Origin of the sequence: Sutcliffiella cohnii (genome assembly GCF_002250055.1) — a bacterium.
Classification (GTDB): Bacteria; Bacillota; Bacilli; order Bacillales; family Bacillaceae_I; genus Sutcliffiella; species Sutcliffiella cohnii.
The window spans coordinates 3,837,452-3,895,122 of record NZ_CP018866.1; the positions used below are offsets into that span (position 1 = coordinate 3,837,452).

Sequence of the window (57,671 nt, forward strand, 5' to 3'; positions counted from 1 at the left end):
CGGTCAGACTGCGCCTATTGACGCTGGCTTTCTTCTTAGCCAGCTTATGCGCCACATTGCGAAATAATGCACGTCCAACCGTGACGTCAGCGAAAAAAGGCGGTGAAAAACCGGATATTGTGCGCATTAAGTTGCGATTGCTGGATATTACCGGAATGCTTGACGAGGACGAAGTTTATACTCGCGAAAATGCCGTGAAGGATTTAACGGAGGTAATTCGGTGGCTTGACGAGGCCGAGCCGAAGATATAAAACGCTGCACTAAGTGACAAAAAGAGACTCCGTTAGTTGTGCGCGGCGTCTCTCTGGAAATGGATTGGATATATCAGTTTTTAACTCCAAGTAATTCTAACTCCAAATCAATTTGCGAAATTAGTGCGTTTACCCTATTTATCTCTCTTTGATTTTCTAAACGTATTTGATTAAAGTATGCATCAGCTTTTTGTAAATCATCAAATAAAGGGTCAACATGTTTTTCTTTATAATCCGGATATGAATTTAGCTTATATACTGATCTTTCAGCTATTAGCGACTTTATTTCTAATGTTCGGAGATTATTTTTAGCGTTATTTATTGCCGTTTGGTATTCTTCACTAGAAGTCATTAATTCTTTCTTCCATTCTTGAAGTACTTGTATTTTAAATTCAGTCACCATCTCACCGCCCAATAAATTATATTTGATTTTTTTTTTTTTTTGAAATAACTGGCTGTATTTTCTTTCTAATCAAGTTCAAGTCTAATACTGTTTAATTCTTCAAACTCTTTGATTGCAGCATTTAATACCTCGGTTTTGTTGTCGCCGGATTTACGCACACTTTTAAACCCACGAACGTTAACGAATACCTCGACATCAGTTTCGTTTTCAAATACGTCAACAAACGACTCGACTGGCGGTAAGTGTATTTTCGCTTTTTTACGTTCAAAGTCCACGGCGATTCGACCTCCTTTCTACCCGTTAAATTCGACGTAACTATCCAAAATCCTCCATTTTCCTACTCCCGAGTTTAAAATTTTATTGCGCAATTTTTCGACCCTCGGGTAATAATTTTGATTCGCGGATGTTATAGGCGCTTGGTGACGCTGCTGGCGCAAAGGGTACCCCCCGGCAGTATTATCGTTATTATACTGCGCAAGTATTCCGTTGTATATCGTTGTCGCGCATATGCAAAAGAAGTAGACATAATAGCTTATTATAGGTAATTCATACGTTGCATAAACGCCTTCATGGCGCGGTTTCTTTAACTACGCAAGTTTATCGTTTATGCACGATTATATACATCGCAGTAGTGGCGCGTGTTCTAGCGATCGTTGCTGCGTTATTTCCCGTCCGAAACTGCATAAAGCTACGTTATATTGCGATAGTCAACCCGTGAGATTTCGGAGGTGGTCGTGCGTCGCGACCCTCCGGCTAGTAAAATGAGTGATAATGTACAGTTTAACGTATGATATTCGCGAATATGTAAAAATGCGTCAAGTATAACGCCTTGACAACGACAAAAAACGCCACCCGTTAAGGCAGCGCAAATGTTATACGTCAAGTGTATCGTTAGCAATTACTTTGTTATATTGTTCCGTTACTACATCGTCAGTAAAATCGAGGTATATTTGCGTTGTAGACAAATCACTGTGGCCAAGCACCTTCATTAGCGTTCTTATATCGCCGCCATTCTTCAAGAAGTTAACCGCAAACGAATGACGTAGAGAATGTGGTGACGCGCGACACTCGTCCTTCAATCCCGCAGTCCTTGCGTACTTATCCATCCTCTTGCGTAAGTGATCCTCGCGCAATGGTTCGCCAAACTGATTCGTAAATACATGCGTAATATGATCGCCGAAATATTCTCGCGTTTCTCCGATTAGCTGCTCTAATTCTTCCGCAACCTTTGGCGATATTGGCACCGTGCGAGTTTTGCGGTTTTTGTTTTTCGCACCAGGTAAGAGAATTACGCGGTTTTCCAAGTCAACGTCACTAATTTCAAGCGCGTTTATTTCATTCGAGCGAAGGCCGCACTTTAACATCGTCAGCATTGCGCAATAATCTCTAAAGCCGGCGAAGGAATCGCGGTCAATTACTTTAAATAACCGCCTTACTTGCGTATCAGTTAACGTAAGTATTCGTTGCTCGTCCGTTTTTAACTTTCGCACTTTAGCGGCTGGGCTCTCGTTAATGATTCCCTCTTTTTCTAGGCGTGTAAATATCGCACGAATACCACCTAAGCGAATATTAACCGTTACTGGCGACAATCCTCGTTCCTTCAACATATACGCAATATACTTGCGCAAGTGATCCGCAGTTATGTCGCTTATATTTTCATCCGGCAGAAATCCGGCTATTTCCGTAAACTCTTGCCAGTATTTGCGATAGTCATTCATCGTTCTATCGCGATAACCTTCCGCAATATAAATGTTCATTACAGTCTCTAACGCCTCTGTAATCGTCTTATACGGCTTTACAGTACCGCGTCCTACATTTACCTCTCGGCGCTTACTTACGCCCGTCTTGCGTTTCATTCTCGCCATAATAAAAAACCTCCCGATTATAATATCGAAAGGCTTTCGTAAGGCGACGGTCACCTATCGCAAACAGGGCGGTAAACCTAGCGTAAAACCTACCGTCCCTTTTTGCTGAACCGCGTCCTTCCACCGAGTAATTTCGGAGTTAGACCGGCTATAAATGCCGTCATATCAACGTTAGCGCGCTCGAAGGGATTCGAACCCCCGACAGACGTGGTACCGGAAACCACCGCTCTATCCGACTGAGCTACGAGCGCAAAATAAGAAGTGAATGAGATTTACCCACACTGATGTGCAAACAAAATCATTCGCTCACTAATTATAGGCTATTCGCGCTAATTTTTCAATATCTATGAAACAAACTGTATATAATCAACGTAAAAACCTGTATGTAAATGTTCAAACACACGGAAAATAACGTACCCAGATTCTTTCCCTTTGTTTGTTTCAAAAACATGATACGTAAAGTCCCCTTGTTTTTCTACCGTAAAGTCCGTTTCCACCTTACCGCTAATGTTCGATTCCGACCACTTTTCTATATACTCATCTATTTTATGATCTTCAATTTTCACTTTTTCTTCTAGTAGTTCACGATCCCCATTAGCAAATGCAACCGTAACTTCTTGAACTAGTATTGCTCTTGTATCAACTTTCTCTTTTGCAGTTGAACTACAACCAGCAAAAAATAATGTTATGATGATTAAAATAAATATTTTTTTCAAATGGGTTCCCACCTTTATACGTCTAACTTCCATGTATAACTTAATCATACATTTCTAATTTTTACAATACGATATTAGGAAGGAAAAGTTTAATTTTATGTAGAATGGTTATGATGTAAGGGTAGAGAAAAAACATAGAGATTCACGAGGTTTTTTATTTGACCATTCTTGACCTTAGTTGTAGAATAAAGATACATAAGAAGAGGAAATGATTACCGCGTTTCTCTTTATTAATTTAGTTATCACTAATAAGAACATTTAAGGAGGAAAAGTGAGATGAACTTAATTCCTACAGTTATTGAACAAACAAGTCGTGGTGAGCGTGCATACGACATTTACTCTCGTCTATTAAAAGACCGCATTATTATTTTAGGAAGTCCAATTGATGATAACGTAGCAAACTCTATCGTTTCTCAATTACTTTTCTTAACTGCGGAAGATCCTGATAAAGATATTTCTTTATACATTAACTCTCCAGGTGGGTCCATTACAGCTGGTATGGCAATTTATGATACGATGAATTTCATTAAGCCAGATGTAAGCACAATGTGTATCGGTATGGCTGCATCCATGGGTGCGTTCTTACTATCTGCTGGTGCAAAAGGTAAACGTTTCTGCTTACCGAACAGTGAAGTTATGATACATCAACCACTAGGTGGAGCTCAAGGTCAGGCAACAGAAATCGAGATTGCTGCTAAGCGCATCCTTTTCTTACGTGAAAAGTTAAACCGCATTTTAGCTGACAACACTGGTCAACCGATGGAAGTAATCGGCCGTGACACAGAGCGTGATAACTTCATGACTGCTGACCGTGCGTTAGAGTATGGATTAATCGATAAAGTTATTAGAAATAATAACTAATGTTAGTGATAAGCGTGTCCCAATGTTGGTTGGGATGCGCTTTTTTACTTTTAAGAAGGGGGTTGCGAGGGAATAGATGTTCGTTGTGGCTTTATTTATGATGGTGGAGAGTTTATAGACGTAGTTGGGATGATAATTGATGCACTTGCCGACTTTTTTGACGTAGATAAAATGATAATTGACGCACTTCCCGACTTTTTTGACGCAGATAAAAAAATAATTGACGCACTTTCCGACTTTTTTGACGCAGATAAAAAGATAATTGACGCACTTCCCGACTTTTTTGACGCAGATAAAAAAATAATTGACGCACTTTCCGACTTTTTTGACGCAGATAAAAAGATAATTGACGCACTCGAGACTGAAACAACAAAAAACCGCCCACATTGTTAGGTGGAACGGTTTTCGTATTAACCTTCTTGTTGAACGTATTTTACTAGTGCTTCTAATGCTTCTGCTTCGTCGTTGCCATCAGCGATTAGTGTGATAGTCGCACCTGAGCCTACCGCTAAGCTCATAAGTCCCATAATGCTTTTTGCGTTTACTTTTTTACCTTCTTTTTCAAGAAACACGTCAGCTGAAAATTTGTTTGCTTCTTGTACGAATAACGCTGCCGGGCGTGCCTGTAATCCTGTTTTTAATTTTACTTCTACTTGTTTTTGTACCATCTTAATTCCTCCTTAAGTTCTCTCTATATATTTATACTTTTTCTCCTGAGCGTAGCTTTTCCGCTATTTCATCTATTTTTCTTAACCGATGGTTGATTCCAGATTTACTAATCGTACCGCTAGAGACCATTTCCCCAAGTTCTTTTAGTGTGACGTCTTGATACGTGACGCGTAGTTCGGCAATTTCTCTTAATTTATCTGGCAGTATTTGCAGTCCTACTGTTTGCTCGATAAATTTTATGTTTTCAACTTGTCTAATCGCTGCACCGATCGTTTTATTTAAGTTAGCTGTTTCACAATTTACGAGACGGTTTACCGAGTTACGCATATCGCGAACGATACGAATATCTTCAAACCTTAAAAGAGACTGGTGTGCACCAATAATGTTTAAAAACTCAGCTATTTTCTCTGCTTCTTTTAAATAGTTGATATATCCTTTTTTACGCTCTAACGTTTTACTGTTTAAGTGAAACATATTCATTAGGTCACATAATGATTCGTTATGCTCCTTGTACAGTGAAAATATTTCCAAGTGATACGAAGATGTTTCTGGATTGTTTACCGATCCACCTGCTAGAAATGCTCCGCGTAAATAAGAACGTTTACAACATTTCTTTTTTGTAATGTCTTCGGAAATTTCTCGAATGAACGTAAAACCGTCTTTCAAAATTTGAAGTTCCTCTAGTAAATAATGAGCTTGCTCCGAGTAACGAACGATATAAACGTTATTCTTTTTCAGTCTCATTTTTTTTCGAACTAGCAATTCAATGGACACATCATACAGTCTTTTTGTTAACGTATAAATGCGTCTTGCGATTGCTGCATTTTCAGTTTGAATATCTAATATTAACTTTTTATTGGAAAAAGATAAAGAGCCATTCATTCTTATGAGTGCGGATAGTTCTGCTTTTACACAACAATCTTTTATTTCTAACGTTGTTAGTTCTTTTTTCGTTTCTGATGCGTAAGACATCCCATAATCCCCCCATTATTATTTGTGGGGAAGCGATAAGGTATCCCTTACCTCTAACCACCTTCATTTACTCAAGTTACATCAATCATTGAATATAAAAGAGACGCCACTTTATCTGTATCATGGCGAATTACTCCATCTTCATAACGGATAAGGTTATCTTGAATGATTTCAAGGCCAATCGCTTGTAGCTTATCCTCATCCACTTCTACAGGTAGTGCTAACTCTTTCGTATAGCGTTCTTGCACGTTGGCTGGTATGTTTTCATTGTTAACAAGAATGGTATCAATAAAAGGCCGAGCCATATGGTCGTATAACGCTTGAACGTGATCACTTGCTTTATAAGATAATGTTTCTCCGGCTTGGGTCATCACATTACAAATGTACACCTTTTTTGCTTTCGCTTCACAAACGGCTTCTCCGATTTTCGGTACTAGCAAATTCGGTAAAATACTCGTATATAGGCTTCCAGGACCGATAATAATTAAGTCCGCACTGCTAATTTCTTCTAACGTTTCAGGAAGAGGCTCCACTTTTTCTGGTGATAAAAATACTCGTTTTACTTTCTTGCCGGAATACGGTATTTTCGATTCCCCCGAAACAATCGTACCATCCTCCATTTCAGCGTGAAGGACAACACTTTGGTTAGCTGCTGGAAGCACTTTACCACGTACATTTAATACTTTACTCATTTCACGAATGGCGGTTACAAAATCACCACGTATCGTTGTCATTGCAGCTAATAATAAATTGCCTAATGAATGCCCAGATAGTCCGTTTCCAGTATTAAATCGATGCTGAAAAAGGTCTTCGATTAACGGTTCCACTTCGGATAACGCTGCGAGTACATTTCGTACATCTCCCGGTGGTGGAATATCCAATTCATCCCTTAATCTTCCCGAACTTCCTCCATCGTCTGCAACGGTCACGACTGCTGTAATATCAATGTTGTATTTTTTCAATCCGCGTAATAAAACAGGTAACCCTGTACCGCCACCAATAATGACGACTTTTGGAAGTTTCGTCTCACTCATTAATGTCGTTCCTTTCTACGCTCGATATCGCGATGTGTCACGATTGTTTCGTAGTCTTCACCAAAATGCTTTGCGAAGTATTCTGCTAACGTGACAGATCGATGCTGGCCACCTGTACAACCAATTGCAACGACAAGTTGACTTTTTCCTTCACGTTTATAATAAGGAAGCATAAATGTTAATAAATCGGTTAACTTCTCGATGAACTTTTGTGTTTCTGTCCATTTTAGCACATAAGAGGATACTTCTTCATCTAATCCAGTCATTGGCCTCATATGATCGATGTAATGAGGGTTCGGTAAAAAACGCACATCAAACACTAAGTCCGCATCAATTGGGATCCCGTATTTAAACCCAAAAGATAGTACGTTTACTTTAAACGTATGTTTTGAATGCGTTGCGAATTGATGGAGGATTTTTTCGCGTAGCTCTCGTGGTTTTAAATCGGTAGTATCGAGTATAAGTTGAGCGCGACCTTTCAGTTCTTCTAACAGCTCACGTTCATGCTGAATACCTTCAAGCGGTAACCCCGTTTTTGCAAGTGGATGTGATCGTCTCGTTTCTTTATATCTACTAACGAGGGCAGAATCTTTCGCATCTAAAAATAAAATATGCGGTGTTACCCAAGAAATTTCAGACATATCGTCTAACGCTTCGAATAAACTATCGAAAAATTCACGACCTCGTAAATCCATTCCGAGCGCAACTTTATTCATTTTACTTCCCGTATCTTCCATTAGCTCTAAAAATTTAGGAAGAAGGGATGGTGGTAAATTGTCGACACAGAAAAAACCTAAATCTTCTAAGCTTTGGATCGCTACTGTTTTCCCTGCTCCACTCATGCCGGTAATGATGACTAGTTGGATATCACTACTAGAACCTGTGCTCATCATAATTCCTCCCTATAAGAAATACTTGTAGCATTTTTGACTCATGCCATTAGTTTGGATCTAAACGGTAAGACAATAGCTCAAAATCGGAAGTATACGTAAACGTTCCGTAAATCATTCCTGTACCATTAATTAAATAGTCTAATATATGATAATCGCCAGGCGCCATTGGAAGCTCACTTACTGCTTCTACATCGTGCCATTCGATTTTACCTTCTTCAGATTGTTGTACGTTTTTTCCGTCATATTCTGTTGCTAAAAAGGAAAACATCATCCATTCCGAAACTATTTTATCTTCCTCTTTATCTTTCATAATAAAGGTAAAAACACCTTTTAAATTCGGATTTTTTAAATATATTCCGGTCTCTTCACGGTACTCACGGACAACAGAATCTTTGACCGATTCCTCTAGCTCCATTTTACCGCCTGGTGCCACCCACCAACCACGTCTCGGCTTTTGTAAAAGTAACACCTTATCATTTGATAATAAAATACAGTTCGTTACTCTTTGCATCTTTTCACCTCGAATTATACACTTATGTTCATTTTATCCTACCGTGAACAGTGTATTACTTTTATTTTACTGTATATATAAAAAAGAAAACACCGTAAAAATCTACAAAATATCGAATTATATCTATTTAGTATATCCTTTCTTTATGTATTGGACAATTAATATTGTTAGCTTCTCTATTAAGAGGATTTCTAGTATATTATTTTCAGAAAATTTAATTATATATACTCAAAAAAAGACACAGGTAAAAGGGAACCTGTGCCAAAAAAATTTATTAAAAGGGGGTCAATTACTACCTTTATAATAAACGATTATTGTTTCAATGCTGTTACAGCATCATTAAAGGGAAGTTACTTTTTCGTTAACAGACAGCCTGACAAATTTTACATATTAATCTTATATAACAATATTATTTCGCTTCCGCTTTTAACTCTTCTAACAGCTCTTCCACATAATGTTGGGCAGCTTGGGCAGCAATACTACCGTCACCTGTAGCTGTTACAATTTGACGTAGTGATTTTTCACGAATGTCCCCTGCCGCAAAAATGCCAGGCACTCTCGTTTCCATGTTATCATTTGTTTCGATATATCCCATTTCATTCGTAATGCCAAGACCGTTAAACGGCTTCGATAGTGGAAGCATTCCGATATATACGAATACACCGTCCGCTTTAAAGTCTTTTTCTTCTCCGTTTTCTGTACTTACTAACGTTACAGAGCCAACTTTTCCATCTTTTTCGTTAATTTCTTTCACTGTATGGTTCCAAATGAAATCAATCTTTTCATTATCAAACGCACGTTGTTGAAGAATTTTTTGGGCACGTAATTGGTCACGACGGTGAACGATTGTTACTTTTGAAGCAAAGCGTGTTAAGTATACACCTTCCTCAACTGCTGAGTCTCCCCCACCAATAACGACAAGCTCTCTTTCTTTAAAGAATGCTCCATCACATACTGCACAGTAAGATACACCGCGGCCACCAAGTTCTTTTTCTCCAGGTATGCCAAGCTTTTTATATTCCGCTCCGCTTGAAATAATAATCGATCGGCCTTTATATTCTTTACTTCCAGCTTTTACTGTTTTATATTCTTTTCCGTCTACTACTTCTTTTACATCTCCGTACGCATATTCTGCGCCGAATTTTTTCGCATGATCAAACATTTTTGTAGAAAGTTCAGGTCCTAAAATATGGTCAAATCCAGGATAGTTTTCCACTTCCTCTGTGTTTGCCATTTGTCCTCCTGGAACTCCACGCTCTATCATTAAAGTGCTTAAATTTGCACGGGACGTATATACCGCTGCTGTCATTCCTGCAGGACCAGCCCCGATAATAATCACATCATAAATTTTTTCTTCAGACATGTTTGTCACTCCTTAGCCGACAATAATTATAATAAGTTCTTTTAAAAGTATTCCCTAATACTATCGTATAAAACACGTTCGATTTCGTCCATCTTTTTGCTTGTATACTTGTAAATTTCACGTGAATTGTAACATATGCCAAAAACCTTCTTTCTATTTTTTTAAGAAAGAAGGCTTTGAATAACTTTTATATGTTTTCTTAATGTACTTACCGAAACACCGTATCGGTTTGCAAGCGAAGTTTGGGTTATTTTCATCCCTTGGGTGATCGTATAAACGTACGTAAAAGCACTTGCCCAAGCATCAACATTTTTAATTTCCATGTTCGCTTCCACTGTTTTTACGAATAAGGCAAACCATTCCTTTACAGCACTCATATCCATCTGTTCGTTTAACTGCAGCGCAACTTTATAGCTGTTTTGGATGGACAGTGGCAAATGCTGTTGGTGAAGAAAAGCATACGTCGCAAAATCGCGAACTAGTGGGGTCATTCCACCTTGTTGCAATTGTTCCTTTATATCAACATTTTTCTGTAAGCTAACTTCAAAAGTGTTGAATAGCTGCAATGCTTCATCCTCTATTTTCTTTCCATCTTGTTCCCAAGGAGCAGAACCGTATTTACTCGGATTACTTTCAAGCACTTTCTCCCACGCTTGATAAGCAATATTTTCATTTCCGGTATGGTATGCAGCAAAGCTTAACCAGTAATAATACGTTCCATCACCTTGAAATCCAGTGCGTTGTAAGGAACGAAGCCAGTTGTAAGCTAAATCGTAACGACCAACCATCCCGAACGTTGCCCCTAGCTTGTAACGATGCTCAATTAAAATTGGGTTTACCTTTTCTAACTGGTCAATTAAGTTTTTTACTTTTTTAAACTTTCCTTCGTAGTAATAAAACACAACGAGGTTACAAAGAGCATGAAGATTTCCTTCGTTCTTTTCTAAAACATCATACGAAACTTCCATCGCCTTTTGAACATTTCCTTGATAAAAGTAAGCTAGCGATAAATTGTTGTATCCCGACCAAAATTGCGGATACTCGTCGATCATTTCTAAAAGAAGATCAATTGCTTCCTCCAATTTTCCTTCCTCTAGCAACGCACGAGCATCTTCTTGCATGACAATTAACTGATCCTGTGTTGTACCAGTTGTCTCATCTTCATCCGCATCAATTTCTAAAAGTTCTAGTAAATCTTCTGCCTCTTCTACGAACTCTCCATCTGGTTCATACGTTAAATATTCTTCAACGTGCTTTTTCGCTTCTTGGAAAAGCCCGATAAAGGCATAGTTGTTTGCTAGGAAGTAATGACAATCATACATTGTTGGCTCAAGTTCTTCTAAAATTTGCTCAAAATATTCGTTAGAACGTTGATAGTCTCCTAACTCCATTAGTACAATGGCGTACTGAGAAATAATATTCGCATCACTTGGCTTCATATGAGTTGCACGTTGTAACCATTTTTTCGCTTTATATAAATCACGCTTACGGTAGGCGTGTAAACCTTTTTCAAAATAAAAATCACCATTTTGGGCAAATGGGATAATCTTCGCTTCTTTTTTCACATTTGAGTATTTTCCCATTAAGCAGCCTCCGTCTTTCAATCTTCCTCAACCTTCGTAGTATAACATACGAATGCTTATTCGGAACAGATGAAGTTTAAGGAATAAATGTTTGTGGAGGGTACGAGGTGGAAGATGTTTGCGAATAAAGGCTAATTCAAAAAAAATGCTAGGCCTCACCGAAAGGAAAGCCTAGCATTTATTATTTTTTATGTCGCTCCTGTAATACGGCTAATACTTCGTTTAAGGAGACATTTTGCTCGCGTAATAATACGAGCGTGTGGTAAAGAAGATCAGCTGTTTCCCACGTTAGCTCTTCTCGATCGCGGTTTTTCGCTGCGATAATGACTTCCGCTGCTTCTTCGCCAACTTTTTTTAAGATCTTATCGACACCTTTTTCAAAAAGATACGTTGTGTATGCCCCTTCTGGCATTTCTTGTTGGCGTTCTTTAATCGTATTTTCAAGTTCTCGTAAAATAGCTAGACTACCAGATTTGCTTTCGTTTGCCACGACTACTTCGTTAAAACATGTCGTTTCTCCTGTATGACAGGCTGGGCCGGTTGGTTCTACTAAAACAACGATCGCATCACCGTCACAATCTAGTTTAAGCTCGACTACTTTTTGTGTATTGCCGCTCGTTGCCCCTTTATGCCAAAGCTCCCCGCGGGAACGACTCCAAAACCACGTTTCCTTCGTTTCTAACGTTTTTTGTAACGACACTTCATTCATATAAGCGAGTGTTAAAACTTCCTTCGATTCCGCGTCTTGTACAATGGCAGGAACAAGTCCAGCACTGTCCCATTTTATTTTTTCGTTCATCGAACTGCCACTCCTCGCGCTTTTAAGTATGATTTAACTTCTGCAACTGATGTTTCTTTATAGTGGAAAATGGAAGCCGCTAATGCTGCATCTGCCTTTCCTTCTTCGAAAGCATCATAAAAATGGTCCGCACTGCCAGCACCACCGGAAGCAATGACAGGTACAGAAACGGCGGAGCTCACTGCTTTTGTTAGCGCAAGATTAAAGCCACTCTTCTCCCCATCACTATCCATACTTGTTAATAAAATTTCTCCTGCACCACGGAGAACTGCTTCTTTCGCCCAAGCGGTCACTTCCCAGTCGGTTGCATTTCTCCCACCGTGTGTAAAAACTCGCCATGAGCCTAATCCTTCATCGTATTTTGCATCGATAGCAACGACGATACATTGGGAGCCAAAGTAGTTCGCTCCTTCTGTAATAACCTCTGGATTAAGTAGCGCCGCTGTGTTTAAGGACACTTTATCTGCACCAGCACGTAAAATACGTTTCATATCTTCTAAACTATTAATACCGCCACCGACCGTGAACGGAATGGCAAGTGTCGCCGCCACGTTCCGGACAACATCGACCATCGTTTGTCTCCCTTCATGGGAAGCTGAAATATCTAAAAAGACGAGTTCATCCGCACCTTCACGGTCATAAAAGGTCGCCAATTCAACCGGGTCTCCAGCATCTCGTAACCCAACAAATTGAATACCTTTTACGACACGACCGTCTTTTACATCTAAACATGGGATAATTCGTTTCGTTAACATTATTGACCACTAACCTTTTCTAATGCAGCTTTTAATTCGACTCTACCGGTGTAAATCGCTTTTCCGACAATTGCGCCAGAAACCCCTTCACTTTCGAACTGTTGGAGCTTTTGCAAGTCTGCTAGTGAACTAACCCCACCTGAAGCAATAACGCTTTTTCCGGTAACTTTTGCTAACTCAACAATCGCATCAACATTCGGGCCAGATAACATCCCATCTGTTGCAATATCAGTAAATATAAACGTTTCCGCTCCAGCTTCGGCTAACTTTACACCAAGTTCTGTTGCTTTTAGTGTAGAAGTTGTAGTCCAGCCTTCTGTTGCGACAAAGCCATCTTTCGCATCGATGCCAATGACGATTTTTTCCTTATACTTTTGCAACATCTCTTTTACAAAAGCGGGATTATTTATCGCCGCACTTCCTAAAATGACACGGTCCACTCCTTGAGATAAATAGTGTTCGACCACTTGCTCTGTACGGATGCCACCACCAATTTGGACTTTGACCGGCAGCTCACGAGCAACTTGAAGAACAAAAGTATCATTTACAGGCTCTTGTGCTTTAGCACCATCGAGGTCTACCATATGAATCCACGTCGCACCACTATCCGCAAATGTTTTTGCCATTTCAAAAGGCGAATCACCGTACACTGTTTCCTTGTCATAATCCCCTTGTAGAAGTCGAACACATTTGCCACCTCTCATATCGATTGCTGGAAATATCGTAAAACTCATACTCGAACCCCCTCGACTAGTTGCACAAAATTTTGCAAAATCGTGATGCCTACTTCACTACTTTTTTCTGGGTGAAATTGCGTTCCGAACACATTTCCTTCTCCGACTACTGCTGGCACTGTTACACCGTAGTTGCTACTTGCAATTAGTGTATCTTCACTTGCTAGCTTTACGTAGTAAGAATGAACGAAATAGACGAACTCTTCCGGTACATTCGTTAGCAGAGGTGAAGCTTGTTGAAAACGTAGCTTATTCCAGCCCATATGCGGGACTTTCAAATTGCTATCTGGAAACTTTACAACATTTCCTTTTAATAAGCCTAGTCCAGCTGTTTTGCCATTTTCTTCACTACTATCAAATAAAAGCTGCATCCCTAAGCAAATACCGAGTAACGGCTTTCCACTTACAGCTTGTGCTTTTAAAAATTGTGCCAACCGTGTTTCCTGTAAAATATTCATCGCATCGTGAAACGAGCCAACACCTGGTAGTAAAAGCCCGTCTGCCCCTGCGAGCGTTTCTTGTTCTGATGAAATAAAATAAGGGACGTTCATTCGTTCAAGCGCTTTACTGACGCTAAACAAATTACCCATTCCGTAATCTACAATTCCGATCATTTATAACATCCCTTTCGTTGATGGCACACCTTTCACCCTTGGATCGACGGTCGTTGCTTCGTCTAAAGCTCGACCTAGTGCTTTAAAAATTGCTTCAATAATATGGTGAGTATTCGTCCCGTAATGAACGATAACGTGTAAATTCATGCGTGCTTCGAGGGCTAGCTTCCATAAAAATTCGTGAACAAGTTCGGTATCAAATGTTCCTACCTTTTGACTAGGAAACTCGGCTCTTATTTCTAAATGAGGACGATTACTTAAGTCGACTACCACTTGAGCAAGTGCTTCATCCATTGGAACGAACGCATTTCCGTAACGCTTTATTCCTTTTTTATCACCTAAAGCTGTAAGAAGTGCTTGCCCTAACACGATGCCGATATCTTCCGTCGTATGGTGGTCATCAATTTCGACATCTCCGTTCGCTTGAAGGGTAACGTCAAATTGGCCGTGTTTCGTAAAAAGATCGAGCATATGGGTCATGAACGGTACTGGCGTTGTTAAGTCTGCTTTTCCTTCCCCATCGATGTTAAAAGAAAGCTGTATTTGTGTTTCATTTGTATTTCGTTCAATTGATGCTGTTCTCGTCATTTTGTTTCCCCACCCTTATTTTTTCAATCGTATATCTACCGCGCGTGCATGTGCTTCTAAACCTTCCAGTCTAGCAAAAGCGGCAATTTTTTCGCCATTTTGTTGCAATGCTTTTTCACTATAAAAAATCACATTTGATTTTTTTACAAATTCATCGACAGATAGTCCACTCGAAAACGTTGCAGTCCCGTTTGTTGGTAATACGTGATTCGGACCGGCAAAATAGTCGCCAACTGGCTCCGTACTATATCTTCCGAGGAAAATGGCTCCTGCATGCTTGATCATCGGTAAAACACTCATCGGTTCGTTCGTTAACACTTCTAAATGCTCAGGTGCTAGAGTATTAACGGTTTCCACCGCTTCTTCTAAAGATTTTGCAACGTAAATCGCCCCGAATTGTTCGATGGAAGCACGTGCAATCTCTTGACGCGGTAAAGTGGCTAGTTGTTTTTTTACTTCTATTAAAACCTCTTCTGCTAGCTTCATAGAGGTTGTTACTAATACGCTGGAGGCTAGTTCATCATGCTCTGCTTGCGATAATAAGTCAGCAGCCACTTCGTCCGCCTGTGCCGTTTCATCTGCTAGTACAACAATTTCGCTCGGCCCTGCAATACTATCAATATCGACTTGTCCGTACACTTCTCTTTTTGCTAAAGCAACGAACACATTTCCTGGCCCGACTATTTTATGTACGGGCTGAATCGACTCGGTCCCATACGCTAATGCTGCAACAGCTTGTGCTCCACCAACTTTATATATTTCTTTCACACCTAAAAGGTCAGCTGCGACTAATACACCAGCTGGTAGTTTCCCTGTTTCATCAGGAGGGCTCACCATCGCAATTCTAGTTACTCCCGCAACTTGAGCTGGAATAACATTCATTAATACAGACGACGGGTACGCCGCTTTTCCACCTGGAACGTATACCCCGACCGCATCTAACGGTGTAATTTTTTGCCCAAGTAACGTTCCCGTTTCATCCGTAGTGAACCACGAATTACGAACTTGTTTTTCATGGTAGGAACGAATATTGATTGCAGCTTCTTTGAAGATCGTAATCATTTCTGCTGGTAATTCTTCGTATGCTGCGCTAATTTCTTCCTCTGTAACTTTTAGTTGAGAAAGTGCGGCTCCATCCCATTTTTCCGTATATTCATATAACGCTTTATCGCCGTTACGTTTTACATTTTCAATGATTGATAATACGGCACTGCGTTGTTCTTCTGTTCCTTGATCAATCGAACGTTTAATCGAAAGCGTATCCGTTATTCTACTAATTTTCATACGGCATTCTCCTTACGCTCGATTACTTTTGTAAGTCTTGCTACTAATTCATCAATAGTGCTGTCTTTTAATCGATAGCTTACTGGATTCACAACAAGTCTTGATGTGATAGGGGAAATTTGTTCAAACTCCACTAAGCCGTTTTCCTTTAATGTTCTTCCAGTGGAAACGATGTCGACGATGCGGTCCGCAAGACCAATTAATGGCGCAAGTTCAATTGATCCATTTAGTTTAATAATTTCCACTTGCTCGCCTTTTTCTCGATAAAAGCTCGAAGCAATTTTCGGATATTTCGTTGCGACTTTTTTTACCACTCCTGACCATTCCGATCCTGGTAGCCCCGCCTCCGCTAAATAGCAACCGCTAATATGAAGATCTAACACTTCATAAACGTCGCGCTCTTCTTCTAACATAACGTCCTTCCCAGCGATTCCGATGTCTGCTACCCCATGCTCTACATACGTTGTAACGTCCATCGGTTTTGCAAGAATAAACCGCATATTTTCATTTGGTACATCAACAATTAATTTACGTGAATTTTGAAGATCTGATGGGATGTCATATCCAGCTGCTAATAGCAACTCAACCGCTTCATCAAAAATTCTCCCTTTAGGCATCGCTACCGTTAACATCGCTTACACCTCACGATCTATAAAATAATATACTGTTTCGTATTGTTGGATACAGGCCTCTATATGTTGAAGTCCGTCGATGTCTTGAACGACTACTCGCTCCCCATCGTTTCTTTTCATTTGCGCATATTGTATCGCTTCTAGTTTTCGGTCTTTACTGAAAAGGACTAGTGACCGTGGAGCAATCTCACCTTTGTATCCCTTTGCGTCTAATAAACGGTCCAAATATAATCCAAACCCTGTTGCCGGTTTTTGTTTGTTGAATTTTTCAAAAAGTTGATTGTATCTTCCACCATTTCCAATTGGCGCACCAACATTGCCTGCATATACTTCAAATAGAATGCCAGTGTAATAGCTCATATGGCTTACGATGTTTAGATCTAATTTAACAAATTCTGTGACACCGTATGCTTCTAACATCGTCCATAATTGTTGGAGTTCTTCAATTGCTTGCACTCCTTCCTCGCTTTCTACTAACGTTTGAGCGAGTTCAATTTTGGAGTAGTCTCCTCTAACTTGAAGTAATGTTAGTAATCGTTGTTCTTCCTTTGAGTCTAACTGTAAGCTTTTCACGTATTCACGATAGCCAACGTAATTTTTTTCGTATAAAAATCTCCCTAACTTTTCCGCATTTTCTTCCGTCTTGACCACTTCTAGGAAAAGCTGTTGAACGAAGCCGATATGTCCGACGGCAATCGTAAACGGTTGAATGTTTACTTTTTTTAACAGGGAGACTAATAAAGCAATCATCTCTGCATCTGCACTAATGGTGCCGTCACCGATGCATTCTACACCGACCTGTTCAAACTCTGCCGGCTTCCCCGCTTCATTCTGTTGAGCGCGAAACACATTGCCTGAGTATGCGAGGCGAAGTGGTTGCTGTGCAGTGTCCTCCATTTGTGATGCCGCAACTCGAGCAATTGGTGCCGTCATGTCTGGTCTAAGTACTAACGTTTTCCCTTGCTGGTCGAGCAGTTTAAAAAGCTGATGATCAAGGATCGCAGAAGCTGATCCTACAGTGTCGTAATATTCAAGCGTAGGTGTATCCATAAACTGATAACCCCAACTATTAATCTCGGAGGCTAGCAATTTTTTAATCGTCTGTTTTGCTTCATATAAAGCTGGGAGCGTATCCCGCATCCCGAGCGGTTTTTCAAACGTAAAGAGCTTTGACATGATGTACACGTCCTTTTATTTTTAGTTTTCTGATTTATCTTAAATCCTTTAGTCTGCTAATATGGTAATATGTTAACAAATTAAAAGTTTGTGGTCAAGGAAATTTATTACTTTCTGTTTTGGTGGATTGATAGTGAGCATAAACGAGCATGTATTGCACATAAATGAGGAGATGTTGAACATAAACGGCTGTTTATTAAACATATTGGCGGTGGGACTACTAGCAATGCACATAAACTGAAAGATGTTACACACAAACGGAGGGATATTGCTCATAAATGAGGAGATGTTGAACATAAAACGGCTGTTTATTAAACATATTGGCGATGGGACTACTAGCAATGCACATAAACTGAAAGATGATACTCACAAACGGAGGGGTATTGCACATAAAGGGTGAGATGTTGAACATAAACAGTGGCTTATTTAACATATTGGCGGTGGGAACATTGGCATTGCACATAAACTGAGGAATGTTACACACAAACGGAGGGATATTGCTCATAAATGAGGAGATGTTGAACATGAAACGGTTGCTTTAAACACATATTCCGTAAAACAAAAAAACAACCTAACTGCCACTAAGCGATTAGGTTGTTTCCTTTTTATTTCGTTCTTCCATTTCTTCTTTTGTGTAAATAATGCGCATCGGGTTGCCACCGACGAAGGCACCAGCTGGGACGTCTTTATGGACGAGTGTGCCAGCTGAGACGATGGCGCCATCGCCGATTTTGATACCTGGTAAAATCGTTGAGTTCGCACCGATCATGACTTCATCGCCAATTATAACGTCACCGAGGCGGTATTCTTTTATTAAATATTCGTGCGCTAAAATTGTTGTGTTATAGCCAATAACCGTATTCTGGCCGACGCTAATTTTTTCTGGAAACATCACATCAAGCATGACCATAAGGGCAAATGATGTTTGGTCTCCTACTTTCATTCGTAAAAACGTTCGATATAACCAATTTTTCATTCCGAGGAGAGGAGTGTATCTAGCTAGTTGAATCACAATGAAGTTTTTGACTACTTTCCAGAATGGTACGGTTTTGTACACGTGCCAAAGCGAGTTGGCCCCTTCTACTGGATAGCGAGTCGTTTTTCTCATTCGTTTGTCACTCCGACGATTGGAAGGATGTCTTCCATATGCTCCAAGATATAGTCTGGTTCATATTTTTTCAAGAAGTCGATACCTTTTAACGTCCAGCTAACAGCAACTGTTTTAGTACCTGCATTTTTACCTGATAAAATATCGTGATAGTTGTCACCGACCATTAACGCTTCTTCCGGCTTAGCGTCCAGTTGTTTCAAAGCAAGTAACACTGGTTCTGGATCTGGTTTCGCCTTTTCCACATGGTCTAAAGCAACAATTACGTCAAAAAACTGATCTAACTTAGAAAGTTTCAGTCCCATATGAACAGCTGGGCTCATTTTCGTTGTTACGATCCCAAGCTTGATGCCCTTTTCATGCAATGTTTTCACTGTTTCAAAAACACCTTCGAAATCAGTTACCAGCTCATCGTGCATGCGTAAATTATACTCACGGTAATGATCAATCATTTCTTGTACTCGTTCTTTATCCATTTTCACGAACGTATCGTAAAGTGGTGGCCCCATAAACGTTAAAACGTCTTCTCGTTTATATTCACCAGGATAGTAATGGTCTAACGTGTGTAAAAATGAACTAATAATTAATTCGTTTGTATCGATTAATGTTCCGTCTAAATCAAAAAGTACTGTATTAATGCTCATAAGTGGCTTCCTTTCTTTTGGCAAGTTCCATTCGTTTCCAAACTTGTGCGATTACCATTGTTAGAACAATAGCTGTTACAACCCGAATGATTAGTAACGGCCAGACCGGTATACCTAGAGGGATAAAGACTAACGTATCCTCCACAACCGCGTGGCACGCTACGAGGAATATAAATGCGAGTGTAATATCTTTTTTACTAACATTATCCTCTTTTACTGCTTGAATCATAACACCGGCTCCGTAAGCTAAACCAATTGTTAAGCCGGCAGCTAATGTCATCGACGTATTTTCCTTCATACCGAGCATCCTTGTAAAAGGCGCCATTTTTTTCGAAAATGCATTTAGCCAACCTAAGTCTTTCATAAATTGTACAGCAACCATTAACGGAATAACGATAATTGCAAGCTGGACAATCCCTAAAATTCCTCGTTGAAATGCATCGAAAACAATTGGGAAAAAGCCGGTAATCACTTCTTCCTTCGGAGCAATCAGTCCGTATTGGGCCTGTTCACTCCCACCTTGCCACACTAAATTTATAATGATTCCTGAGAAAAAAGCTAAACCTAAACGTACTACTAATATAATCCAAATTTTGATTCCTACTCTTGCTGCGACAGTGGATTCTACTAATAGATTGTGGGAAAAGGAGAGCATCATTGCTAAAATAAATACTTCCTTTACCGTTAAATCTAACGTTAAAATAGCCCCTATCCCTGCATAAAGATTCAAAAAGTTTCCGACTACTAGCGGAATTGCTGCTTCTCCTGATAGGCCGAATATCCCCATAACCGGCGCAATAAAGTTTGTAATATATTGCAAGACAGGCGTATGCTGAAGAATACCAACGAGAATCGTTATTGGGAAAATGACTTTTCCTAGCGTCCACGTTGTTTGTAATCCAGCTTTTACCCCGTTTTTAAACGTGTTTTTCAAAGCCTTCCTCCCCCTTTGATGCTTTTTAATTAATTTTCTAAATAGCGTTTGTTCGCTTGCCCAGTAAGTCTGCGCACGATAATAAGTGCAACTGCTACAATAATTAAAACAATCGAAATTACTTGAGCAGTTCGAAGTAAATCAAAAATCATAAGGCTGTCTGTTCGTAAGCCTTCAATAAAGAAACGACCAATCGAATACCAAATAACGTACGTTAAAAATAGTTCCCCACGTTTTAAGTTTACTTTTCTCAATAAGAGTAAAATCGCAAAGCCAGTTAGATTCCATAATGATTCATAAAGGAAAGTTGGCTCGTAGTACGTACCTTGAATGTACATTTGGTTAATAATAAATTCTGGTAAGTGTAAGCCTTCTAAAAATTCTCTTGTTACCGCGTCTCCGTGAGCCTCTTGGTTCATGAAATTTCCCCAACGACCAATCGCTTGCCCTAAAATAATACTTGGCGCTGCAATATCTGCCACTTTCCAGAACGAAATGCCTTTTACTTTCGTAAACACAATAGCAGTAACCACAGCAGCAATTAAACCACCGTGGATGGCGAGACCACCTTCCCATATTTTTAAGATATCGCCTGGGTTTTTAGAGTAATAGTCCCATTGAAACGTGACGTAGTAAAGCCTTGCACCTAATATTGCGATTGGAATAGCAATTAGTACTAAATCTACCATTATATTTTTATCAAAACCGAGACGATCCGCTTCACGGGTGGCTACCCATAAAGCTAGAAGCGCACCAGCTCCAATAATGAACCCGTACCAATAAACAGTTAGTGGTCCTAACTGTAAAAGAACAGGGTTCAGTGGCTCAATTGCCCCTAAATACATTTTTATTCCCCTCCTTGTTTCTCCCTCTTTCTATCTATGTAACACTATAACACGATAACGTTTAGTACGTTAAATTTCTTCTCTTTCTCCTTCTTCAATTACATCTGCTAGGCGGTTCGTAAATTGCTCGGCCGCGTTCACACCCATTCTTTTTAGACGGAAGTTCATCGCTGCTACTTCAATAATAACGGCTAAGTTACGACCTGGACGAACTGGTACTGTTAGCTTCGTAATTTCCGTATCAATGATTTTCATTTTTTCTTCCTCTAAGCCGAGACGGTCATATTGCTTCGTTTTATCCCATAGCTCTAAATTAATACAAAGTGTAATTCGCTTATAGCTTCGCACAGCCCCTGCACCGAACAACGTCATAACGTTAATAATGCCTAGCCCTCTAATTTCAAGAAGGTGCTCGATAAGTTCTGGTGAATTACCAATTAGCGTATCCTCATCTTCTTGACGTATTTCTACACAGTCATCTGCAACTAAGCGGTGACCGCGTTTTACTAGCTCTAATGCTGTTTCACTTTTACCTACGCCACTTTTCCCTGTGATAAGTACCCCAACACCGTAAATGTCAACAAGAACTCCATGAATCGCCGTTGTCGGAGCTAATTTACTTTCCAAATAATTCGTTAGTCGGCTGGAAAGCTTTGTTGTTTTCAACGACGAGCGCATTAACGGTACACCTTCTTGTTCACACGCCTCTAAAAGCTCGGTTGGAACTTCCATTTCACGGGAAACGATTATCCCAGGTGTGATGTCTGTACAAAGGTTATCCATTCTGTGCTTTCGTTGTTCTGCTGTTAGACGATTAAAAAAGGTAAGCTCTGTTTTCCCTAATAGCTGAATTCGTTCCGCAGGGTAGAACGTAAAATCTCCTGCCATTTCTATACCTGGTCGGGATATATCACTCGTTGCGATTAGTCGGTTTACCCCTTCTTCTCCTGCGATTAAATCAAAATGAAATTTATCAATAATATCCTTTGTACGCACATTAGACATTGTATTTCCTCCTTAGCAGCACTATGTAAAATAATTGATTACATTTCTCCATTATACAATTGTACTTCCTTTAAATAAAGTAGGGGGCCTGAGCAAGCTCTGACCCCCTTTACAAATTATTTACTTTTTTTGCAACGGTTCTATAATTACTTTTTGGATAAGTACATTTAAAATGGAGATGAAGATGGCTGCAAGAATCGCCATACCAAAGCCATCAATATGAAAAGCATCTCCCATTAAGCCTGCTGTAATCCAAAGTGTAATAGCATTAATAACGAATAGGAAAAACCCTAGCGTTAAGACGGTAACAGGTAACGTTAACAAAATTAATATAGGTTTTACAATAACATTTAAAATAGACAGAATAAAACTTGCAATAATAGCAGCCCCGACTCCACTTAAATAAAAGGAATCAAAGTAACCTGCTACTACAATTAAAACAATTGCATTTACTAGTATACTGGCGAGCCATTTCATTAGCTATACGTATCTCCTTCATTTGGCATAATAAACACTAATATAAGATACGTCACTAACAATGGAAAACCTGAAGTTAGAATAGCAATGATAACAAAGATTACACGTAGTAACGTGGAATCCATCCCCATATAGTTTGCTAATCCACCTAAAACACCTGCGAGCTTTCGATCCGTTTTAGATCGTAATAGTTTCTTCATTTTAAATCACCTCAGAAGGTTTAATTAATATCGATCCTGTTTTTGTTTCCGCTAGTATATAAAGAGGAGTTGTTGCCTCTCCTTTATTCGCTTTAAAATGTAATGACTTTTGAACAACATCATTTTTCTCTTCTACGATGTCCATCCCAGGAACTTCACACGTAAAGCTACCTAAATTCGTCTTAAGCTCGCCTTCAATCGCCTGTTTCGTTGGAATGAATAGGTCAATGCTTCCTGTTTTTGTTTTAGCCATTATAGAGCGAGGCGTACTATTCGAAATATCTCCTACAATATTACCATTAAAACTTTGAACGTCTAGCTTTTCTACTTGACCAGTTACTTCTATTAGGCCGTTAATTGTTTCTGCTTCTACTTCTTTCGCATAACAACCACTTAGTTTAATATGACCGTTCGCTGTTTCTACTTCTACTTCATCACTTCGTATACGATCCACTGTAATAGAGCCATTCGCTGATTTTAGCTTGACTGTTTTTACTTGTAGTGCTTCCCCATTAATAGGGCCGTTAAACATGCGCACAGATAACTTGTCGTACTCTGCTTCTGGCACGTAAATGGTCGCATTTACTTTTAGCTGTTTCTTCTGTACCGAAAATCGAAGTTTCCCTGAATCAATCGAAAATAACACTTCTTGTAAAAATGACTTGCGCGCCTCTTCTTGATTGTCAACATGGTACACTTTTGCTTCACATTCGATTTTCACATCGCGTTCATTCCACGGTAACACTTTCACTTGACCGTTTGCGACATCAATATCAATGTCTTGAATGTATGGGCTTGATTGCTGGAATATATGTTGAATCGTTACAGAAGAACCGAAATTAAAGTCTAAGTCAAAGTCTTTAATTTTTTGAAGCGCACTTTCCACAAAATCTAATATATTATTTTTAAACGAAGTGGCTTGTTTCGCAGATGAAGACTGAGAACTTTGGCCAGACTGCTGTTCTTGAATGACTTCTTTCGAAATTGCGGTAACCATCTCTTCTTCGCGTGCCTTTTCTTCTTTTTTATCATTCTCTAAGCTTTCTAGTAATATTAATGCTTCTTCTGCTGTTAATTTTCCCTCTTCGACAAGCTTTAAAATTCTCGAACGTTCTTGCATGTTCTTTTCCCCCTTATTTATGATTCTTTTAATAGTTGAACACCTTTAATAATGTTCCAAATTAGTACGAATACAGATGCTAATCCACCTAAAACGAGGACGAAAAATAGAAATACTACACTATTTAACAGTATGGCAACGATAAACAAAGGTATGACTATGACTGGTAAAATGTGTGAAAAAAGACTAGCTGTTGCATGTTGTTTTACTTCTTTGTCGTCTACGATAAAATATACGATTAATGGTAATAAAAACGGTGCGAAAAAAATGCTAAAATAACATAAGGATGAAATAGCTTTATAATTACGATTCATAAGCGAACCCTCCTCTTGCTGACTTACTATAACTATATATACGAATTTAGATGTGTAAAGTTTCACTTTATCGTTAATACTGCTGCTAACTTATAATTCTATTTTCCCATAAAATGTTCATTTTGTTGTCGGACTCGAGTATTAATTTAAAGGAACATCCTATACGTCTTGAGGCTTAGAAAGGAGAAAAAGGATGATACAATTTATCATGGATCATTTGCTAACGATTATTATTATCTTTGTAGCGTTATTTATTATTATCCCATTCATTAAGAGCTTACTTTCAAAGTTACTTTTAGGAGCGGTTGTTATTGTGGTGCTCGTCTTTTTCGGAGTGATTTCGAGTGAAACGACGGAGAGTGGCGCGAAGTTTGTGGAAGATACGATTCAGCCGATTGTGATGAATGAGCTGCAAAGTGCAAATTTTCATTATGATGATGAAAGTAAAGAGTATACGTTAGAAAGTAGTTCGTTTCATTTGAAAGGGACGTTTGGTCAAAATACGGGTGAAATACGTTTTCGGGAAAAAACGTATCCGATTGATGTTCGTTTTATGGAGCAGTTTATTGAAAATAAAGTAAAAGAAGCACAAAAGTAGATGTGCTTCTTTTTTTAGTTTTTGGATAGACGTTGAAGGTGTTTTCACTCTAACTTTGGAACTGATTTTAAAGTTTGCCCGTTTTCACTTCGCTGCAGGTGTTCGCTTTCCGCGGGGAGATGTCTAGCTCCAGCGCATTGGCCCTATCAAACTTCCCAGTCCGTCCGTACGATAAGTCAACATCGACTCAACTAACGTTTCGTCGTGTTTCCTTTATCTCCTACCGGACTGCTCCAGTTTGTACGGGCCAGACCGATGCGCTTACGCCTTTCGTGGAGTCGAGCCTCCTCGGCTTCGCCTGTGGGGTCTCGACCTTCCCTCTACCTCCCGCTGGAGTCTCACACCTTCCGCTCCGTTCCACTCACAACTCTAAACCTTGAGTACAAACCTTCAAACCGATCAAAACTGAAGCACTCTTTTCATTCCCATTGGCGCTTTCTTCACTTTCCACTCCGCGTTTAATTTTTATTTCCAATGGTCTTTCTTCACATTTTACAAAAAAATGTTTATATGACCATTACGCGTTGCTTACTAGTTTTTCTGCTGATGCGGCGACGTTGGCGGATACTTCTTCGATGTTTTGTAATGTTGTTGTTGTATTGGCTAACTGATTTTTTACTTGGATGTTACTTTCTTTCACTTGATTCATATTTTCTAAAATACTTTCAAAAAATAGTTTCGTCGTAGAAGCGCCTAATGTACCGTTTTTCGTTAAGTATTCTACTTCTTTTAGCATTTTCATAACGGTATTTGTTTTTTCAGACGTTTTTAATAGAAATTCATTTACTTGTTGAACAGATTCTTTCGTTGTTTCGGAAAGTTTGCGGACTTCTGTAGCAACGACAGCGAAGCCTTTTCCATGCTCGCCAGCACGTGCCGCTTCAATGGAAGCATTTAGCGCAAGTAAATTCGTTTGTTCCGCAATACCTTTCACAATATCAGCTATTTCTTGTATTTGTTCGGTATTTTCTTTTAACTCAATCGCTTCTTGCCCCATTTTTTGAACGTCTAAAACGATTTGTTCCATCCCTTTTTCTAACTCTAACAGCTTACCCTGTCCTTCATTCGATTTGTGTACTGTTTCATCTACAATGTTCACAGTAGCGATAGACGTGTTTTCAATATCTTGTAGGGCATGAGTAACTTCTTGAACTGCTGCTGCCGACTCTTCACTTATTGCAGACAAATGCTCTGCTTCTTTCGCTAAGTAACTATAAATCTCTTCTTTTTCATTTTGTTTTGCCTCTACTTGCTTGTTATAAAAATTTTCATAGGAAGCAATAACAATTTGCTGCTCTAAATTTAAACATTTTGATAATGCTTTACTATATGTTTTCCAATCTTGTAAGGAAGGTGTTGCTTCTTCAAATACTTCCATTACATTTTCGTAAATATGATGGAATGTAGCTAAATACCATTGTGGATCAAGGTCAATTCTTACATGAGCCATCGCAATACGATCTAACGTTTTTATGTAACTATCGTCTAAATCCACACCTTTTAATGTTAAAAGTAAGTGCTTATTTAAGCTTTTTCTTAAACGCTCAATAGAACTATGAGTATTGATAATTTTTAATAAATGTTCGTGCGTCGATAAGTTATCGTAAAACTTTGCAACAATACTAGAAATATGTGGTTCGATAATTGGGAAGACAGAGCGTAGCGTCGCAAGGTCCTCAGCAGTTAGCCCTAACAACTCCACTTGTTTTCGAATGTTTGCATCTGTAACAGAAATGCGAATAGAGTCCACAAACTCTTCACTTTTAATAACTGATTCTATTTTATTTTCTCTTTTTGTAAATAACCCCACTAAAAACCCCTCCGGCAAATTAACTGTGTATTTAGTTATTTTAGCACTATTGTCATAGTGATGATATGAAATATTATGTCGGTTTCGAGACATGTTTGGAGGAATTAGGGAAAACGTCCAAATAAAAGACATTAAGAAGGCTCATCTGTCCAAAACAGATGAGCCTTCTATACTAGATTATTTAGCTAATTCCTCGACTCTCTTCTCCATACGAGCACGGTCGCGTTCAAGTACTGGTTTTAAATATCTTCCTGTGTATGATTCCTGTACTTCGGCTACTTGTTCAGGAGTACCTGTGGCGACGATTGTTCCACCTTTGTCTCCGCCTTCTGGGCCTAAGTCGATAATGTAGTCTACCGCTTTGATGACGTCTAAATTATGTTCAATTACTAATACGGTATCTCCATTTTCTACAAGGCGCTGTAGCACGACAAGTAAACGAGAGATGTCATCTACGTGAAGTCCTGTAGTTGGCTCATCTAAAATGTAGAGAGTGCGGCCATTTGAACGACGGTGTAATTCGGAAGCTAGCTTAACACGCTGTGCTTCGCCCCCTGATAATGTTGTAGCAGGTTGGCCTAGTGTAATGTAACCAAGTCCTACATCGTATAGCGTCTGAACTTTTCGTTTAATTTTCGGATGATTTTCGAAAAACTCGACAGCGGCTTCTACTGTCATTTCTAATATATTTGAGATGTTTTTTCCTTTATATTGCACTTCAAGTGTTTCTCGGTTGTATCGTTTTCCATGACAAACTTCACATGGAACGTAAACGTCTGGTAGAAAGTGCATTTCTATTTTAATAATTCCATCCCCGCGACAAGCTTCACATCGTCCGCCCTTTACATTAAAGCTAAAGCGCCCTTTTTTATAGCCACGAACTTTTGCTTCATTTGTAGAGGCAAATAAGTCACGAATGTCGTCGAATACACCTGTATACGTTGCAGGGTTAGAGCGCGGCGTTCTACCAATTGGAGATTGGTCAATGTCTATTACTTTTTCTAATTGCTCCATCCCTTTTATTTGCTTATGTGTACCTGGTTTCGCTTTAGCCTTATGTAGCTGCTGAGCTAACGCTTTTTGGAGTATTTCATTTATTAATGTACTTTTACCAGATCCAGAAACACCCGTTACAGCTACGAAGCAACCTAAAGGAATATCTGCCGATACATTTTTCAAGTTATTTTCGTTCGCCCCAATTATTTGTAACTTTCGATCTTTTACGATTTTCCGCTCAAGTGGTAGTGGAATGAATTTTTTCCCTGATAGGTATTGACCGGTTAAGGAACTCGGATCATTCATCACTTCCTCAGGAGTGCCAGCAGAAATAACTTCCCCACCGTGAACACCTGCTCCTGGTCCGATATCGATTAAGTAATCTGCTGCTACCATCGTATCTTCATCGTGCTCAACGACAATTAACGTGTTTCCGATATCACGCATACTTTGTAGCGTAGAAATAAGCCGGTCGTTATCCCGTTGATGAAGTCCAATCGACGGTTCGTCCAAAATATATAGTACACCTGTTAGTCGCGAACCGATTTGGGTAGCAAGTCGAATACGTTGCGCTTCCCCACCTGATAGTGTACCGGCTGATCGACTTAACGTTAAATAATCGAGACCAACATTATTTAAAAAGCCTAGTCGCTCCACAATTTCTTGTAAAATCATATGGGCAATTTTTGCTTCTTTTTCTGTAAGTTGGATGTTTTCCGTTTGGTGTAATAAATCCTTAACAGAAAGCTTCGTTACTTCACCAATATGTAAGCCATTAATTAGGACAGCTAACGTTTCAGGTTTTAACCGATACCCTTTACAAGAAGGACAAGGATGTTCTGCCATATATTTTTCCATTTGCTCGCGGATGTAATCAGATGATGTTTCTTTGTAACGGCGAGCAACATTGTTTATAACACCTTCAAATACGATGTAATTTTCACGCACTTGCCCGAATTCATTCTTATAACGAAAATAAATCTGTTCCCCGTCACTACCGTAAAGAATTTTATCCATTAAATGCCCTGGAATTTCACTAACTGGAATATCCATATCAATTCCGTAATGATTACAAACACTTTCTAATAGTGTTGGGTAATATTGTGAACTAGTAGGTTCCCAAGGTGCGATGGCGTGTTGCTTTAAGGTTAAATCCTTATTTGGGATGACTAAATCAACATCTACCTCTAATTTGATCCCTAGTCCATCACATTTCGTACAGGCACCGAACGGAGAGTTAAATGAGAACATTCTTGGCTCTAATTCTCCAATCGAAAAGCCGCATTGAGGACAGGAATGTAACTCACTAAAAAGTAGTTCCTCTTCGCCAATAACGTCTACAAGTACTCTTCCTTCTCCAAGCTTCAAGGCAGATTCTAACGAGTCAGATAAACGCGTTTCCACGCCTTCCTTCACAACAACACGGTCTACAACTACTTCGATCGTATGCTTTTTGTTTTTTTCTAATTCAATATCATCTGTAATTTCTTGCATTTCACCGTCAACACGAATACGGACGTAGCCTTGCTTTTTAATATTTTCAAGTACTTTTACATGTTGACCTTTTTTCCCTTGAACAACAGGTGCTAATATTTGAAGTTTCGTACGCTCTGGATATTCGAGAATGCGGTCCACCATTTGTTCAATCGTTTGGGATGAAATTTCAATTCCATGCTTTGGACATGTTGGTCTACCAACTCTAGCGTATAAAAGACGTAAATAATCGTATATTTCTGTAACCGTTCCGACAGTCGAGCGCGGGTTGCGGCTTGTCGTCTTTTGGTCAATAGAAATCGCAGGTGATAGCCCTTCAATCGAATCAACATCCGGTTTATCCATTTGTCCTAAAAACTGACGAGCATAGGCAGATAAAGACTCAACATAACGACGCTGACCTTCTGCGTAAATCGTGTCAAAGGCTAAGGAAGATTTCCCAGAACCCGATAAACCTGTTATAACGACAAGTTTATCGCGCGGAATTGTTACATCTATGTTTTTTAAATTGTGGGCACGAGCCCCTTTTACTACTATATTGTCAATTGCCATCCTTCTATCATCCTTCTGCTTTTAGTTCTAATAGTAAGTCACGAAGCTCGGCTGCCCTTTCGAAGTCGAGATCTTTTGCCGCTTCTTTCATTTCTCGCTCTAGGCTTTCGATTAGTTCTTCGCGCTCTTTCTTCGTCTTTGGTAATGTTAACACCGAATCGTAATTCTCGGTTTCCTCTGCAGCAATCGTTGCACGAATAACATCGCGAATATCTTTTTGGATGGTCTTTGGTGTAATACCGTGTTTTTCGTTGTATTGTTGCTGAACTTCACGACGGCGTTTCGTTTCATCTATCGCAATTTTCATCGAGTTCGTTATTTTATCTGCATACATAATAACGTGACCACTTGCATTCCTTGCAGCACGTCCCATCGTCTGAATGAGAGATCGTTCTGAACGTAAGAAACCTTCCTTGTCGGCATCTAAAATAGCTACTAACGATACTTCTGGAATATCTAGTCCTTCTCTCAAAAGGTTAATTCCGACAAGAACGTCGTATTTACCCATGCGGAGTTCACGTATTATTTCAATTCGTTCTAACGTTTTTATTTCTGAATGTAAGTAAGCAACCTTTATACCTATGTCTTTTAAATACGCTGTTAAGTCTTCGGACATTTTTTTCGTTAATGTTGTAATAAGAACACGTTCGTTTTTCTCAATACGTTTATGTAATTCACCTAGTAGATCATCGATTTGACCATGAATTGGTCGCACCTCGACAGTCGGATCTAACAAGCCAGTCGGACGAATAATTTGCTCAACCATTTCCGGTGTATGCTCTAATTCATACGGTCCTGGTGTTGCTGATACGAAAACAGCTTGACTCACCTTTTCTTCAAATTCTTCAAAACGAAGAGGACGGTTATCTTTCGCCGATGGTAAACGGAAGCCGTGGTCGACTAACACTTGTTTACGTGCTTGGTCGCCATTAAACATGCCACGAATTTGCGGTAATGTTACGTGCGACTCATCAATTACTAATAAGAAGTCTTCTGGAAAGAAGTCGATTAATGTATATGGTGTAGAGCCAGAAGGACGTAACGTTAAATGACGTGAATAGTTTTCAATCCCTGAACAAAATCCCATTTCTCGCATCATTTCTAAGTCATAACGAGTACGCTGTTCTAATCGTTGTGCTTCTAGTAGCTTGTTATTTTCACGTAATTCCGCAAGACGCTCTTCTAACTCCGCTTCAATATTCACAATCGCTTTTCGCATCTTTTCTTCACGAGTAACGAAGTGGGAAGCCGGAAAGATTGAAATATGATTGCGGTCTCCTAGTATTTCGCCTGTTAAAGAATCGACTTCTCGGATGCGATCAATTTCGTCACCGAAAAACTCAATACGTACACAATGCTCATCACGAGATGCTGGGAAAATTTCCACTACATCTCCTCTCACCCGGAATGTACCACGGCGAAAGTCTATGTCATTACGATCGTATTGAATGTCGACTAAGTTTCGAAGTAATTCGTTTCTCTCTTTTTCCATTCCTACTCGTAGAGAAACGACTAAGTCGCGATATTCTTCTGGAGAACCTAAACCGTAAATACAAGAAACACTCGCAATGATGATAACATCGTTTCGCTCAAAGAGGGATGCCGTCGCTGAGTGGCGTAGTTTATCAATTTCGTCATTAATGCTTGCGTCTTTTTCAATAAATGTATCTGTGGAAGGCACGTACGCTTCTGGCTGATAGTAATCATAGTAGCTGACGAAATATTCGACTGCATTGTTTGGGAAAAACTCTTTAAATTCGCTATATAACTGACCAGCTAACGTTTTATTATGTGCGATAATTAACGTTGGCTTGTTTACTTCTTTAATAACGTTAGAAATGGTAAAAGTTTTACCTGTCCCAGTAGCTCCTAGTAATGTTTGATGCTTTTTACCATTATTAATTCCATCGACTAGTTCTTGAATTGCTCCTGGCTGGTCCCCCTGCGGTTGATACTTTGATACTAATTCAAACTCGTTTTGCACACATAAGCCTCCAATCCGTTCTTAAAATCTATATTATATCTTACCACAAAAGGTATAAAAAAACACAAAAAAGCGAACAAATATTCTATTTTTCTATTCGACATTTACTTTTCAATATGTAGGTCATTGATAGTAAGAGTTGCTGTTCTTATTTTGGATAAGTAAAATGGTGTGGAAAGGTGGGATGAAGGTGAAAATTTGGAAAGTATCGATCCTTTTCTTTTTAATGGTCGCTTGCTCTAACAATAGTATTCCAATAAAAGTGCTAGATTTGGACTATTTAGACGAAAGGGCGCTACATAATAGAGACGAAGAATTTTTATATAGTGAAATAGATGGTCTATATGTGCATGATTATATTAAACAAAATAAAGAAAAATCAGTACGCTGGACAGCTACTGTTCATCGAATACAAGATGAAAGAACGATAGAGCTGAAGGAGCCTTACTTACCTTCTATTCTCGTTACGTTTGAGAGAGCTATTGAAGAAGATATTCAAATTGGTGATGTAGTGACAATCCATGGAGTACTCATCGGTTACGGAGAAACGTTCGGTGCTGATCCGATATGGGTTGTCCGACCTGCAGAGCTTGTAGAGACAACCGAAGAGGAAGTACAGCAATTAGTAGAATATCAGGAAAAAGCTGCTGAAGTAGAGTGAAATATTGTAAATGTAGGCAGGAACAATCACTCCGCCTACATGCCAGTTGTACGAAAACCAAATATAATAACCAATAACAGTCCGAAGAAGATTAAAACTAATAGAAGCCTTGGACGCTTCCATAATCGTTTCCTTCGCTTTGCCTTATCAATACGCTCTAACACTCTCGATTGGTCAATAGCAGAAAACAACGAATGGCTGGAAATGTATTCGTCCATATTCCGCTTAAATTTATCCTTGTCTAAAGGTTCTTTCATCTACGGTTCCTCCCTCTTCAAACATTTTGCGTAGCCTTTCTCTTCCTCGAACTAGTCTTGTTTTTACTGTATTTGCACTAATATGAAGCACGGTCGCTACTTCATCTACACTTAAATCTCGATAGTAATATAAAATAATAATTTCTCGGTATTTAATAGGCAATTGAAAAACAAATGCAGCTACTTCATCATTTCTCTCTTTTAAAAGCACTTTTGATTCCACATCTTCCGACTGTACCGGCTGCAGTAATTGCAACACTCTATATTTAAAACTTCGCAAATAATCTTTACTTCGATTAATCGCAATTCGATAGATCCATGTTTTTAACTCACTCTCTCCTCTAAAAGAATCGAGGTGAAAATATACTTTTACAAACACTTCTTGAAACAGGTCGTCTACTACATCGAAGTCCTTCACATACGTATAAATTAACCGTTTAACCTCTTCCCCGTACATCTCTAAGGCCTCTTCAATGACTCGCCTTTTCTCTTCCTCCAACAAGGGATTTCCCCCTTCCCCATCCAACTATGCCCATTAGACGGTAGTACAAGTTTTCTAGTTTCAATTATGAAGGTTTTTTTCGAAATAATACATGTTTCGATGAAATCAACTAACCGATTCACCGTGAAGAATAAATATCGGTGGTTAAGTTTAGAGTTGCAATGTTTGACCATTCAAAGTTTAAAACCGTGAGTGTAACGGAGAGGAAGGTGCGAGACTCCAGCGGGAGGTAGAGGGAAGGTCGAGACCCCACAGGCGAAGCCGAGGAGGCTCGAATCCACGAAAGGCGTAAGCGCATCGGTCTGGCCCGTACAAACTGGAGCAGTCCGGTAGGAGATAAAGGAAACGCTTTGGGAAACGTTAGTTGAGTCGATGTTGACTTATCGTACGGACGGACTGGGAAGTTTGATAGGGCCAATGCGCTGGAGCTAGACATCTCCCCGCGGAAAGCGAGCACCTGTAGCGCAGTGGAACGAACAAACTTTAACCAACTTTCCTATTTTTAAGGTGCCCTCTAAAATATTCACGAAAAAAAGAGCATGCAACCAAACGTTACATCCTCTCACTTTAAATTTCTGATTACCCTTCTCCCATACAAAAACCCGACAAGTAAGGACATCATATCAATCGCAATAATGTACCACTCATCTGTATAACCTTTATAATATGAAGCAATAAGGAGCGCTAAGGCTAAACCAGTGCCTACATATAGGTTGTACGTTACCCTCGTAAACAAAACAACTAATAATGCTGGCAAAAAGAGCGCAACAATTATTTTAATAGCTAACAATTCGAAAACCTCTTTCTATTCACTCGTACGTATATTATAACAGGTTTCCGATTATTTTCCTTACGCAAATGATAGTTCTAGCGAAGTTTCTACCACTCTACTTAAATTTTTATTTTTATTAGCTAGTTGTAAAGTATTAACGAATTGGAAAAGATCATCTTCTTCTTTCATGTTTTGAGTTTCATACATTACCATATACGTAAACTGTCCTTCTTTACTGTTCGGAATCCATTTATCAATTTTCGCCTTTAACGTGTACGGTTTATTTTTCACTGTAAATTGAAACTGTAAAAGAGTATCTGTTCCTTCTGGGAAATTAATGTTACTAATAATAATCATCCCTTGCATCGACAGCTTGTATAAAAAAATGGAGCACTTACCTGTTTCTATTTCCCGCCCATTCAATTGTAAAACTGTCATATGACCAGTTACATATTTACTGAGTTCCTTCATGATATTCACTTCTTTCAGCGTTCTTTTCCTTTATATCGACAGAATGCGCACTTTTTCAATATAAAAATAGAAAAAGGCTCTAAAACTACAGAGCCTTTTTTCACCTTATTCTTCATCTTGAGCCATAATATCAATAAGTTTGATTTTAGGGTTTTTATCTTGGAACCAGCGTAATGAGAAGTCGTTGTCGAATAGTGCAACATAATCGCCATTACGGTCTTTTACTAACATGTTACGGGAATCAAACAAGTTCGTATCGACTTTTTGATCTTCTAACCAACGAGGGATTTTCGATCCAATCATTTGGTATACAACTTCGACGTTGTATTCCCCTTTCATACGGTATTCAAATACATCTAACTGTAGCTGACCAACCGCACCTAAGATGTAATCGTCTGTTCCGTATTGACGGTATAATTGGATGGCACCTTCTTGAACGAGCTGCGTAATACCTTTCCCAAATTGCTTCCCTTTCATGACGTTTTTCGCTGTTACTTTTACGAAAAGCTCTGGAGCAAACGTTGGGATTTCATCAAACTCGACTTGTTGGTTTCCACTATATAAAGAGTCACCAATTTGATACACTCCTGGATCGTAAATACCGATAATATCACCTGGATAAGCGTGCTCTACTGTTTCACGGTCAGATGCTAAAAACTGTTGAGACTGCGTTAACTTAATCGCTTTATCAGTGCGACTAACTTTTACCGTCATTCCTCTTTCAAACACTCCGGAACAAACGCGTAGGAATGCTAGACGATCACGGTGAGCCGGATTCATGTTCGCTTGTATTTTGAAAATAAAGCCAGAAAACTGTTCAGATTGCGGCTTCACACTTTCCGCCACTGTTTGACGCGGTTGTGGCTCATTTGCAAGGTCGATAAACGTTCGGAAAAACATTTCTACACCGAAGTTCGCAATCGCACTTCCGAAAAAGACTGGTGTTTGAAGTCCATTCTTCACTTTTTCAATGGAAAAATCGTTTCCTGCCTCTTCTAACAGTTCAAAGTCATCTTTCGCTTGAACAAACGTTGGATGTTCTGAAATTTCTTTCACATCATCTAGCTCAGAAAAAGGAATATGTTGCTCTTCTTCTTTTCCTTGCCAACGAATGAACACTTCATTGTAACGGTCATACACTCCTAAGAAGCGTTTCCCCATACCAACTGGCCAGTTCATCGCGTAAGACTCAATTCCTAACACTTCTTCAATTTCTTCTAACAGCTCTAACGGCTCTTTTCCTTCACGGTCTAACTTATTGATGAACGTAAAGATTGGAATACCACGCATACGACAAACTTTGAAAAGCTTAATCGTTTGTGGCTCCACACCTTTTGTACAGTCGATAATCATTACTGCACTATCTACTGCTGTTAACGTACGATACGTATCTTCACTGAAGTCTTCGTGTCCTGGAGTATCCAGAATATTAATATGACGGTCCATATATTCAAAACTCATAACACTGGAAGTTACCGAGATTCCACGTTTCTTCTCAATTTCCATCCAGTCAGACGTAGCAAATTTACCTGATTTTTTACCTTTTACGGTACCCGCTGAACGAATAACGTTACCAAAAACTAATAATTTTTCTGTTAACGTTGTTTTTCCAGCATCCGGGTGAGAGATAATCGCAAACGTCCTACGACGATCTATTTCATTAGTTAAGTTGTTCACAAATTCAACCTGCCTCTTCTCATTTTTAGGAATAGAAATATTATAGCAGATATCATTTGTCCGAAGAAATAAAGTTTTTTCCTTTTTACGACTTGTGTATAATTAACAGCTATTTTGCGGACTTCTTTCCATATTATTCTGAATATTATCCACATTTCTTACCTAAATATGTTTAATGTACAAACTATTGTGTATAACTAGCAAAAATATTGTGAATATAAAATATTTTTCTCAACTACTAATCCACAGACCCTCCATTTTCGCCCTTATTTACTAACAATTGTGCATTTCTTTTGTGTTTTTGTGTATAAACACTTCGGTAATAGTGAATTAAACCTTTACAGTTGCCGGTATTTATCCACATTTATAGTAATTGTGTATAACTATTTATTTAATATTGATCATACACAGTTTTATAAACAAGTTGATCGAAAATGTGTATAATAGAAGAAACAGAGAGGAAAGGATGATACAGTATGGCAAAAAGTAAAGCAAAGAAATATCGTGAAAAGCTAGAACGAGAAGGAAAGCGTAATCCTGAAAACGGTCGTGGAGTGTATGCACTAGCGAACTTAACGACGAAGAAAACAAAAACAAAGCAAGAAAAACTTCAGCAATTATACAAAAAAGAACGACAATCCCGTTATCTAGATGATAGAGGTGAAAAGTCGTTCTTTTATTTTTGTATTTTTAAACAAACCATACGAGATATATTCCAAGAGCCGCAAATGATAAAATAATAACAACTGTATAAATTAACGATAAATTAATGCTATTTCTTTTTGCAGCACCACGATAGTTTTCATCACTCTTTCCACCTAACATCAATGTCGCAATTGCAGATCCCACTCCGATAAGCAATGCTACCACAATGGCAATTTCCATTTTTCCGAAAACCTCCTTAACCATTTGCAATGAATACCTTTACATCTAGATTATCATAATTACCATAAATATGTTATCTACAATTACAACATAAATATGGCAGAAATATCTTAAATGAAAGAAAAGATTACCTTTTCAAAAAAAGCAAACTTTTAATATTCCTTTTCTGTTAAAGGGTTAGTAGTCTCATAAATTAGCTGTTCCAACTCTTGTTTATACTCTTTGTACTGCTCATCTGTCCATCGGAACACTTTTTTCATAAATATTGTAACAGAATTCTTATGCTCAAGTACCCAACGAATATTAAAGAAGATTGCCCCAGTACGTCTAATGAAGAAGTCACTCGGTGTAAATGCCAGCTCATAATCGATACTATATTTTAAGCAAGCATAAACAACTGGATCAAGTCCTTCCTCTTTAGCCTTTTCTTTCTCTTTTTTGTATATGTTAAAAACTATATCTACATTAGATCCGTAGCGGTAAATTAGTTGTTCTGCAATTTCTTCGCTAAAACCAATATTCTTTACTTCCATCCGCTTTAGAGTAATAAATTTTTTAAATCCTTCCGAACCACCTACATCCCCACCGGAGATTGGTAAGGACTTCGTACTAGCATTCGGAAATCTAATTCCTTCTTCTTTATGAATTTGCCTAGCAACTACATCTACTATTTGTTCGGCCATTTTCCGATACCCGGTTAATTTACCTCCTGCAATGGAAATAAAATTAGATTCCGAGATAAATATTTCATCCCGCCGAGAAATTTCAGATGGAGATTTTCCATCTTCATGAATTAACGGTCTAAGCCCAGCCCAGCTTGATTCAACATCATTAGCTGATATTTTTACGTCAGGAAACATAAAGTCAATCGCTGTTAAAACATAATCACGGTCTTCAACTGTAACTTTCGGATGAGCAATGTCCCCTTTATATACTGTGTCTGTCGTACCTACGTAAGTTTTTCCGTCTCTCGGAACAGCAAAGATCATCCGCCCATCCTTTGTATCAAAATAAATAGCCTGCTTGAGCGGAAACCTTTTTCCATCAAACACTAAATGAATTCCTTTCGTTAATTGCAACGTTTTCCCTTTTTTTGACTTATCCATTTCTCTTAACGTATCGACCCATGGACCTGCCGCGTTCACCGTTTTTTTCGCACGTATTTCTACTATAGACCCATCTATTAAGTCTTCCGCTTTCACACCAACTACTTTATTATTTTCGTAAACTAATGCAACAACCTGCATATAATTAAGAGCTTGTGCTCCCATTTCAACAGCCTTTTTCATCACTTCAAGCGTTAAACGGGCATCATCGGTTTTATATTCCACATACAAACCCGACCCCTTCAAACCAGTCCGTTTTAATAGGGGTTCTCGTGCTATTGCAACTTCAGGCTTTAACATTTTTCTTCGTTCACTTTTTTTAACACCAGCTAAAAAATCATACACTTTCAATCCGATACTCGTCGTGAGAGGGCCAAACGTTCCTCCTTTGTAGAACGGTAACATCATCCATTCCGGTGTTGTGACATGTGGGCCATTTTCATACACAATCGCACGCTCTTTCCCAACTTCTGCAACAACTCCGATTTCGAATTGTTTTAAATACCGTAATCCACCATGGACAAGTTTTGTTGATCGGCTCGATGTGCCCGCAGCGAAGTCTTGCATTTCCACAACGGCAACCTTCATTCCCCTCGTAGCTGCATCTAAAGCAATGCCAGCACCAGTAATTCCACCACCAATAACTAGTAGATCTAACGGTTCACTTTGCATTTTTTTCTTTATTTCTACTCTATTTACATTAGAAAATTGCATCATAATCGTTCCTTTCATAATAGCAATATATTATTCAAGACAACTGTTTAGCACTCACTTTAAAAATCTAGCAATGAGAGGCGAAAAATAACAAAAAAGAGACCACAAATCAACTCTATTTTCGTTTCCGAAAAGTAGAGTGATGTGGTCTCTCGAGTTCTCCGCCCAAATTATTAACTTAGTTTCATTATAACAATATTCTAAAAAAATATAAAGCAATGAATCATCTATTACCAAAGATTCCTATTGGAGGTCGTAACAGCAATGGCACCACTTTTTAAAGAATGCTGCACATCCTCTTCTGTACGGATTAATCCACCCGCTATTAGGGGAATGCCTGTTTTTTCGATAATTTCTTTATTAACACTCGGTATAATTCCGGGAAGTACTTCTATGTAGTCCGGCTGAACTTTTTTGCATAGCTTTAAATTATGATCAAGTGCATGACTATCTAAGGCGAATAACCGTTGGATTCCAATTACTTGGTGCTTTTTTGCAAAAGTTATAACGTTCGCTCTCGTTGATATAATCCCATCTATTTTCACGTTATTAATTAAATACTCTAGTCCATATTCATCCACTTTTAATCCTTGAATGAGATCAGCATGCATCAATACTTTTTTGTTATGCTGTTTCGCATGCTTCACGATACTGTCTACTTGGGAAAGTCGTGTTTCTAAAAATATAATATGCTCATGGTCTTTTTTTAGCACATATTCAAAGTCCTTTATATTACGGATAGCAGGGATAACAGTAGGAAACAATTGACCACCTCTACATGGTAATTTTCTTCTATCTTATCATGAGAAGTGCAAATAGTATTACTTAAACGTTCTTTTTTACATGCACATAACAAAACTTTAATACAAGAAAAAACTACTTAGACTAATGCTAAGTAGTTTTTTCTATTGTTACACCGCTTCTTTTTTCCATCTCTTCCCCTCTTGAACGAGTAAGAAACCTAATTCGTGGTGTTCTCCTTCGTATAGGGCACGTTGCTCGAAACGGAGTTCGTTATTTTCGTCAAGTACTTGTAGTTTACAAAAAGCTCGATTCGATTGTAATGCTTCATAATATTGTTGTACAGATGACACTGTCATGCCGTTTACTTTTAAAATAATTTCACCAATTTCTACATTCATTTTCTCCGCTACACTATTTGGTATAATACCAAGCACAATTAACCCTTTGTCGCGATGAACGAAAATAGGTGGGGCTTCTTCTTCTCTTTTCCTACCCATATAAGTAATCAATTCTTTTCCTACAATTGCTAAAATAACTGCAGCTAATGTTAACCATTCTACCCATATAGTACCAACTGCTAGTAGAAATAATACAATCCCTAATGCAAAGATTTGTCTACCTGTAAGAGCAAAGGCTTGTTTCGGTACAGCAGTATACGATCGTTGCGAGAAACCTAATGCAAACGGAACAATCCAAAGAGAGAAAGTTTGTTCTCCGTAAGAAAATACTGGCCACCATTCGACTGTTGATTGAAGGCCTGTCCCAGGTAAAAATAAAAATAACGGAATGAGCCATACTCGACTAGTTTCATGCGCTCCGACTGGTAAACCACGCTTACTTTTCTCTAGTTGCGGCGTCGTCAAACGGGACCCTTGCTTCCAAATTAACAACCCTTCTACGATCACAAACGTAGCTAAAAGGAACGTTATGCTCGGAATATGAGTCGTCGCCATTGATTGAATTTGATCATCAATTAATGATACGCCTGTAGTAAATTGAGGCAACACTAGAATAGCTAGTATTGTTACTCCAAATATAAAGCTTGCCGATAGCCATTTTGGCCTTAATGTGAGAGCTAAAAGGACAGTAATAATACTAATAAAAAATATTGTACTGAACGGTATGATTACTCCTAGACCTATTGTGAAAATAGAGAGAGCTAATCCCATCAGCATAGGTTGAATGGCAAATCGAAGCTCATGAAAAATATCATATACTCTTATATGGAAGTCATATCGTTCTCTTTTTATCCGCATATAACCAAGGAGTAATGCTACAGCAACAATAACGTAAGGTACAGGATGGATAAAAAAACGACCAATTGCTTTTAATAATTCAATTCCCCAAGCCTCAAACACATTTACACCGCCTATTCAGCTCATTTTACTCTTTATTTTATCATAGAAAAGGCGATAAGAAGTATAGAAAATTTCCACAACTAACAAAGGTACGACACTTTTCACCTGTTTTTTTTCATATAAGTTAGAAAATGGTAGTTAGAATGTGAAAATTTTAACATAAGCCAAAAAGAGGTGCCCGATTATAAGTGAAATGAACACTTATATCGGACAACCTCTTTTATTAACGACCTAAAACTTTAATTGCTTCTTGAAGTTGAGCATCATTTTCTTCTGCACGAACTGCCTCTAGTAAGTCCGTTTGGATCAATTCAGCTGTTTCACTATTGACCTTTCCAGTAACGGAAATGCCTTTATCCTTTTGGAATTGACGGATTACTTCTTCAGTTTGCTTACTGAAATAGCCATCCGCACGACCAGGCTCTAGTCCTAACCCTTGAAGCATCACTTGCACATTTTTTACTTTTTCATTGTTAGAATCAAACACTAACTCTTCTCCGTCTTCTAACACAATTGGACTAGCGTAAAAATAGTCAGGTTGACGTACTTCTATTGTAGGCGTAACTCCATCGTTATGAATCCAGTTACCATCTGGAGTTAACCATTTGTAACGCGTTAATTTTATGTTACTACCATCCGTAAATGGAACTGCTTGCTGTACCGTTCCTTTACCAAATGAAGCTTCACCAATAATGTCGTATCCTCCAGCTTCTTTTAAAGCACCTGCTAAAATTTCAGAAGCGGAAGCACTACCTTTATCAATTAATGCTACGATTGGATACGATTTTTCTTCAGTTAAAGAGGAGAAATATCTCTGCTTCTCGCCGTTTCGTTGTTCTATTTGAACATACGGTTTATCTTTCGTAATAAACTCTGATGAAATCGTCTGAACTTGATCTAACAGCCCACCTGGATTTCCACGAACATCAATGATTAATCCATCAATACCACTGTTTTCTAGTTCATTAAGTTGATCTTGAAAATCAGCCGACGTTTCTTGGGCAAAAGAAGTAATTTGAATGTACCCTATCGTTTTCCCATCTTGCTCAAACGTTTTTGAATAAACGGTATCTAACGGAATCGTATCTCTCGTTACATTTACGACAAACGATTCATTTACTCCTGGGCGTTCCACTTCTAGTTTAACGACCGTACCTTTTTCGCCACGAATTTTTAACACCGCTTGGTATAAATCTAAGCCGGCAATGTCTTCATCATCTACTTTTATAATTTGATCATTTGGCTGTAACCCTGCCTTTTCAGCGGGAGAGTCACGAAATGGAGAAATAATCGTTACTTTACCATTTTGCATACCAACCTCTGCACCAATTCCTTCAAAAGAAGACTCTAATGATTGTGTAAATTGTTCTGCCGTATCTTTATCCATATATGTAGAATAAGGATCTTCTAACGTGCTAACCATCCCTTGAATAGCACCTTCAATTAGTTCCATTTGGTCGACTTGCTCGACGTACTCTGTTGAAATTAATTCAAACGCTTGTTGAATTTTTTTCATTTGCTCATCAACATTAATGACTACTTCTTTCTCTTTTTTTGCATTTGAATTTTCATTTGAAGAATTTGGTGAAGTAGTTGTTGATACAGGTGAATCTCCAAAAACTTGGAGTCCAACGTACATTGCGCCGGCACCTAATAAAAGTGAAAGCACCATTACGGCGGTCACTAATTTACGATTCATCCGAAAAACCCCCTGCATTTTTTAAGTCTCGTTTCGTTCATACTATGTAGAAATGAAAACGGCGATGCCTTAAGTTACAGCAACTTACAAGTGCGCAATATGACGCAAAATCGAATTTCTACACTTCCATTTAAAGACTATTGTAACATAGTCATATAGCAAAACGAAAAGTTGAGCCTATCATTTACTTGTGGAAATATGTGTAGAAAAGGCATTACACGTTTAAAGTGTAATGCCTTAATTAATAACTAGTATATGAAAAGCTTGTACATTTTATGCAAATTAGAAATTAATGTAATTTCTCGGATTTACAGCGTTAACACGCGGGAACTGATAAGGTCCTTTGTGTAATTCAAAGTGTAAGTGTGGTCCAGTAGAATGACCTGTATTCCCCATCATGCCGAGGTATTGACCTTTTTCTACATACTGACCTTCACCAACTGCACGGTTTTCTAAGTGAGCGTAAACCGTAGTCCAAACTTGTCCATCAATATTGTGAGTAATAAATATCGCATTACCGTAAGATGGAGTATAGCTAGAACGGAATACTGTACCAGATGCTGCTGCAACAATAGGAACATCTTCTTTTCTACCGTTTTTACCGATATCGATACCGTAGTGGAACGTTCCCCAACGTGGGCCAAATTCTGATGTTACACGCCCTGTAGCTGGTCTCATAAAGTTACCACTAGTTACTGCAGGGGCTGGTGCTGTACCAGTTGAATTATTACCACCCGAGCTGCCACCACTATTACTAGAAGCTTGTTTTGCTTGCTCTGCTTCACGGCGTTTGCGCTCTTCTTCTTCACGCTTTTTACGTTCTGCTTCTGCTTTAATTTGTGATTGAATCGCTCTTTCTTGTGCTCTTAAGAATGCAGCTTCATCTTCAATTTCATGAATTTCATGCATCGCTTCTTGTTCTTGTTTCTTTAATTTATCCATAATTTTTGCTTTTTCCGCAATTTGACCTTCTAGACTCTTCTCTAAGCCTTCTAGCTCTGTTAATTGCGTTTCTAAGTTAGTAAGTTTACTACGTAGTTCTAATTCTTTATCTTCTAAAAGCTTTAAGTCATCTTCATGTGCTTGGACGATATCTCTGTCAGCTTGCAAAATAAGGGCAACTGCATTTACTCGGTCAATGAAGTCGCTAAAGCTTTGCGCTCCTAAAACTACATCGATATAGTTAATAGCGCCTCCACCTGTTTGGAACGTACGCGCTCTATCTTCTAATAATGCAGTACGACGTTCGATTCTTTCCATTAATACTTCAATTTCTTTCTTTAACTGTTCAATTTCTTGACGAGTCGTTTCAATTTCATCTTTTTTCGTACGGATTTTAGCCTTCGTTTCTTCCACCGCTTTGTCTAAACGAGTAATTTCCGCTTCAGTTTGAGCTTGTTCTGCTTGTAATTTGTTCACTTCTTCTTGTTTTTCATTTAAAGAAGATTCAAGATTTGATTGAGCTTCCTTATTTTCGTTAAGTTTTTCTTGCAACCCATTTGCGAATGTTGTATCTGAGTAGTTCGTTGAAAATACAACAGATAAACCGATGACCGCTGCAATAATACCTATGCCGATTTTCCTTCTCATTTTGATCCTCCTCAAACGTTTATGTATACGAGGAGGTATAACCCTCCTCAAAAAGACGAGCATTTCATGTTTTCCTTAATCGTTTTAAGGGAACACTATTTATATAGCAATCTACTAATACTCGACTATTTTATACTTTTAAAAACTTACGGACAGACATCATACTACCCCAAATTCCGATAAACGCACCGATAGCAACTAAAATGCCAACAACTTGGAATGCGAACGGGAAGAAAGGTAAGAATTGTAAAAATTGAGATGTTACTTTTGGTTGAACTAGATCAATGAGGTAATAGTACGATGTTAAAATAATCGCAATTGGTAAAAATGCACCAAGAACACCTAACCAAAGACCTTCTAGGAAAAACGGCCAGCGGATAAACCAATTTGTTGCCCCTACTAGTTTCATAATTTCAATTTCTTTTCTTCTTGCAAAAATAGTTATTTTAATAGTGTTAGATATTAGGAACATCGCCGTAAATACTAACCCTAAAATTAATGCGAGTCCGATGTTACGAGCTATATTAAAGATTTGGAAGAGCCTTTCCACCGTTTCTTGACCAAACACTACTTTCGCAACATTGTCAAAGCCCTCAATTTGTTTTGCTACATCAAAGGTATCTTGTGGAGTCTTTGTTTTGACAATAAACACATCATATAGTGGATTACTTTGTTCAAAAAGGTCTAAAATAGCGCCATCTTCACCAAAGCTATCCTTTAAACTTTCTAATTCACTATCTTTAGATGAAAATACAACAGATTCAGCTTTCGAAACTTTTTCTAAATCTGCTTGTAATTGATTTTGCTCTTCTTCTGTTGCTGTCATTTCTATATAAACTTTAATTTCAACGTCTTGTTCAATTTCCTTCGCCACGTTATTTAAGTTCATCATAATAACGAGGAATACACCGACTAATAGTAGCGTTACAGTAACGGCACTAATGGATGCAAATGTCATCCAACCATTACGAGCTAAACTTTTGAAACTTTCTCTGAAATGTCGGAGTAATGTTCTAGGCTTCATAGCCATAATCCCCCTTCACTTCGTCTCTAGCAATTTTTCCGTATTCTATTGCAATAACACGTCTTTTCATCGTGTTAACAATCTCTTTGTTGTGTGTTGCCATCACAATCGTCGTGCCTCGTTCATTAATTTCTTCGAACAACTTCATAATTTCCCATGAAGTATCAGGATCTAAATTCCCGGTAGGTTCATCGGCAATCATTACTTTCGGGTTATTAACGATAGATCGCGCGATAGATACACGCTGCTGTTCTCCACCTGAAAGTTCATTTGGAAAGGCTCTCGCTTTATGCTTTAGCTTTACTAAATCTAGCACTTCCATGACACGTTTTTTTATACTTTTTGGCGTTTCTTCAATAACTTCTAGCGCAAATGCTACATTTTCATAAACTGTTAGTTGTGGTAACAGTTTAAAATCTTGGAACACGACGCCTATTTTTCTACGTAATAATGGAACGTGGCGCTCTTTAAGCTTAGATAAATCGATTCCGTCAATAATAATGGAACCGCTTGTCGGCTTTTCTTCGCGGTACATCATTTTAATAAATGTTGATTTCCCTGCACCACTAGGTCCTACGACGTAAGCAAATTCGCCTGCTTTAAATGTTATATCTATACCATTAACTGCTTGTACACCATTTGAATATTTTTTAAATACATTATGCATTTCAATCATGTAATCACCTTTTTAGTAGAAAATGTATTTTCTCTATATCAATCCATTGTCTTCTCTATATTAATCCATTGTCTTAAACGGCAAGTATCCTCAATCTCAAAATTGTTCAGACTCATTATAACATCATATTCCGACAAAAAGAGCATTATTTATATTACATTTTCTTTTCAATTTAAAACGATTATTGGGAATATAGGTTTATTTTGTCATATTTCATCTTAATTTGGTAGAGGTAGAAAAAAATAATAGTTTTGTTGTGGGGGAAGTTTGAAATTTTTGTGTTTATTTTGATAGTAGCTGTGGGATCTTGCTTTTTTTCGTGGGGATGCTTTGACGTGAATGGACTTTGGATTGTGCTACCGGGGTCCTATTATAGGCTAAAGGAACTGTGGTATGCATCAACTGAGCTACTTTTTCGGCCAACTGAGCTACTTTTTCGGCCAACTGAACGGGCTTTTACGCCAGCTGGGCTGCTTTTTCGGCCATCTGAACGGTTTTTTGCGCCAACTGATTCACTTTTTCGGCCAACTGAATGGACTTTTGCGCCAACTGAGCTACTTTTTCGGCCAACTGAACGAGCTTTTGCGCCAGCTGGGCTGCTTTTTCGGCCAACTGAACGGACTTTTGCGCCAACCGGGTTACTTTTTCGGCCAACTGAACGGACTTTTGCGCCAACCGGGTTACTTTTTCGGCCATCTGAACGGGTTTTTGCGCCAACCGTACGGACTTTTGTGCCAACTCATGTTTCAAAGCTTGTTGGCTCAGAATCATTACTACTAGTCTGGACAAAAAAAGGTCCAAAAAGTTAATTTCTACTTTTTGGACCATTACTATTATTCGATTGTTAATACATCTGCTGCTGCGACAGCACGTTCACCGTTGCCTTTTTTCGCATAGATTGCCACGCGGTAGTTACCAGCAGGTAGTACGGTACCATCTACTAATGTACCATCCCACACATGCTCAGCATATCCAGCAGGAAGGTTAGAATCGTAAAGTGCATCTCCAACATAAGAACCTAATCCACCAGTTGCTGTTGCAGAGTAGATCCACACTTCGTACTCATCTGCGCCACCTGGTAAGTAAGACCAAATGTCGAATGTGTTGTTTCCTAAGCTATCGAACCCTAAAGAAGTTACTCGTGGGAAGTCTGGTTCACCTACGAATAGAATTGTAGGAACTTCTACTACTGTTTCACCTTCTGTAACTGTTAAGTAGCCTTCATAATAGCCGGAGTCTAATTTAGAAGCATCTACTGTTACATTTACATTTACTTTTTGTGTTTTACCTGGGTTTACTCTTGTATTGTTACTTGTTGTAACTTTTACATGTTTGCCTACTTCGTTTTTGAATGTGAATTCGACGTTGTAACGTTTAGCTTCATTAGAAAGGTTTTGGATTTCGAAATGTTGACGTGCACTTTCTTTTCCTTTTGCCTTTTCAAATACTCCGAAAGAATAGCTTCCAGGGTTAACTAATGTTTCTGCATTGATTGCATCTAGTACACGGATACTACCAGCACCTTGTGTATTGTGTGGATAGCTTTCCCCAGTTGCTGGATTAATTAGATCTTCTGCAGTATTCATTAACGCAGATTTTACTTGGAATACATCCCAATCAGGATTAGCTTGTAATACTAATGCCGCTGCTCCTGCTACGTGTGGACTTGCCATTGAAGTACCTTGCTTTGCTCCGTATCCGTATGGATTTGATGGATCAAATGTTGGTACTGTACTTACGATTGCAACACCAGGTGCTGAAACGTCAGGCTTGATCATCCAAGTATCCATTACTGGACCACGAGATGAGAAGTCTGCTACTGTTTCACCTACTTGGTGAGAAAATGCAATGTTAAAGCTTACTGTTACGTCATTAACTTTTGCTTTTAACGCTTCCCCATCTGCTTGGTTAAGCATAATTGTTGGAACGTCCATTCCTGGAATTAGTGGCATATCACCAGCTACGTTATTGTAAAGAACTGCACCAACTGCGCCAGCTTTTTTAGCTTCTGTCGCTTTGTCCACGAATGGGATACCTGCTCCACGGCTAATTAATGCGATTTTACCTTCTAATTCTTTACCTGCAAACTCTGCTGGAGAACCAAAGCCTACATCTACTAAATCAAAGTTTTGTCCATTTAAAGCCTTTAACGCATCTTCAGATGGGAATCCTTGAACTGCTGAGGAAGCGTAAGATACTCCGTCAGAAGAAGTTGTTGTTGCTGTAAATACGTTGTACGGTAATTGAGTTGCACCAACAGAGATAGCATCGCGAGAAGTTCCAGGAGAACCTACTGTCCAGTTGTTTGGACCGCTATTTCCGTTAGAAGTTACTGCTACTACACCTTCTGCCATTGCCCAATCTAATGCGATAGACGTTGCAAAGTCAGGGCTGTTTAACGTGTTACCTAAAGATAGGTTCATAACATCAGCGCCATCTTGAACTGCGCGCTCAATACCTGCGATAACGTTAGCTGTCGTACCGCTACCACCAGGTCCTAAAACACGGTATGCTAAAAGCGTCGCTTCTGGAGCTACCCCTTTAATTAGACCGTTCGCTGCTACTGTACCTGCAACGTGTGTACCGTGAGTTGTTTCTGCACCACGCGGATCATTTTTAGGTGTTTCTTGTGGATCTTCGTCGTTATCTACGAAATCATATCCTTTGTAAGCACCAAATTGTCCAGCTAAATCTGGGTGTGTGTAATCTACACCAGTATCGATAACTGCTACTGTTACACCTTCACCAGTGAAACCTGCATCCCAAGCTTCGTTAGAACCGATAAATGGAGCGGAATCTAACATTTCTGGGCTATAAGATTCTTCTACAACATATTCAGTGGAAGAATCTACTGTATATGTAACGTTCGGATAAACTGCTTTTACGCCAGGAGTTGCTAGTAAGCTAGGAATCTCGTTTTGTGGAACTTCCACAGCGAAACCAGAAAATACGTAATCATATTCACGTTCTACTTTTGAAGTAGAAACACGTTTCCCAACTTCATTTTTTACTTGGTTACGAACATTATTCAAGTTTTTCTTCGTTTGTGCTTTTCCTTTATGCTTTGCTTCGACAAGAGACTCTTCTTCTAGTTCGACAATAACTGTTGTCGGCTTCGAGCTAGATAAATCATACTCGCCGTATAGAGTTGCTAATTCTTCTACTTTAGTTACTTTCCCTTGGTTCACTTGTGCACCAGCAGAAAAAGAACTAAACACTAATAGGATGGCACTAACAATCATTAGTGCTGTAACCAGTTTGTTACGCAATGGACCCACTCCCCTTTTTAACTATTCTTACAGCTAACGTCGCAACATTAGACTGCAATCGACACTAATTTCCTACAATTATTTCGGAAACTAAAATAAATTATATTTTTAATTATTTAAATATTCAATAGAGTTTGAAATAAACAGGATGAAAGTCCAAGCTGTTTTTTGAAAAATAGATATTGAGGCATGATTTTTAATTTCGAAGGTTAGTGCTAATTACTTATGTTTTGAAAAAAGACGAGGGGGAAACTACATAGAAATAGAAAAAACTCCCCAATGATTTTTCACTGAGAAGTTTTGTACTAGGACTTTTATTTATGTTCTGCTAACCATGCAGCAACAGTAGATGCTTCTTCACCTTTTAAGAAGCCACCACGCATATTACCTTGTCCATTTAAAATAATGTCTTCAATTTCTTCTTTAGAATATTTATTTCCTACTTGCGATAGTTGTGGTCCGAAGCCACCTTCTAAATTACCACCGTGACAGCTTTGACAGCTTTGTTGATATAGCTTTTCAGCATCTGCACTGACAGCATCGCCTGTTGCATCTTGTGCAGGAGCTTCCGTTGCATTATCTCCTCCACCACCACAAGCACCAAGGACAATGAGAGTACTAACGAAAACGAATGTTAATAACCATTTTTTCAAGGTAAAATCCCCCTTAGCAATAATTTTGTAGTTAAAAAGGATGCGCATTCCTTATACTTAAAAAATACCACATTCCATTGGTTATTATAACCATCCTACTCCCGTTTAAACCCTTCTCCTAACACTTCTGAAGCATTCATAACGACGACAAAAGCAGACGCATCAATGCTTTGCACCACTTGTTTCAACTTTGTGAATTCTTGCTGATTTACTACACACATAAGCACCGGCTTTTCATTTAAAGTGTATCCACCATGGGCTGTTAGCTTTGTCACACCGCGATCTAATTTTGTTAGTATTGCTTCACGAACTTCCGCTTCTTTTTCGGAAATGATAATAATTGTCTTCGAATATCCGATACCGACTTGAACCATATCAATTGTTTTACTTGTTACGTATAGAGATAAAAGCGCGTATAAACCAAGTTCAATATCAAAAACAATTGCAGCAGAAATTACAATTAAACCGTCGATAATGGCAACGCACGTCCCTAGAGATAGCCCGGTATATTTATGTATAATTTGCGCTGCTAAGTCCGTTCCTCCTGTAGACGCTCTTCCTCTAAACACAAGCCCAAGCCCAATTCCGACCCCAATTCCTCCGAAAAGACTTGCAAGTAACGGATCCATCGTCGCAGGTTGAATATCTCTCGTCCATAAAACCATTAATGGAAGTGTTACCGTTCCTACTAACGTTTTTAATCCAAACTGACGTCCTAGTAAAACGACTCCTGCAAAAAATAGCGGAATATTAAAAGATAATTGAACGATACCAGGTTCCCAGCCTAACACTGCATTTAATATAGTACTAATTCCACTAACTCCACCCGATGCTACACGGTTAGGAAGTAAAAATAAATTAAAAGCTAACGCGACAAAAGCCGCTCCGATAATAACGTACCCATATTCTTTCGCCCTTTGCATAAATGGGCTGTCTACTTTTCGATCATTCTTTTTACGTTTGCTCAAAGATGCTCCCTCCAACTACGCTAACATATAAACCACAAACAGAAAGAGTATAGCACGCACTTTTTTCGATGTAAACGATGCTCGAATAACGTGTTAAAGCGCTAAAAGTTAGTTTGTGGTAAGAGGGGGAATTTCATGCATGGGTAGAGGGGGAGGGTGGTGGGTTTTTACGGAAACCAGGCTTCGTTTTGTGTAGACCGAATGGTTTTTGTGCCAACTGAGTTCGGCTTTGTGCCAACCGGATTCGCTTTTGCGTCAATCGAGATCACTTTTGCGCCAATCGAGCTGGCTTTTGTGCCAACCGGATTCGCTTTTGTGCCAACTGAGTTCATTTTTGCGCCAATCGAGCTGGCTTTTGTGCCAACCGGATTCGCTTTTGTGCCAACCGAGTTCACTTTTGCGTCAATCGAGCTGGCTTTCGTGCCAACCGGATTCGCTTTTGTGCCAACCGAGTTCGGCTTTGTGCCAACCGGATTCGCTTTCACGCCAACTACAACACGGTTTCGGCCAAACTGACTTCCTTTCACGCCAACTGCAACGCGGTTTCGGCCAAACCGACTTCCTTTCACGCCAACTGCAACACGGTTTCGGCCAACTCGACTTCCTTTCACGCCAACTACAACGTGTTTTCGGCCAAACTGACTTCCTTTCACGCCAACTGCAACGCGGTTTCGGCCAACTCGACTTCCTTTCACGCCAACTACAACACGGTTTCGGCCAAACTGACTTCCTTTCACGCCAACTGCAACGCGGTTTCGGCCAAACCGACTTCCTTTCACGCCAACTGCAACGCGGTTTCGGCCAAACCGACTTCCTTTCACGCCAACTACAACGTGTTTTCGGCCAACTCGACTTCCTTTCACGCCAACTGCAACGCGGTTTCGGCCAAACCGACTTCCTTTCACGCCAACTGCAACACTATTTCAGCCAACCGAACTCACTTATTGATGCACTTGCGGATTTAATTGACGCACACGGCCAATTTTTTGACGCAGCTGAAAAATTAATTGACGCACTTGACGTTATTTTTAACCCGCTAGCTTTCTTCCTTGCTGGCAAAAACAAAACCCCTGCCGCGTTGCACGACAAGGGTAGGAATGACAATTAAATTTTTGAACGTAAATATGCATCAATGAACGGATCGAGTTCGCCGTCCATGACTGATTGTGTGTTTCCGATTTCTGTGTTGGTACGGTGATCTTTTACAAGGGAATAAGGGTGGAAAACATAGGAACGAATTTGACTTCCCCAGCCAATGTCTTTTTGTTCGCCACGGATTTCATCTAATTCCGCTTGTTGCTCTTCTAGTTTACGTTGATAAAGTTTTGCTTGGAGCATTTTCATCGCACGTTCACGGTTTTTAATTTGGGAACGTTCTGTTTGACACGTTACGACTACATTCGTTGGAATGTGTGTAATACGGACTGCGGAGTCAGTTGTGTTAATATGCTGACCACCTGCTCCACTTGCACGGTACGTATCAATTTTTAAATCTTCCGTGCGGATGTCGATTTCAATTTCATCATTAAACTCTGGCATTACGTCGCAAGATACGAACGACGTATGACGACGGCCGGATGAGTCAAATGGAGAAATACGTACAAGACGGTGCACTCCTTTTTCTGCCTTCAAATACCCGTATGCGTTATGCCCTTTAATTAAAAGAGTTACGCTTTTAATTCCAGCTTCATCACCTGGAAGGTAATCTAACGTTTCTACTTTGAAACCTTTTTTCTCTGCCCAGCGTGTGTACATACGTAGTAGCATAGAGCCCCAGTCTTGAGATTCCGTTCCACCAGCGCCAGGATGCAATTCTAAAATCGCATTATTTTTATCGTAAGGCTCGCTTAATAAAAGCTGTAGTTCAAATTTATTAAACTCACCTGTTAGTTCTTTTACTTCATTTACTAGTTCAGCTAGCAGTTCTTCGTCTGGCTCTTCTTTCACTAGCTCATACGTTACATCTAAGTTTTCATAGCTTTCATGAAGTTCATGAAATTGACCAACTGAATCTTTTAACGCATTCGCCTCACTAATTACTACTTGGGCTGCGTTTTGATCATCCCAAAAGTTAGGATGACTCATAAGCTCATCTAATTCGGCGACTCTCTTTTCCTTATGTTCTAAGTCAAAGAGACCCCCTAAAGTCCGCTAAACGTTTAGCCATTTTCTCAAGTTCGTTTCTAATTTCTGCAAGTTCCATTCTGTTCACCTCTACAATTATTGTAACCATATCATATCATTTATGACGATTTTCTCCTAAATGCTTTACACCGGCAAAAAGGTGAGGCAATGAAAGCCCCACCTTCCTATCATATATTAACGTCCGCAACATTGCTTATATTTTTTTCCGCTACCACAAATACATGGGTCGTTACGGCCAATATTAATAGCTTTTGTAACAGGACGTTTTTTCGCTTTTTCTTTTCCGTCTTCGTTCGGTACAACAGCTGTACCTTTAGCTACTTCTTGACGCTCTAAATTGTTGCGAATTTGAGCTTTCATGATGTATTTCGATACATCTTCTTCAATCGCAGCAATCATCGTTTCAAACATCGCGAAACCTTCCATTTGGTATTCACGTAACGGATCAATTTGACCGTAAGCACGTAAATGAATTCCGCGACGAAGCTGATCCATTGCGTCGATATGGTCCATCCATTTACTATCAACTGCGCGAAGAACCACTACTTTTTCGAACTCGCGAATTTGTTCTGGCTCTAGCTCTTGTTCTTTCTCGTCGTAGCGCGCGATTACTTTTTCCGTAATGAGCTCGATCATTTCTTCTGGCTCTTTACCACGTAAGTCGCCTTCAGTCACGTCGCCTTCCCTTAAAAGGTTTGCCTCTAAATAGTCGACAATTCCTTGTAAGTTCCATTCTTCTGGAAGGTCGGCAGCTGGCGTGTATAGACGAACATTACGCTCGATAGTAGACTTTAACATTTTTTCAACGATTGAACGTAAATTTTCAGAATCTAATACTTCAAAACGTTGCTTGTAAATAACTTCACGTTGTTGACGCAGTACATCGTCGAATTGTAAAAGCTGTTTACGCGCATCGAAGTTGTTTCCTTCTACACGTTTTTGCGCTGATTCTACGGCACGAGATACCATTTTACTTTGAATTGGTTGCGTATCGTCCATACCAAGTCGTTCCATCATATTTTTCATATTGTCAGAACCGAAGCGGCGCATTAATTCATCTTCCATGGAAAGGTAGAATTGCGTTACCCCTGGGTCTCCTTGACGACCGGAACGGCCACGAAGCTGGTTATCAATACGGCGTGATTCGTGACGCTCTGTACCGATAACAGCAAGACCTCCCGCTTCTTTTACACCTTCGCCAAGCTTAATGTCTGTACCACGACCTGCCATATTTGTCGCGATCGTTACAGATCCTTTATGACCTGCCTCTGCGATAATATCGGCTTCGCGAGCATGATTTTTCGCGTTTAAGACGTTATGTTTAATGCCACGTTTGTTAAGTAGCTTAGAAATAACTTCTGACGTTTCAATCGCAACTGTACCAACAAGAACTGGTTGGCCTGCTTTATGGCGCTCTGCGATATCGTTCGCAACAGCATTATGCTTTCCTTCAATCGTTTTGAAAATTAAATCAGCACGGTCATCACGTGCGATCGGTCTGTTCGTAGGGATTGCGACAACGTTCATATTGTAAATGTTACGGAACTCTTCTTCTTCTGTTTTCGCTGTACCTGTCATACCAGAAAGCTTTTCGTACATACGGAAGTAGTTCTGGAACGTAATCGTTGCAAGTGTCATACTTTCGTTCTGAATTTCTACGCCTTCTTTCGCTTCAATCGCTTGGTGTAGTCCGTCAGAAAATCGACGACCTTTCATAAGACGACCAGTAAATTGGTCAACAATGACGATTTCGCCTTCTTGTACAACGTAATCCACGTCATTATGCATCGTGACATGCGCCTTTAACGCTTGATTAATATGATGGTTTAACGCGACATGCTGGATGTCAAATAAGTTATCGATTCCGAACGCTTTTTCCGCTTTCGAAATTCCGTCTTCTGTTAATTGAACACCTTTTGTCTTTTCGTCATATGTGTAATCTTCTTCCCGCTTTAACTGACGTACGAAACCGTTCGCTTGTAAGTAAAGAGCAGCGGATTTTTGAGCACTACCTGAAATAATTAATGGGGTACGCGCCTCATCAATTAAAATCGAGTCTACCTCATCAATAACAGCAAAATGAAGTGGGCGCTGTACCATTTGCTCTTTGTACAGCACCATGTTGTCACGTAAGTAATCAAAGCCTAATTCATTGTTCGTACTATATGTAACATCTGCTTTATATGCTTCTATTTTTTCTTCACGTGTAAGTCCGTTTAAGTTTAATCCTACTGTTAAGCCAAGGAACTCAAAAAGTTGTCCCATTTCGTTCGCATCACGGCTTGCTAAATATTCGTTAACTGTAACAACGTGTACGCCTTTTCCAGTAAGAGCATTTAAATATACAGGTAGTGTTGAAGTTAATGTTTTACCTTCCCCTGTTTTCATCTCGGCGATATTTCCTTCATGAAGGGCAATCGCTCCCATTAACTGCACTTTGTATGGGTGTAAGCCTAAAACACGACGTGCTGCTTCACGAACTACTGCAAATGATTCAACGAGTAGGTCATCTAACGTTTCGCCTTTTTGATAACGTTCTTTAAACTCTTCTGTTTTGGCACGCAATGCATCGTCGGAAAGCTTTTCCATATCACTGCTTAGCGCATCTATTTGGTCGGCCAATTTCTCTGATTTTTTAATTTGGCGCTTATTCATGTCAAAAACTTTGTTCAATAATCCACGCATAGTAACGCTCCCTTTTCGATGTTGTTAATAAAAAGATTCTCGACAAATGGGAAAAATCCTTTTATTTCCGCTCATCTTTTATAACCATATTTATTCCTTTATTTTATCACTTCTTTATAGTGGGGACAACTTTCGGGTCGGATAGTGGCTGAGGAAGCAGAAAACAGAAAAAAATCGCCAAGTGTCACGTACTTGACGAATGAAGATTATTTTTCTGATTGATTCCATGGAGTACCTAAACGTGGAAGCGCCCATCTGTCTAAACCATACCAACCTGCTACTTTCCAAGCTAATACTAGCCAAGTCGCTAGGATGAAAAGAATTGGGTTGGTGCTTAGTGTCCCTGCGAATAAAAATGTGACGTTCATTAATGATCCAAAAAAAGCAGCAATTCCTGTTAGAAATCCAACAATTAGTCCTAAACCTACTAATACTTCACCGTAAGCTACTAAATAGGAGAACACTGTGGCATTTGGTAAAACAATATTTTCTAAAAACGCTGCGTACCAACCAGTTACATCTGGACCTTCTCCTGCTTTGGCGATTGCTCCTTTAATAAACCCTTCTATCGCAACACCTGCGTTCTCTCCTGTCCAAGCATCTGACGTTACTTTCCCCCATCCTGCCTTTAACCATGCGTAACCAACATATAAGCGAACAATTAACCAAAATAGAGCAAGCTTTGTGCTGTTAAATAAATAATGAGAGACAGGATTTTCTGTAATTTCGATTGCATCTCGTTTCATGACTACATTTCACATCCTTTTCTTCATTAAATTCACCAATTCCATGCTAATTTATGTTGAAGTTGATACATTTGCTCCGTTTTTACCAGTTCAGCGGTAAATTTTATAATACAGTTTTTCCAAAAAAATAAAAAACCCCGATCAATTAAAATCGGGGTATTACGTTATTTTTATTTTTTAGTGAGCTTCAATTATACCGTATTTGCCGTCGTTTCGTTTGTAGACGACGTTTGTTTCGTTTGTAGCTGCGTTAAGGAATACGAAGAAGTTGTGGCCAAGCATGTTCATTTGTAAAATTGCTTCTTCGCTGTCCATCGGTTTTAAGTTGTAACGTTTTGTACGTACTAACTCATCTTCTTCGTCTGCAACAGCAACACTACCATTTTCTACTGCTTCATTAAATAAGTATTTCGGAGCACCCGTATCACGTAGCTTACGGTTCACTTTTGTTTTATGTTTACGAATTTGGCGTTCCAATTTGTCGACTACTAGGTCGATTGCTGCATATAAATCGCTATGGCGTTCTTCAGCTCGTAACACTAGTCCAGTCATCGGAATCGTCACTTCAATTTTTTGTGTGTTGTTATTTACCTTTAAGTTTACTTTGCATTCTACCGTTTCTGTGGAATCAAAATATCTTTTGATTTTACCAATTTTGCTTTCCACATATTCACGGATTGCTGGAGTTACCTCAATGTTTTCACCGCGTACGTTGTACTTCATAAACGAACTCCTCCTTTAAACTCTTGATAGAAAACATCTCTATCATTTTGCATATAACCGGGGATAATATACTACCTTCCCCTCACCTTTATTATAAAGGCTATGTATACATATTTCTACAATACCCGCCTCCATTCCTGCTAAAACATCGACATTTTTCAAACTTTTTGTGAAATAATTCCTTCTTCTGTATAAACTTCACATTTTCGTCAAATGGCAAGGCAGTTACGTAGTTGAATAAGTATATGCACTACATATGCGTTTCTTTCCTTAAAGGTGGAAGTTGTTTATTTTGTGACCATGTTTAGTATTTTTGCTGTAGAAACGTCATTCACATTCTATTATTTACATCTCTTCCTACAACGACAAATTGTTTTACAGTTCCGCTTTCTTCCATGACTGGTGCTACTTGCACTTCAATTTTTACCCAGCCTCCGTTAGTATGTTTTGCACGGAAAATAACAAGGCTTTGCTGTTTTGCGTTTAAAACATTTTTGAAATGTTCATCTACTATCGGTATATCTTCCGGATGTACCCAACTATGTCCTTTTTTTCCTTTGTA

At 39.1% G+C, this 57,671-nt stretch carries 59 protein-coding genes and 1 tRNA gene (1 of these 60 cut by a window edge); 5 read left to right on the plus strand and 55 right to left on the minus strand.

All coding sequences use genetic code 11. The features are described 5' to 3' along the window. Positions 1–324 precede the first annotated feature (324 nt). The 5 genes from BC6307_RS19435 to BC6307_RS19455 form a co-directional block, all read right to left on the minus strand. Positions 325–654, minus strand: a complete 330-nt coding sequence (locus BC6307_RS19435; RefSeq protein WP_157076685.1) for a hypothetical protein — start codon at positions 652–654, stop codon at positions 325–327. 65 nt (positions 655–719) lie between these two features. After that, positions 720–929, minus strand: coding sequence for a hypothetical protein (locus BC6307_RS19440; protein WP_066419489.1), 210 nt, complete (start codon positions 927–929; stop codon positions 720–722). A 597-nt stretch (positions 930–1,526) separates the two neighbouring features. Beyond that, complete coding sequence (locus BC6307_RS19445; protein WP_066419488.1) at positions 1,527–2,519, minus strand: tyrosine-type recombinase/integrase; 993 nt, start codon at positions 2,517–2,519, stop codon at positions 1,527–1,529. A 175-nt stretch (positions 2,520–2,694) separates the two neighbouring features. Beyond that, positions 2,695–2,770, minus strand: a tRNA-Arg gene (locus BC6307_RS19450). A gap of 93 nt (positions 2,771–2,863) precedes the next feature. Beyond that, positions 2,864–3,235, minus strand: a complete 372-nt coding sequence (locus tag BC6307_RS19455) for a hypothetical protein (RefSeq protein WP_066419486.1) — start codon at positions 3,233–3,235, stop codon at positions 2,864–2,866. Positions 3,236–3,511: 276 nt separating this feature from the next. Here BC6307_RS19455 and clpP point away from each other — a divergent pair, with 276 nt between their 5' ends. After that, positions 3,512–4,096: an ATP-dependent Clp endopeptidase proteolytic subunit ClpP gene (gene clpP / locus BC6307_RS19460; protein ID WP_066419485.1), complete on the plus strand. Its 585-nt coding sequence runs from the start codon at positions 3,512–3,514 to the stop codon at positions 4,094–4,096. A 129-nt stretch (positions 4,097–4,225) separates the two neighbouring features. Further along, on the plus strand, positions 4,226–4,489 hold the full coding sequence (locus BC6307_RS19465) for a hypothetical protein (protein ID WP_094366183.1): 264 nt from the start codon (positions 4,226–4,228) through the stop codon (positions 4,487–4,489). 17 nt (positions 4,490–4,506) lie between these two features. On the opposite strand, the gene BC6307_RS19470 is transcribed toward BC6307_RS19465, so the two are convergent. The 24 genes from BC6307_RS19470 to BC6307_RS19580 form a co-directional block, all read right to left on the minus strand. Continuing rightward, positions 4,507–4,764, minus strand: a complete 258-nt coding sequence (locus BC6307_RS19470; RefSeq protein ID WP_066420749.1) for an HPr family phosphocarrier protein — start codon at positions 4,762–4,764, stop codon at positions 4,507–4,509. A 31-nt stretch (positions 4,765–4,795) separates the two neighbouring features. Further along, complete coding sequence (gene whiA / locus BC6307_RS19475; protein WP_066420750.1) at positions 4,796–5,737, minus strand: DNA-binding protein WhiA; 942 nt, start codon at positions 5,735–5,737, stop codon at positions 4,796–4,798. 71 nt (positions 5,738–5,808) lie between these two features. After that, positions 5,809–6,771, minus strand: coding sequence for a gluconeogenesis factor YvcK family protein (locus tag BC6307_RS19480; RefSeq protein ID WP_066420752.1), 963 nt, complete (start codon positions 6,769–6,771; stop codon positions 5,809–5,811). Beyond that, positions 6,771–7,661, minus strand: coding sequence for an RNase adapter RapZ (rapZ, locus tag BC6307_RS19485; RefSeq protein WP_066420754.1), 891 nt, complete (start codon positions 7,659–7,661; stop codon positions 6,771–6,773). The genes BC6307_RS19480 and rapZ overlap by 1 nt, the downstream gene beginning before the upstream one ends. Before the next feature lie 49 nt (positions 7,662–7,710). Further along, complete coding sequence (locus BC6307_RS19490) at positions 7,711–8,175, minus strand: 8-oxo-dGTP diphosphatase (RefSeq protein ID WP_066420758.1); 465 nt, start codon at positions 8,173–8,175, stop codon at positions 7,711–7,713. A gap of 409 nt (positions 8,176–8,584) precedes the next feature. Beyond that, entirely contained in the window at positions 8,585–9,538 is a 954-nt protein-coding gene (trxB, locus tag BC6307_RS19495) for a thioredoxin-disulfide reductase (RefSeq protein ID WP_066420761.1), read from the minus strand. Between the two features lie 161 nt (positions 9,539–9,699). Next, positions 9,700–11,121, minus strand: a complete 1,422-nt coding sequence (locus BC6307_RS19500; protein WP_066420763.1) for a tetratricopeptide repeat protein — start codon at positions 11,119–11,121, stop codon at positions 9,700–9,702. Between the two features lie 181 nt (positions 11,122–11,302). Continuing rightward, positions 11,303–11,920: a bifunctional phosphoribosyl-AMP cyclohydrolase/phosphoribosyl-ATP diphosphatase HisIE gene (gene hisIE / locus BC6307_RS19505; RefSeq protein ID WP_066420764.1), complete on the minus strand. Its 618-nt coding sequence runs from the start codon at positions 11,918–11,920 to the stop codon at positions 11,303–11,305. Further along, entirely contained in the window at positions 11,917–12,675 is a 759-nt protein-coding gene (hisF, locus tag BC6307_RS19510; RefSeq protein WP_066420766.1) for an imidazole glycerol phosphate synthase subunit HisF, read from the minus strand. Before hisF ends, hisIE begins: the two co-directional genes overlap by 4 nt. Continuing rightward, positions 12,675–13,409 carry a 1-(5-phosphoribosyl)-5-[(5-phosphoribosylamino)methylideneamino]imidazole-4-carboxamide isomerase gene (gene hisA, locus BC6307_RS19515; protein WP_066420767.1) on the minus strand — a complete coding sequence of 245 codons (735 nt, stop codon included), beginning with the start codon at positions 13,407–13,409 and terminating at the stop codon, positions 12,675–12,677. Before hisA ends, hisF begins: the two co-directional genes overlap by 1 nt. Beyond that, entirely contained in the window at positions 13,406–14,023 is a 618-nt protein-coding gene (hisH, locus tag BC6307_RS19520; RefSeq protein ID WP_066420768.1) for an imidazole glycerol phosphate synthase subunit HisH, read from the minus strand. The genes hisA and hisH overlap by 4 nt, the downstream gene beginning before the upstream one ends. Beyond that, positions 14,024–14,611: an imidazoleglycerol-phosphate dehydratase HisB gene (hisB, locus tag BC6307_RS19525; protein WP_066420769.1), complete on the minus strand. Its 588-nt coding sequence runs from the start codon at positions 14,609–14,611 to the stop codon at positions 14,024–14,026. A 15-nt stretch (positions 14,612–14,626) separates the two neighbouring features. After that, a complete protein-coding gene (gene hisD, locus BC6307_RS19530; protein WP_066420770.1) occupies positions 14,627–15,895 on the minus strand; it encodes a histidinol dehydrogenase in 1,269 nt (422 codons plus the stop codon). After that, positions 15,892–16,527, minus strand: a complete 636-nt coding sequence (gene hisG, locus BC6307_RS25185) for an ATP phosphoribosyltransferase (RefSeq protein ID WP_066420771.1) — start codon at positions 16,525–16,527, stop codon at positions 15,892–15,894. Before hisG ends, hisD begins: the two co-directional genes overlap by 4 nt. A 3-nt stretch (positions 16,528–16,530) precedes the next feature. Further along, positions 16,531–17,706 carry an ATP phosphoribosyltransferase regulatory subunit gene (locus BC6307_RS25190; protein WP_174522393.1) on the minus strand — a complete coding sequence of 392 codons (1,176 nt, stop codon included), beginning with the start codon at positions 17,704–17,706 and terminating at the stop codon, positions 16,531–16,533. A 586-nt stretch (positions 17,707–18,292) separates the two neighbouring features. Further along, positions 18,293–18,811: an acyltransferase gene (locus tag BC6307_RS19540; RefSeq protein ID WP_066421696.1), complete on the minus strand. Its 519-nt coding sequence runs from the start codon at positions 18,809–18,811 to the stop codon at positions 18,293–18,295. Further along, entirely contained in the window at positions 18,808–19,455 is a 648-nt protein-coding gene (gene ppaX / locus BC6307_RS19545) for a pyrophosphatase PpaX (RefSeq protein ID WP_066421698.1), read from the minus strand. Before ppaX ends, BC6307_RS19540 begins: the two co-directional genes overlap by 4 nt. Further along, complete coding sequence (locus BC6307_RS19550) at positions 19,445–20,389, minus strand: nucleoside recognition domain-containing protein (protein WP_066421700.1); 945 nt, start codon at positions 20,387–20,389, stop codon at positions 19,445–19,447. The genes ppaX and BC6307_RS19550 overlap by 11 nt, the downstream gene beginning before the upstream one ends. A 29-nt stretch (positions 20,390–20,418) precedes the next feature. Beyond that, entirely contained in the window at positions 20,419–21,234 is an 816-nt protein-coding gene (gene lgt, locus BC6307_RS19555; RefSeq protein WP_066421702.1) for a prolipoprotein diacylglyceryl transferase, read from the minus strand. Between the two features lie 69 nt (positions 21,235–21,303). Beyond that, the gene (gene hprK / locus BC6307_RS19560; RefSeq protein ID WP_066421704.1) at positions 21,304–22,239 is read right to left on the minus strand and encodes an HPr(Ser) kinase/phosphatase; all 936 of its coding nucleotides are present in this window, start codon (positions 22,237–22,239) and stop codon (positions 21,304–21,306) included. A gap of 120 nt (positions 22,240–22,359) precedes the next feature. Then, a complete protein-coding gene (locus tag BC6307_RS19565) occupies positions 22,360–22,716 on the minus strand; it encodes a phage holin family protein (RefSeq protein WP_066421706.1) in 357 nt (118 codons plus the stop codon). After that, complete coding sequence (locus BC6307_RS19570; protein WP_066421709.1) at positions 22,716–22,916, minus strand: PspC domain-containing protein; 201 nt, start codon at positions 22,914–22,916, stop codon at positions 22,716–22,718. The genes BC6307_RS19565 and BC6307_RS19570 overlap by 1 nt, the downstream gene beginning before the upstream one ends. Position 22,917: 1 nt before the next feature. Then, complete coding sequence (locus tag BC6307_RS19575; RefSeq protein ID WP_066421711.1) at positions 22,918–24,036, minus strand: DUF4097 family beta strand repeat-containing protein; 1,119 nt, start codon at positions 24,034–24,036, stop codon at positions 22,918–22,920. A 17-nt stretch (positions 24,037–24,053) separates the two neighbouring features. Next, positions 24,054–24,350 (minus strand): magnetosome magnetite crystal formation protein family, encoded by a 297-nt coding sequence (locus tag BC6307_RS19580; RefSeq protein ID WP_066421714.1) that lies wholly within the window; start codon positions 24,348–24,350, stop codon positions 24,054–24,056. Between the two features lie 193 nt (positions 24,351–24,543). On the opposite strand from BC6307_RS19580, the gene BC6307_RS19585 reads away from it, so the two are divergent. Beyond that, positions 24,544–24,948, plus strand: a complete 405-nt coding sequence (locus BC6307_RS19585; RefSeq protein WP_066421719.1) for a hypothetical protein — start codon at positions 24,544–24,546, stop codon at positions 24,946–24,948. A 517-nt stretch (positions 24,949–25,465) separates the two neighbouring features. Here BC6307_RS19585 and BC6307_RS19590 read toward each other — a convergent pair. The 3 genes from BC6307_RS19590 to uvrB form a co-directional block, all read right to left on the minus strand. Continuing rightward, complete coding sequence (locus tag BC6307_RS19590; protein ID WP_066421570.1) at positions 25,466–26,758, minus strand: globin-coupled sensor protein; 1,293 nt, start codon at positions 26,756–26,758, stop codon at positions 25,466–25,468. Positions 26,759–26,935: 177 nt separating this feature from the next. After that, a complete protein-coding gene (gene uvrA, locus BC6307_RS19595; RefSeq protein WP_066421572.1) occupies positions 26,936–29,800 on the minus strand; it encodes an excinuclease ABC subunit UvrA in 2,865 nt (954 codons plus the stop codon). 7 nt (positions 29,801–29,807) lie between these two features. Continuing rightward, positions 29,808–31,784 carry an excinuclease ABC subunit UvrB gene (gene uvrB, locus BC6307_RS19600; protein ID WP_066421574.1) on the minus strand — a complete coding sequence of 659 codons (1,977 nt, stop codon included), beginning with the start codon at positions 31,782–31,784 and terminating at the stop codon, positions 29,808–29,810. Between the two features lie 190 nt (positions 31,785–31,974). On the opposite strand from uvrB, the gene BC6307_RS19605 reads away from it, so the two are divergent. Beyond that, positions 31,975–32,445: a hypothetical protein gene (locus tag BC6307_RS19605; RefSeq protein WP_066421576.1), complete on the plus strand. Its 471-nt coding sequence runs from the start codon at positions 31,975–31,977 to the stop codon at positions 32,443–32,445. A 35-nt stretch (positions 32,446–32,480) separates the two neighbouring features. Here the strand turns inward: BC6307_RS19605 and BC6307_RS19610 are convergent, their stop codons facing one another. The 5 genes from BC6307_RS19610 to BC6307_RS19630 form a co-directional block, all read right to left on the minus strand. Further along, positions 32,481–32,702 (minus strand): hypothetical protein, encoded by a 222-nt coding sequence (locus tag BC6307_RS19610; RefSeq protein WP_066421577.1) that lies wholly within the window; start codon positions 32,700–32,702, stop codon positions 32,481–32,483. Next, a complete protein-coding gene (locus BC6307_RS19615; RefSeq protein WP_066421578.1) occupies positions 32,677–33,204 on the minus strand; it encodes a sigma-70 family RNA polymerase sigma factor in 528 nt (175 codons plus the stop codon). Before BC6307_RS19615 ends, BC6307_RS19610 begins: the two co-directional genes overlap by 26 nt. Positions 33,205–33,766: 562 nt before the next feature. Beyond that, complete coding sequence (locus tag BC6307_RS19620; RefSeq protein ID WP_084380683.1) at positions 33,767–33,985, minus strand: CsbA family protein; 219 nt, start codon at positions 33,983–33,985, stop codon at positions 33,767–33,769. Positions 33,986–34,054: 69 nt separating this feature from the next. Beyond that, the gene (locus BC6307_RS19625; RefSeq protein WP_066420399.1) at positions 34,055–34,447 is read right to left on the minus strand and encodes a hypothetical protein; all 393 of its coding nucleotides are present in this window, start codon (positions 34,445–34,447) and stop codon (positions 34,055–34,057) included. Between the two features lie 105 nt (positions 34,448–34,552). Continuing rightward, on the minus strand, positions 34,553–36,124 hold the full coding sequence (locus tag BC6307_RS19630) for a peptide chain release factor 3 (RefSeq protein ID WP_066420398.1): 1,572 nt from the start codon (positions 36,122–36,124) through the stop codon (positions 34,553–34,555). Between the two features lie 476 nt (positions 36,125–36,600). On the opposite strand from BC6307_RS19630, the gene BC6307_RS19635 reads away from it, so the two are divergent. Continuing rightward, positions 36,601–36,864, plus strand: a complete 264-nt coding sequence (locus tag BC6307_RS19635; RefSeq protein ID WP_066420397.1) for a hypothetical protein — start codon at positions 36,601–36,603, stop codon at positions 36,862–36,864. Here the strand turns inward: BC6307_RS19635 and BC6307_RS19640 are convergent. From BC6307_RS19640 to BC6307_RS19725, 18 genes are all read right to left on the minus strand, one after another. Then, the gene (locus BC6307_RS19640; RefSeq protein WP_066420396.1) at positions 36,815–37,009 is read right to left on the minus strand and encodes a hypothetical protein; all 195 of its coding nucleotides are present in this window, start codon (positions 37,007–37,009) and stop codon (positions 36,815–36,817) included. The genes BC6307_RS19635 and BC6307_RS19640 overlap by 50 nt on opposite strands. Positions 37,010–37,161: 152 nt before the next feature. Then, positions 37,162–38,829, minus strand: coding sequence for a glycerol-3-phosphate dehydrogenase/oxidase (locus BC6307_RS19645; RefSeq protein ID WP_066420391.1), 1,668 nt, complete (start codon positions 38,827–38,829; stop codon positions 37,162–37,164). A 230-nt stretch (positions 38,830–39,059) separates the two neighbouring features. After that, a complete protein-coding gene (locus BC6307_RS19650; protein ID WP_066420389.1) occupies positions 39,060–39,593 on the minus strand; it encodes a glycerol-3-phosphate responsive antiterminator in 534 nt (177 codons plus the stop codon). Between the two features lie 147 nt (positions 39,594–39,740). Next, the gene (locus BC6307_RS19655; RefSeq protein WP_066420387.1) at positions 39,741–40,931 is read right to left on the minus strand and encodes a PDZ domain-containing protein; all 1,191 of its coding nucleotides are present in this window, start codon (positions 40,929–40,931) and stop codon (positions 39,741–39,743) included. A gap of 223 nt (positions 40,932–41,154) precedes the next feature. Next, entirely contained in the window at positions 41,155–42,630 is a 1,476-nt protein-coding gene (locus tag BC6307_RS19660; RefSeq protein WP_066420386.1) for a S41 family peptidase, read from the minus strand. A 282-nt stretch (positions 42,631–42,912) separates the two neighbouring features. Beyond that, the gene (locus BC6307_RS25595; protein ID WP_066420384.1) at positions 42,913–44,220 is read right to left on the minus strand and encodes a murein hydrolase activator EnvC family protein; all 1,308 of its coding nucleotides are present in this window, start codon (positions 44,218–44,220) and stop codon (positions 42,913–42,915) included. Positions 44,221–44,350: 130 nt separating this feature from the next. Further along, positions 44,351–45,244, minus strand: a complete 894-nt coding sequence (ftsX, locus tag BC6307_RS19670; RefSeq protein ID WP_066420380.1) for a permease-like cell division protein FtsX — start codon at positions 45,242–45,244, stop codon at positions 44,351–44,353. Beyond that, positions 45,234–45,920: a cell division ATP-binding protein FtsE gene (gene ftsE / locus BC6307_RS19675; protein ID WP_066420378.1), complete on the minus strand. Its 687-nt coding sequence runs from the start codon at positions 45,918–45,920 to the stop codon at positions 45,234–45,236. The genes ftsX and ftsE overlap by 11 nt, the downstream gene beginning before the upstream one ends. Positions 45,921–46,376: 456 nt before the next feature. Continuing rightward, positions 46,377–46,748, minus strand: a complete 372-nt coding sequence (locus BC6307_RS19680; RefSeq protein WP_094366185.1) for a hypothetical protein — start codon at positions 46,746–46,748, stop codon at positions 46,377–46,379. Between the two features lie 5 nt (positions 46,749–46,753). Next, positions 46,754–49,189: a S8 family serine peptidase gene (locus BC6307_RS19685; protein WP_066420375.1), complete on the minus strand. Its 2,436-nt coding sequence runs from the start codon at positions 49,187–49,189 to the stop codon at positions 46,754–46,756. Between the two features lie 314 nt (positions 49,190–49,503). Continuing rightward, on the minus strand, positions 49,504–49,842 hold the full coding sequence (gene cccB / locus BC6307_RS19690; RefSeq protein WP_174522392.1) for a cytochrome c551: 339 nt from the start codon (positions 49,840–49,842) through the stop codon (positions 49,504–49,506). Positions 49,843–49,937: 95 nt separating this feature from the next. Continuing rightward, positions 49,938–50,765: a YitT family protein gene (locus tag BC6307_RS19695; protein WP_066420402.1), complete on the minus strand. Its 828-nt coding sequence runs from the start codon at positions 50,763–50,765 to the stop codon at positions 49,938–49,940. 212 nt (positions 50,766–50,977) lie between these two features. Continuing rightward, a complete protein-coding gene (locus BC6307_RS19700) occupies positions 50,978–51,715 on the minus strand; it encodes a hypothetical protein (RefSeq protein WP_094366187.1) in 738 nt (245 codons plus the stop codon). Between the two features lie 199 nt (positions 51,716–51,914). Beyond that, positions 51,915–53,013 (minus strand): peptide chain release factor 2 gene (gene prfB, locus BC6307_RS19705; RefSeq protein WP_235858227.1). Its coding sequence is split into 2 segments (ribosomal slippage): positions 51,915–52,949 and positions 52,951–53,013, totalling 1,098 coding nucleotides; the frame shifts between segments, so codons are not numbered across the junction. 116 nt (positions 53,014–53,129) lie between these two features. Next, the gene (gene secA, locus BC6307_RS19710) at positions 53,130–55,640 is read right to left on the minus strand and encodes a preprotein translocase subunit SecA (RefSeq protein WP_066419140.1); all 2,511 of its coding nucleotides are present in this window, start codon (positions 55,638–55,640) and stop codon (positions 53,130–53,132) included. A 206-nt stretch (positions 55,641–55,846) separates the two neighbouring features. Continuing rightward, a complete protein-coding gene (locus tag BC6307_RS19715) occupies positions 55,847–56,386 on the minus strand; it encodes a DoxX family protein (RefSeq protein ID WP_066419132.1) in 540 nt (179 codons plus the stop codon). Between the two features lie 177 nt (positions 56,387–56,563). Further along, positions 56,564–57,109 (minus strand): ribosome hibernation-promoting factor, HPF/YfiA family, encoded by a 546-nt coding sequence (gene hpf / locus BC6307_RS19720; RefSeq protein WP_066419130.1) that lies wholly within the window; start codon positions 57,107–57,109, stop codon positions 56,564–56,566. A gap of 331 nt (positions 57,110–57,440) precedes the next feature. After that, positions 57,441–57,671, minus strand: partial view of an EAL domain-containing protein gene (locus BC6307_RS19725; RefSeq protein WP_066419128.1) — the final stretch only. 1,704 nt of this gene lie beyond the right edge of the window; the window shows 231 of its 1,935 coding nt (coding positions 1,705–1,935); its start codon lies beyond the right edge, outside the window — the gene reads right to left on this strand; it ends in the stop codon at positions 57,441–57,443.

Excerpts from the sequence above, each read along its gene's own strand:
- BC6307_RS19435 (WP_157076685.1), bottom strand. The coding sequence starts at position 654 with ATGGTGACTGAATTTAAAATACAAGTACTTCAAGAATGGAAGAAAGAA.
- BC6307_RS19445 (WP_066419488.1), bottom strand. The coding sequence starts at position 2,519 with ATGGCGAGAATGAAACGCAAGACGGGCGTAAGTAAGCGCCGAGAGGTA.
- clpP (WP_066419485.1), top strand. The coding sequence starts at position 3,512 with ATGAACTTAATTCCTACAGTTATTGAACAAACAAGTCGTGGTGAGCGT.
- BC6307_RS19465 (WP_094366183.1), top strand. The coding sequence starts at position 4,226 with ATGATAATTGATGCACTTGCCGACTTTTTTGACGTAGATAAAATGATA.
- BC6307_RS19470 (WP_066420749.1), bottom strand. The coding sequence starts at position 4,764 with ATGGTACAAAAACAAGTAGAAGTAAAATTAAAAACAGGATTACAGGCA.
- whiA (WP_066420750.1), bottom strand. The coding sequence starts at position 5,737 with ATGTCTTACGCATCAGAAACGAAAAAAGAACTAACAACGTTAGAAATA.
- BC6307_RS19480 (WP_066420752.1), bottom strand. The coding sequence starts at position 6,771 with ATGAGTGAGACGAAACTTCCAAAAGTCGTCATTATTGGTGGCGGTACA.
- rapZ (WP_066420754.1), bottom strand. The coding sequence starts at position 7,661 with ATGAGCACAGGTTCTAGTAGTGATATCCAACTAGTCATCATTACCGGC.
- BC6307_RS19490 (WP_066420758.1), bottom strand. The coding sequence starts at position 8,175 with ATGCAAAGAGTAACGAACTGTATTTTATTATCAAATGATAAGGTGTTA.
- trxB (WP_066420761.1), bottom strand. The coding sequence starts at position 9,538 with ATGTCTGAAGAAAAAATTTATGATGTGATTATTATCGGGGCTGGTCCT.
- BC6307_RS19500 (WP_066420763.1), bottom strand. The coding sequence starts at position 11,121 with ATGGGAAAATACTCAAATGTGAAAAAAGAAGCGAAGATTATCCCATTT.
- hisIE (WP_066420764.1), bottom strand. The coding sequence starts at position 11,920 with ATGAACGAAAAAATAAAATGGGACAGTGCTGGACTTGTTCCTGCCATT.
- hisF (WP_066420766.1), bottom strand. The coding sequence starts at position 12,675 with ATGTTAACGAAACGAATTATCCCATGTTTAGATGTAAAAGACGGTCGT.
- hisA (WP_066420767.1), bottom strand. The coding sequence starts at position 13,409 with ATGAGTTTTACGATATTTCCAGCAATCGATATGAGAGGTGGCAAATGT.
- hisH (WP_066420768.1), bottom strand. The coding sequence starts at position 14,023 with ATGATCGGAATTGTAGATTACGGAATGGGTAATTTGTTTAGCGTCAGT.
- hisB (WP_066420769.1), bottom strand. The coding sequence starts at position 14,611 with ATGACGAGAACAGCATCAATTGAACGAAATACAAATGAAACACAAATA.
- hisD (WP_066420770.1), bottom strand. The coding sequence starts at position 15,895 with ATGAAAATTAGTAGAATAACGGATACGCTTTCGATTAAACGTTCGATT.
- hisG (WP_066420771.1), bottom strand. The coding sequence starts at position 16,527 with ATGTTAACGGTAGCGATGCCTAAAGGGAGAATTTTTGATGAAGCGGTT.
- BC6307_RS19540 (WP_066421696.1), bottom strand. The coding sequence starts at position 18,811 with ATGAGAAAAACGACTCGCTATCCAGTAGAAGGGGCCAACTCGCTTTGG.
- ppaX (WP_066421698.1), bottom strand. The coding sequence starts at position 19,455 with ATGAGCATTAATACAGTACTTTTTGATTTAGACGGAACATTAATCGAT.
- lgt (WP_066421702.1), bottom strand. The coding sequence starts at position 21,234 with ATGTATTTAGGGGCAATTGAGCCACTGAACCCTGTTCTTTTACAGTTA.
- hprK (WP_066421704.1), bottom strand. The coding sequence starts at position 22,239 with ATGTCTAATGTGCGTACAAAGGATATTATTGATAAATTTCATTTTGAT.
- BC6307_RS19565 (WP_066421706.1), bottom strand. The coding sequence starts at position 22,716 with ATGAAATGGCTCGCCAGTATACTAGTAAATGCAATTGTTTTAATTGTA.
- BC6307_RS19570 (WP_066421709.1), bottom strand. The coding sequence starts at position 22,916 with ATGAAGAAACTATTACGATCTAAAACGGATCGAAAGCTCGCAGGTGTT.
- BC6307_RS19575 (WP_066421711.1), bottom strand. The coding sequence starts at position 24,036 with ATGCAAGAACGTTCGAGAATTTTAAAGCTTGTCGAAGAGGGAAAATTA.
- BC6307_RS19580 (WP_066421714.1), bottom strand. The coding sequence starts at position 24,350 with ATGAATCGTAATTATAAAGCTATTTCATCCTTATGTTATTTTAGCATT.
- BC6307_RS19585 (WP_066421719.1), top strand. The coding sequence starts at position 24,544 with ATGATACAATTTATCATGGATCATTTGCTAACGATTATTATTATCTTT.
- uvrA (WP_066421572.1), bottom strand. The coding sequence starts at position 29,800 with ATGGCAATTGACAATATAGTAGTAAAAGGGGCTCGTGCCCACAATTTA.
- BC6307_RS19610 (WP_066421577.1), bottom strand. The coding sequence starts at position 32,702 with ATGAAAGAACCTTTAGACAAGGATAAATTTAAGCGGAATATGGACGAA.
- BC6307_RS19625 (WP_066420399.1), bottom strand. The coding sequence starts at position 34,447 with ATGAAGGAACTCAGTAAATATGTAACTGGTCATATGACAGTTTTACAA.
- BC6307_RS19635 (WP_066420397.1), top strand. The coding sequence starts at position 36,601 with ATGGCAAAAAGTAAAGCAAAGAAATATCGTGAAAAGCTAGAACGAGAA.
- BC6307_RS19640 (WP_066420396.1), bottom strand. The coding sequence starts at position 37,009 with ATGGAAATTGCCATTGTGGTAGCATTGCTTATCGGAGTGGGATCTGCA.
- BC6307_RS19645 (WP_066420391.1), bottom strand. The coding sequence starts at position 38,829 with ATGCAATTTTCTAATGTAAATAGAGTAGAAATAAAGAAAAAAATGCAA.
- BC6307_RS19660 (WP_066420386.1), bottom strand. The coding sequence starts at position 42,630 with ATGAATCGTAAATTAGTGACCGCCGTAATGGTGCTTTCACTTTTATTA.
- BC6307_RS25595 (WP_066420384.1), bottom strand. The coding sequence starts at position 44,220 with ATGAGAAGGAAAATCGGCATAGGTATTATTGCAGCGGTCATCGGTTTA.
- ftsX (WP_066420380.1), bottom strand. The coding sequence starts at position 45,244 with ATGAAGCCTAGAACATTACTCCGACATTTCAGAGAAAGTTTCAAAAGT.
- ftsE (WP_066420378.1), bottom strand. The coding sequence starts at position 45,920 with ATGATTGAAATGCATAATGTATTTAAAAAATATTCAAATGGTGTACAA.
- BC6307_RS19680 (WP_094366185.1), bottom strand. The coding sequence starts at position 46,748 with ATGGTCCAAAAAGTAGAAATTAACTTTTTGGACCTTTTTTTGTCCAGA.
- BC6307_RS19695 (WP_066420402.1), bottom strand. The coding sequence starts at position 50,765 with ATGCAAAGGGCGAAAGAATATGGGTACGTTATTATCGGAGCGGCTTTT.
- secA (WP_066419140.1), bottom strand. The coding sequence starts at position 55,640 with ATGCGTGGATTATTGAACAAAGTTTTTGACATGAATAAGCGCCAAATT.
- BC6307_RS19715 (WP_066419132.1), bottom strand. The coding sequence starts at position 56,386 with ATGAAACGAGATGCAATCGAAATTACAGAAAATCCTGTCTCTCATTAT.
- hpf (WP_066419130.1), bottom strand. The coding sequence starts at position 57,109 with ATGAAGTACAACGTACGCGGTGAAAACATTGAGGTAACTCCAGCAATC.